Here is a 54,092-nt window from a genome sequence, read left to right on the forward strand (position 1 = left end):
CCCGTGCCAATGACTACGGGCCTCAGACGCCCTCGAAAGCGCTGCCGATGCGTGGAGCGTGGCCGCGCACTGGGACGGAGCGTGGGCTCGCTGCAGAAGGGCAAGCCCTTCCAGAGCGCGGCGTCCCGCTCAGTCCTGGGGCCGGAAGCCGATGGTCAGCGAAGGCGGCACGCGACCGTCCACATCGCGCGGCAACGTTTCGGTCTTGTCCAGGGCCCGCAGCACGGCGTCGTCCCAGGCCTTGTTGCCGCTGGACTGCACTAGGCGCTTGCCCACGATGGTGCCGTCGGGCGACAGGCGCACCTCGACCTCGGCACGCGGGTTGCCCGAGATCGCGTCGGGGTACACGATGTTGGGCTTGACCTTCGCCGCCACCTTGCCGCCGTAGCTGCCCGAGGGGCCTGCGCTGCGCAGGGCCGTGCCTGTGGCGTTCTCGCCCCCCGTGGCCCCGGCCAGGCCCTGGATGCGGCGCAGGTTCGCCTCGCGCTGTTCGGCCAGATGCTTGGCCTCGGCTTCTGCCTTGCGCTTGGAGGCTTCGTCGGCCTTGCGCTTGTCTTCGGCCAGCTTCTTCTGCTTGTCCTGCTCGGCCTTCTTCTGTTCGGCAAGCTGCTTTTCGCGCTGTTCCTTTTCCTTGTCCCGCTCTTTTTGCAGGCGCTCCTTTTTCTCCTGCTCCAGGCGGTCGCGGCGTTCTTCTTCCTTGCGATCACGCTCGCGTTTTTCGCGCAACTGCTGTTGTTCGCGGGCCTTCTTTTCCTGTTCCAGGCGCTTCTTCTCACGCTCGATGGCAATGTCCGCCTCGCGGGTGTCCGGCGGCTCCGCGGCCCGCACGGGCGGGGGTGGTGGGGCAGGCGGGGTGACCTGCTGCACGGGAGGAGGAGGGGGCGGCGGTGGGGGCTCCACGGCGCGTGGCGCTGCTAGTGTGGGCACGGCGGCCCACAGCTCGGCTTCTACGGCGGGCTGGTCGGCCGTGTTCTTCCAGTTCACGCCCCAGGTCAGCGCGCCGATCAGCACCGCGTGCACCAGCACCGCCAGCGTGATGGCACGCAGGCGCGCCGGTGGGCGGGGCGGGGCAAACTGGTCGCGGTCGGTGTGGGCGTGCATGGGCGTCTGAGCGGTGCCGGGCGGGTTCGGTTCAACCGCCTTGCTTGACCGACAGGCCGACGCGTTGCACGCCTGCCTTTTGCAGGGCGTCCATCGCCTTCACCACGGTTTCGTACTGCACGCCCTTGTCGGCACTGATGACCACGGCGCTCTCGGGCCCCTGGCCTTTTTGCCAGCGGCTGGCGGCGTCGCCGATCTCGCGCTGGTTCAGGCTGCGCGTGGCTTCGGGGGTCTTGAACTGCAGCGTGCCGTCCTTGTTGACGATGACCTGGGCCACCACCTTGGGCATGTTCTTGCTCTTGCCCACGCTGGGCACATCGACCACGCCGGGGGTGAGCATGGGCGCCGTCACCATGAAGATGATGAGCAGCACCAGCATGACGTCGATGAACGGGACCATGTTGATCTCGTTGATGGTGCGGCGGCCTCGGCCGCGGGATGCCATGGCGGGCATGGGGCGCCTCCCGGATCAGTGGCCCGAGGCCGTGTGGCCCGTGGACGCGGGCTGTGCGCCCAGGTTTCGCTGCAGGATGTTGGAGAACTCTTCGATGAAGGTCTCCTGGTGCGTGGCCACGCGGTCGATGTCGCGTGCAAAGCGGTTGTAGGCGATCACTGCGGGGATGGCCGAGAACAGGCCGATGGCGGTGGCGACCAGCGCCTCGGCAATGCCCGGGGCCACCGTGGCCAGCGTGACTTGCTCCATGCCGGCAAAGCCGGTGAAGGCGTGCATGATGCCCCACACGGTGCCGAACAGGCCCACATACGGAGACACCGAGCCGACCGACGCCAGGAAGGACAGGCTGGACTCGACCACATCCATCTCGCGCTGGAAGCTTGCGCGCATCGCGCGGCGAGCGCCGTCCAGCAGGGTGCCGGGGTCGGTGATGCGGCGTTCACGCAGCTTCTGGTACTCGCGCATGCCGCTGGCAAAAATGCGCTCCATGGGGCCGGCCTGCTTGGCGTTTTGGGCGGCCGCTGCATACAGGTCGTTCAGGCTGGTGCCCGACCAGAACTCGCGCTCGAAGTCTTCGTTCAATGTCTTCACGCGCTTCAGGGCAAACAGCTTGCGGAAGATGGCGGCCCAGCTGGCCACCGACACGCCCAGCAGCAGCAGCATCACGAGTTGCACCACCCAGCTGGCGTGCAGCACCAGGGAGATGATGGACATGTTTTGGGAATTCATGGTGTGAGTTGTTCCAGGAGGGTGCTTGGAATTCTGGCGGGGCGCATCGTCGCTGCGTCAACCCATCCGATGCGGATGGTGCCTTCGGTCAGCAAGGTGGGGGGCTGGTCGGTCATCTGCTCTGGTTTCAGGAGCGCCTGCTGCACTATTGTCAACGATGCGCGGCCACTGCTCTGCAGAGTGGCAGTAACAATCAGTTCATCGTCCAGCCGTGCGGGGCGGTGGTAGCGCAGCTGCGCGTCGGTTACGACAAACATGCCGCCGGTTTGTTCCCGAAGAAGCTGCTGACCCACGCCCAACGAGCGCAGCCATTCGGTGCGCGCGCGCTCGAAGAACTTGAGGTAGTTGGCGTAGAACACGATGCCGCCTGCATCGGTGTCCTCCCAGTAAATCCGGATCGGAAATTCAAACGCCATCGTGGGTTCGCTCGCCTTCGTCATCCAAGCAGCTTGCGCAGCCGCTCCACGGACTCCTGCAATTGCGCCATGGAGTTGGCGGTCGAGAAGCGGATGAAGCGCTCGGGCTCGGCCGTACCAAAGTCGCGCCCTGGCGTCACGGCGATGTGGGCGCGGCGCATCAGCTCAAACGCAAAGTCCCAGCTGCCGGTCACGCCCAGGCGTTGTGCAGCCTGCGTGCAGTCGGCCCACGCGTAGAAGGCACCATCGGGCATCACGGGCACATTCAGGCCCAGCGACTGCAGCGCGGGGATGAAGAAGTCCCGCCGCGCCTTGAACTCGGCGCGGCGGCGTTCGTATTCGGCAATGCTCTCGGCCTCGAAGCAGGCCAGCGCCGCGTGCTGGGACACGGTGCTGGCACAGATGAACAGGTTCTGCGCCAGGCGCTCCACCACGGGCACCATCGCGTCGGGCACCACCATCCAGCCCAGGCGCCAGCCGGTCATATTGAAGTACTTGCTGAAGCTGTTGATGCTGATGATGTTGTCGTCGATGGCGAGTGCGGTGTGGCCAAACTCTTCCTCGTACGACAGACCCAGGTAGATCTCATCGATCATGGTGATGCCGTCGTGCGACCGCACCACGTCGTGGATGCGACGCAGCTCGCTGGGCGCAATCGAGGTGCCGGTGGGGTTGGACGGCGAGGCCAGCAGCACGCCACGCGTTTTTTCATTCCACGCCGCACGCACCTTGTCGGCGCTCAGCTGGTAGCGCTCGGCCGCCGTGGTGGGCAGCAGCACGGCCTTGCCCTCGGCAGCGCTCACAAAGTGGCGGTTGCAGGGGTAGCTGGGGTCAGGCATCAAAATTTCGTCGCCCGACTCGATGAGCGCCAGGCACGCCAGCTGCAGCGCGGCCGATGCGCCTGCTGTGACCACAATGCGGCGCGCGGGCACGTTGACGCCAAAGCGGCTCTGGTACCAGCCGCTGATGCGCTCGCGCAGCGCATCGAGGCCCAGCGCGTTGGTGTACTGCGTGGCGCCGTTGTGCACGGCGCGGGCGGCGGCTTCCTGCACCAGGGGTGGGGCGGTGAAGTCGGGCTCGCCGATGTTCAAGAAGATCATCGGTTCGCGCGTGCCCGCCACCTCGCGGGCCAGGGCCTGCGCGGCCTTGGCGACCTCCATCACATAAAACGGTTCAATGCGCTCGGCGCGCGAGGAAAACTTCATGGCAATGGCATCCTGCCCAGAGCGGGCGTGCGGTCGCGGGGGCGCGAAAAGATAAGGAAGCGAAGCAGCCCCGGCCACAACGGCGGGGCTGGGGCAACGTCAGGCGGCGCCCGCGCCTGCGGCCTTGTCGGCGGCCACTTCCACAGCGCGCAGCTTGGGGGCCAGACCGTTGAGCACGGCGTTCACGTACTTGTGCCCGTCCGTGCCACCAAACTCCTTGGCGAGTTCAATGCACTCGTTGAGCACGACGCGCCAGGGCACATCCAGGCAGTTCTGGAACTCGTACACGCCGATCCACATGGTGGCGCGCTCGATGGGCGAGATCTCCGCCATCTTGCGGTCCAGCAGCGGGGTGATCAGTGCGTCCATGCTGGCCGCGTGCTCGATGCAGCCATGCAGCAGTGCGTCGTAGTGCGCCGAGTCTGCCTTGTGAAAGCCCGCCAGGTCGCGGGTGAACGCGTCGATGGCCGCCGCGTCGTTGCCGCCCACCAGGTGCTGGTACAGCGCCTGCAACGCAAACTCGCGCGCGCGACTGCGGTTGGACTTGGCGGCTGCCTTGCGTGTGCCGGTGCTCTTGAGGCCGGTGCGGCTCTGCTTGGGCGGGCGTGCCGACGATGGCGTGGGGGTGTTTTCGCTCATGACAGTTCGTCCAGCAGGTTGGCCATTTCCACCGCCACGCGGGCCGCGTCCACACCCTTTTCGGTCTGGCGGGCGATGGCCTGTTCCATGTTCTCGGTGGTGATGATCGCGTTGGCAATCGGGATCTGGTAGTCCAGCGACAGGCGCGTGACGCCCGCGCCGGATTCGTTGGCCACCAGCTCGAAGTGGTAGGTCTCGCCGCGGATGATGCAGCCCAGCGCGATCAGCGCGTCGTATTCATCGCTCTCGGCCATGGCCTGCAGGGCCACGGGCACTTCGAGTGCGCCGGGCACCAGCACATGCTTGATGTGCTTTTCTTGCACGCCCAGGGCCAGCAGCTCTGCGCGGCAGGCAGCGGCCAGGGTGTTGGTGATGCTCTCGTTGAAACGGGCCTGCACGATGCCGATGTGCAGCTTCTTGCCGTCCAGTTTGTCTGCGGTGCCTTTGTCTGCGCCAAACATAGTGATCCTGTTCCTGTCTTTATTCTTTGGGGATGAAGCCGGTGATTTCGAGGCCGTAGCCGGTCATGCTGGGCATGCGGCGCGGCTGGCCCATCAGGGCCATCTTGTGCACGCCGCACTCGCGCAGGATCTGCGCGCCCACGCCGTAGGTGCGCAGGTCCATGCGGCCGCGCTCGGGCGCCTGGGCGGAGCGGGCGGTGCCTTCAAACTGCGCCAGCAGTTGTGCGGCGCTTTCGCCGCAGTTGAGCAGCACGGCCACGCCCTTGCCTTGTTTGGCGAGGTATTGCAGGCTGGTGTCCAGGCCCCACGAGTGCATGGAGCGGTTGATTTCGAGCGCATCGAGCACCGACAGCGGCTCGTGCACGCGCACCGGCACCACGTCGTCGGCGCTCCACTGGCCCTTGACCAGCGCCAGGTGCACGGCCTGGCTCGGCTTGTCGCGGAACGCGTGGGCGGTGAACTCGCCGTAGGCAGTTTGCAGCGTGCGTGTGCCCACCTTTTCGACCAGCGACTCGTTGCGGCTGCGGTATTCGATGAGGTCGGCAATGGTGCCGATCTTGATGCCGTGTTCGGCCGCAAACAGCTGCAGATCGGGCAGACGGGCCATGGTGCCGTCGTCCTTCATGATCTCGCAGATCACCGAGGCGGGGCTGCAGCCCGCCATGGCGGCCAGGTCGCAACCGGCTTCGGTATGGCCCGCGCGCATCAGCACGCCGCCATCCACGGCCTGCAGGGGGAAGATGTGGCCAGGCTGCACCAGGTCGGTGGGCTGGCTGCTGCGGTCCACAGCCACCTGCACGGTGCGGGCGCGGTCAGCGGCCGAGATGCCGGTGGTCACGCCCTCAGCAGCTTCGATGGAAACGGTGAAGGCGGTGCTGTACACGGTGCCATTGCGCGCAGCCATGGGCGGCAGCTTGAGGAACTCGCAGCGCTCGCGCGTGAGCGTCAGGCAGATTAGGCCCCGGCCGAAGCGGGCCATGAAGTTGATGGCCTCGGGCGTCACGTGGTCGGCGGCCAGGACGAGGTCGCCTTCGTTTTCGCGGTCTTCTTCATCCACCAGGATGACGATGCGCCCGGCGCGCATCTCGGCCACGATGTCCTCGACGGGCGAGATCGGCACAGGGGTGAGGGGGGTGTTCATGGAAGGTTGGGGCTTTCTGTGGAGCCTCTGGCGGCTTGCCAGCTGGCGGTGTGCTGCAGCACAGGTCCCCGTGGCCGGGGGCAACGGCTGTGCCCCCAAGAAACCGCCCCAAAGAACATGCGATGCGGCGCTGCCGCACGTCAAAGGGGCATCGTGCCCCCAAAGCCCCGGATTTTAGTGCACCGGGGCCTGCTTGGCTTCTGAAAGGTGCCTCGCCTGACGCAGATCAGATGGCGCTGCCCTGCAGCACCACGTCCGACGTGGGGTAGGCCACGCAGGGCAGCACGCAGCCTTCTTCCTTTTCTTCGGCCGTGAGGCCCGGCCATTCAATGGCGTAGCGCACGGTGCCTTCGACCAGTTGGCCCAGGCAGGTGCGGCAGGTGCCATTGCGACAGGAGCTGGGCCAGTCGATGCCGCCTTGCTCCAGGGACAGCAGCAGCGGCTGCTCGGGCCAGGCGTCGCACTGGGCGCCCTCGGGCTCGACCTTGGCGATGAAGAAGGGGGCGGCGGTGGGTGTGCTCATGGGGGTGTCAATTCAGAGGTTGCGGGCGGCGTGGGTCCACACCAGCAGCAGGTTGTTGGCGGGCATGGCGTGCCGCGCGGCCAGTTGCAAGCCGGCCTGGGCAGCCACAGCGGCCACGTCTTCGATGCGGCGAATGCCCCAGGCGGCGTCTTGCGCGCGCAGGCTGGCGTCAAAGGCCAGGTTGCCCGGGGCGGTGGGCACGCCGTCTTCCAGGTAGGGCCCGTAGGTGACCAAGCGGCCGCCCGGTGCCAGGTGCCGCGCCGCGCCCTGCATCAGCCCCGTGCAGCAGGCCCAGGGGGCGATGTGCAGCATGTTGGCGCAGTAGATGAGGTCCAACGACGCTGCACCAAATGCCGGGCCGTCGCTGGGCCAGCGGTCGTGCAGGACGTCCAGCCGCCGTGGCGCTTGCACGTTGTGGGCACCCGCCTGCGCCGCCCAGCCGGTGATCGAGCCAAAGTGGGTGTCCTGCAGGTCGGTGGGCTGCCAGGTCCAGCCGGGCAGGGCGGCTGCAAAGTGCGCGGCGTGCTGGCCGGTGCCACTGGCGATCTCCAGCGCAGCGCCTGCGTGAGGCAAGAGGGTCAGCAGCTGGGCCCGGATGGGGCCCTGGTTGCGCTCGGCGGCGGGGCTGTGCTGAAGGAGGGGTGTGGACACGGAGTTTTGGGAATTTTTGGCCGCAAGCGCAGATAAAACATGCGCTGGCAGCTATGAAATCAGGAGCAAGCATCAGGCCGCCGCCGTGGACTGTACCGCAGACGCTTTACCCGTCCGCATTGCCTGTTTTTTCAGCGAGACAAGAAGTGTCCTTGTAAATCAATGACTTAAGACCGTCATACAAGGCTTGTTCACAGTTATCCACAAGATTGTCCAGTGCAGGCAGGGATAACCGGGGGTTTTGGTGCGCTCTGTGGGGTGTGGACGCAGAGCAGCAGAAGGGCTCACGTGATTGCCTGTTTTTTGTGCGCCACAAGGATATCCATTGAAAATCAACCACTTAGGCGTGCAATACAAGGCTTATCCAAGGTTATCCACACCATTGTCCAGTGCGTGCTGGGATAACCGGGGTCTCTGTTTTGTGAGTTGCCTAAAATTGAGGCAATGCAGGGTGTTTCCTTGCAAATCAAGCACTTGGCGATGTCATACAGGACTTGCCAAAACTTATCCACATGATTGTCCAGTGCGGGCAGGGATAACCCGGCGGGGTGCCCCGGCAGCGCGCGCGGAGCCTCCGCCCCGTCCGTTCAGGCCGTGACCTTCACACCCTTCCAGAACGCGACGCGGCCCTTGATCTCGGCGGCCTCGGGCTTGGGGTCGGCATAGAACCAGGCGGCGTCGGTGTTCATCTCGCCGTTGACCAGCAGCGACAGGTAGCTCGCCTGGCCCTTCCACGCGCAGGTGGTCTTGTGGTTGCTGAAGGTAAAGAACTCACGTTGGAGCGAGCTTTCGGGGAAGTAGTGATTGCCCTCTACCACCACGGTGTCGTCGCTCTCGGCAACCACCACGTCGTTCCAGACTGCTTTCATGGGAGATCCTTTGTAAAAATGCCTTGAGGCGCTTGATGGGAAAGCGCGGGCAGCTATCAGATAGGGAGCGTTGATACGGGGGCATTGCGTCCACCGCCGCCCCCGCCAGAATGTGGGCATGAGCACCTTACCCGATTATTCCCAAGGAGTCGCTTGCGTGCGCGGCCAATACGTCCCCATTGGCGAGGCCGCCATTCCCATCACCGACTGGGGCTTTCTGCGGTCCGACGCCACCTACGACGTGGTCACGGTGTGGGAGGGGGCGTTCTTTCGGCTCGATGCGCACCTGGAGCGGTTCTTGGCCAGCTGCGCACGTTTTCGCCTGGACCCCGGACGGTCCGCGGCCGAGATCACCGCCGTGCTGGAGCAATGCGTGCGCCTGTCGGGCCTGCGCAATGCGTACGTGGAGATGATCGTCACCAGGGGCCAGCCGCCCTGGGGCTCGCGCGACCCGCGCCAGGCCCAGAACCAGTTCTATGCGTTTGCCGTGCCCTATGTGTGGATCGCCAACGAGGCGCAGCGCGAACGCGGGCTGAACCTGGTGGTGAGTGATGTGCAGCGCATTCCTGCCAACAGCGTGGACCCGCGTGCCAAAAATTACCACTGGAACGATCTCACCATGGGGTTGCTGGGCGCGCTGGACGCAGGCGGGGACACCGTGGTGCTCAGCGACGGGGCGGGCAACGTGGTGGAGGGGCCGGGGTTCAACGTCTTTTGCGTGAATGCACAGGGCTGCATCGTCACGCCGGCCGAAGGCGTGCTGGAGGGGATTACCCGGCGCACTGTCATTGAGATGGCGGCAGCATTGGGCCTGCCGCTGCAGGACCGGGCCTTGCCGGCTGCAGAACTGCGCGGCGCGCGCGAGGTGTTCCTGTCCACATCGGGTGGCGGCGTGTTGCCTGTGACGCGGGTGGATGGGCAACCGGTGGGCCGCGGCACCGTAGGCCCGGTGGTACGCCAGCTGGTGCAGACCTACTGGGACTGGCACCGCGACCCGCGCTACAGCCAGCCCGTGAACTATGACGCTGCATGACGCAGTAATAACCCGCTGAGCGACTGCATCGCGCCCTTGCGGCACGGCGTTGGCTGGCCCGGGCCGCGCTGGTGTCAGGGGCAGCGCCCAGTGCAATGGATCGTTGAGTCGCCTGCGCAACCGCCCCAGCGCGTCGCGTGGCTTACAGTGCTTGCCACGCGCGGCGCGCACGCGCTGCCCGCTTTCAACCAACGAACAAGCAACAGGAGAACCTGGGATGGATATCGAATTCAAGGGCCGCGTGGCCATCGTGACGGGTGCAGGCGGTGGCCTGGGCCGCCAGCATGCACTGGCGCTGGCCAAGCGCGGCGCCAAGGTGCTGGTCAATGACCTGGGCGGCGCGGTGGACGGCAGCGGCGGCACGGTGACGGCCGCGCAGGCTGTGGTCGACGAGATCCGCGCCGCAGGCGGCGAGGCGCTGGCCAACGGTGCATCGGTTACCGACTTTGCGGCCGTCGAGGCCATGGTGCAGCAGGCCATCGACGCCTGGGGCAGGGTGGACATCTTGGTCAACAACGCCGGCATCCTGCGCGACAAATCATTTGCCAAGATGGACATGGCCGACTTCCGTCTGGTGGTGGATGTGCACCTGATGGGCGCGGCCAACTGCTGCAAGGCCGTGTGGCCGCACATGGTGGCCCAGCAATATGGCCGCATCGTCATGACGACCTCGTCCACCGGCCTGTATGGCAACTTTGGCCAGGCCAACTACGGCGCCGCCAAGCTGGCCCAGGTGGGGCTGATGCAGACCCTGGCCATCGAAGGCGCCAAGTACAACATCCATGCGAACGCCCTGGCCCCCACGGCCGCCACGCGCATGACCGAGGGCCTGATGCCCCAGGAGGTGCTGGACGCCCTCAAGCCCGAGGCCGTGGTGCCCGCCATGCTGGTGCTGGCGCACGAAAGCGCGCCCACGCGCACCATTTTGTGTGCCGGTGCGGGCACGTTTGAAGCGGCCCACATCACGCTCACACAGGGCATCCACCTGGGGATTGGCGCCGATGTGCCCGAGCAACTGGCAGCCCGCCTGGCCGAGGTGACCGACCGTGCGGGCGAGCAAGTACCACAAAGTGGCGCAGCGCAAGGAACCAACGAAGTTGGAAAGGCTTTGGCCGCAAGGGCTTGACACCCCCGTGGGCGCGCCAGCGCTCAACGTGCTAAGTTCCGGGCCGACAGAAGTTGGATCGATATAAACACATGAACAAACTGCACGAGAGACTGGCCGCCTACCCGGCGCACGCCCTGGGGGGGATTCGCCGCGGCATCGAAAAGGAAGGGCTGCGTGTGCTGCCCACCGGCGGCCTGGCCCTCACGCCCCACCCGCTGGCGCTGGGCTCGGCCCTCACACACCCCCTGATCACCACGGACTACAGCGAGTCGCAGCTGGAACTGATCACCGGCGCCCACAAGGGTGTGCAGCAGTGCCTGGACGAGCTGACCGAGGTGCACCAGTTCGTGCACCACACCCTGAAGAACCACGGCGGCGAGTTGCTCTGGGCGTCCAGCATGCCCTGCGGCCTGCCCACGGACGAGACGATTCCCATTGGCCGCTACGGCAGCTCCAACGTGGGCCGCGCCAAGAGCGTGTACCGCATGGGCCTGGGCCACCGCTATGGCCGCCGCATGCAGACCATCTCGGGCATTCACTACAACTGGTCGCTGCCGGGCGTGGACAGCGAGCAGTATTTCGCGCTGATCCGCAACTTCCGCCGCCACGCGTTTGTGCTGCTGTACCTGTTTGGCGCGTCCCCCGCGCTGTGCCCCTGTTTTGTGGAAGGGCGCGAGCACGGCCTGCAACGCATGGAGGGGGGCAGTGCGCTGTACCTGCCCCATGCCACCTCGCTGCGCATGGGCCGCCTGGGCTACCAGAGCGACGCACAGGCCACGCTGGCCGTGAGCTACAACGGCCTGACGGGCTACGCCAACTCGCTGCACGAGGCGCTGACCAAGCCGTACCCTGCGTATGAGACCGTGGGCGTGCGCAACCCGGGTGGCGACTACAACCAGCTGGGCACCAGCCTGCTGCAGATTGAAAACGAGTTCTACGGCACCATCCGCCCCAAGCGCACCGTGCGGACCGGCGAGCGCCCGCTGCACGCGCTGCGCGAACGCGGGGTCGAATACGTCGAAGTGCGCCTCATGGACCTGGACCCGTTCGTGCCCGTGGGCATCACCGCGCCCACCATGCGCCTGCTGGACGTGTTTTTACTGCACTGCCTGCTGTCCGACAGCCCGCCCGACACGCCGGCCGAGATTGCCGAGCTCAAGCACAACCAGCACCTCACCGCCGAGCGCGGCCGCGAGAGCGGCCTGCTTCTCACGCGCAACGGTCAGAGCGTGCCGCTGACCGAATGGGGTGCCGAGGTGCTGGCCGCCTGCGAGCCATTGGCTGCTGCGCTGGACGCCACCCACGGCACCGACGACTACAGCGCTGCGCTGCGCGATGCCCGTGCACTGATGGCTGCGCCCGAGCGCACGCCCTCGGCCCGCGTGTTGGACAGCATGGCGCGCAAGCACCAGCACAGCTTTGAAGCCTTTGCGCGCGAGCAGTCCGTGGCCGCCCGCGACGCGCTGCTGGCGCTGCCCTGGACGACCGAGCAGCAGGCGCGCTACCTGGCGATGGCCGACGAGTCGATTGCCGCGCAAAAGGCCATCGAGGCGGCAGACACGCTGCCCTTCGAGGAATGGCGCGAGCAATACATGGCGGTGGAGCAGCTGGGCTGAGCGCCTGGCCGGGTGGCGCCACCAGAGGGGTGGATTAATTTGCTATAAATTTGGTAGCTGCTAGCGCATGACGCACTAGCACTACCAGCCAAAAACGCTGCAAAGTCAGTCTTGCAGCTGCAGCAAGGCCTCTTGCCGCCAGTATTCGGCGGCGCTCAGAAACCCCTCCCACACACAGCCGTTGCAGCCGCGCCCGCAGCAGGTGGTGGGCTCGGGCGGCGGGTTGCGCAGCGTGATGCCCGCAGCGGCTGCGCGCAGCCGCAGCGCCGTGAACGTGGCTTGCGCTGTGGCGCCGTCCACCACCTGTGGCGGAGCCGTCACCTCGTGCAAGCTCATGGCTGACGGCGCCCCGCCTTGGCGCGGCGCAGGCCGTACTGCACGCCAAACGCAATGCCCAGCACCAGTGCAAACCAGCCCACCAGCGACACCTGGCTCATGAGGTCGCGCACGCTGGTGGAGCGAGCCACATAGGGTGCCAGCAAGATGACCAGGCCGATAAGCGCCAGGGTCACGCCCTTGAACAGCAGCTCCTTGTCGGCCTTGGTGGCGTTGGGCTTGCGCGAGGTGTCGAGAGGGGCTGGCATGCAGATAAAAACGCCGTGGCGTGGGCAAAAGGAAGACCGCGATTATCCTTGCCACCCTCGGACACCTCAGAACAACGTAGAAAGTACCCCGCATGGCCATCCAGTGGTTCCCCGGTCACATGCACCTGACCCGCAAAGCCATCACCGAACGCATCAAGGACATTGACGTGGTGATCGAGGTGCTGGACGCGCGCCTGCCCGGCTCCAGCGCCAACCCGCTGCTGGCCGAGATCACGGGCCACAAGCCCACGCTCAAGGTGCTCAACAAGCAGGACGTGGCCGACCCCGAGCGCACGGCGTTGTGGGTGGACTGGTACAACGCCCAGAGCGACACGCGCGCCGTGCCGCTCGATGCCAGCGACCCCGCGCCTGCGCGCAAGCTCATCGACGGATGCCATGCGCTGTCGCCGAACCGGGGGGGCATGGCCAAGCCCATGCGCGTGCTGATCTGCGGCGTGCCCAACGTGGGCAAGTCCACCCTGATCAACACGCTGTCGAACAAGCGCCAGGCCAAGACCGGTGACGAGGCCGGCATCACCAAGCTGGAACAGCGCATCACCCTGGCCGACGACTTCTACCTGTGGGACACCCCCGGCATGCTGTGGCCGCGCATCGTGGTACCCGAGACCGGTTACAACCTGGCCGCCAGTGGCGCCGTGGGCCGCAATGCGTATGACGAAGAACTGGTGGCGCTGGAGCTGCTGCGCCGCCTGCAGAAGCATTACGCCCCCTTGCTGGAGGCACGCTACAAGCTGGGCCTGCCCGCGGGTGCGGTGGCCGAGATGCACGACGAAGAACTGCTCGAAGCCATTGGCCGCAAACGCGGCGCCATGCTGGGCGGTGGCCGGGTCAATCTGCAAAAGACGGCCGAGATCGTGATGACCGATTTCCGCAGCGCCATCCTGGGCCGCATTACGCTGGAGACCCCGGCCGAGTTCGAGGCTTGGCGCGCTGCGGGCCTGGCGGAAGACGCCAAGCGCCAGGCCAAGAAAGACGCGCGCGCCAAGGCCAAGGGCAAGGGCTCTGGCGTGCGAGAGCCAGCACCCGATAGCGACACGGACTGAGCCGTAGGGCCTGCGTCGGCCGGCCCCGGGCTTGCAGCGGCCGCCTTGCATCTGCCGTACCGGCGTGTGCGGCTGCGGTGCTGTCCGTGCCGATGCCGATGGGCGGGCGCCGCAGCCGCGCCGGTGGCGTTTTGTTCATAGGCGTTTTCTATGCCTGCGGTTACGATGGCTTCCTCCCCCGCACATTCCGTTGCCATGGCCGAAGCCCCCGCTGTTCCGCTGCCAGACCACGAAGACGCCACGACGCGCCACCTGGTGCGCGTGGCAGGCTGGGCCGTGATGTTGCTGGGTTTTGTCATTGGTTTGCTGTTGCTACGGGATGAGCCAGTGCAGCCGGTGCGGGTGGCTCTCAACTTCGCGGCAGGCTGCATTGGTGGCACGGCCCTGCTGCTGGCGCGCTGGCGGCGCTGGACGTTGGCCACCCATCTGCTGGTGTGGGGCGTATGGGTGTCCGTGTCGCTGGTGGCCGCCCGCAATGGCGGCGTGAACGGCCCCAACCTGCTGAATTACCCGGTGATCATCGTGCTGGCGGGGTGGCTGCTGGGTGTGCGTGCCACGCTCACGCTGGTGGGGCTCACGGCCTTGCTGTTTCTGGGTTTCATCTGGGCGGACATTCAGGGCCTGCTCAAGCCGGTGCAGGTGGCCAACCGCCTGGCGGGTGCGGTGTACTTCGCGGGCATTCTGGCGCTGACGGCCGCGGCCACACTGCTGTCGCGCCGCAACTACATGAGCCGGGTGCGCGAGGCCCAGCAGACAGCGGCCAACCTGGCGGCCAGCGAGGCATCGCTGCGCAAGCTGCTGCGGGCCGTGGAGCAAAGCCCCGAGGCCATCGTCATCATCGATCTGCGCGAAGACATCGAATACGTCAACGAGGCCTTCGTGCGCCGCACGGGCTATGCGCGCGACGAGGTGGTGGGCCGCTCCTCGGCAGACTATTCAAGCAACGGCTTGGCGCCAGCACAACGCGAAGGGCTGCGCACCACGCTGGCACGCGGCGACAGCTGGGCGGGTGAGCAGGTCAACTACCGCAAGGACGGCCAGGCATTGATCGAGTCTGTCGTGGTGTCCCCCATCCGCCAGCCCGATGGCCGCGTGAGCCACTACGTGGAGCTCAAACAGGACATCACCGAACGCAAGCGCGCGGCCGACGAGATCCATCGCCTGGTGCATTTCGACAGCCTCACCAGCCTGCCCAACCGCTCCACGCTGATGGAGCGCCTGCATGCACTGCGCGGGCGCCCCGGCCGTGTGCTGTCCACCCAGCACGCCCTGCTGCTGCTGGACCTGGACCGCTTCACCACCTTCAACGATGCGCGGGGCAGTGAAATGGGCGACCGCCTGCTGTGTGCCGTGGCGCTGCGCCTGTCCGAGATCCTGCCCCCGCAGGACCTGCTGGTGCGCGTGGCGGGCGACGAGTTTGCCGTGGTGCTGCATGGCCTGGGGGCCGACGCCTCGCTGGCGGGTCGCCATGCGCTGGCCTTTGCCGAGAAGTTGCAGACCGCCTTGCTGCGACCCCTGCGCCTGGAAGGCGACGCGCAGGACGCGCAACTGGGCGCCAGTGTGGGCATCACCTTGTACCCGCAAACGGCGGACGACGGCGCACACGACGCGCTGCGGCGCGCGGGCACTGCCCTGCACCGGGCCAAGCAGGCCGGTGGCGGGCGGGCCGCGTTTTTTGAACAGGGCATGGGCGAGGCGGCCGAGCAGCGCTTTCGGGTAGAGCGTGAACTGCGCCACGCCATTGGCGCGGGCGAGCTGCGGCTGCACCTGCAATCGCAGGTCGATGTGTCGGGCCAGATCACCGGGGCCGAGGTGCTGGTGCGCTGGCAACACCCGCGCGACGGCCTGGTGGCGCCGGGCGTTTTCATCCCGGTGGCCGAGGAGTCCGACCTCATCGTCAGTCTCGGCGAATGGGTGCTGGCCCGTGCCTGCGCGTTGCTGGCGCAGCCGGTGTTCAGCGAGCGGCGGCTGCGGCTGTCGGTCAACCTCAGCGCCCGGCAGTTTCGCCAGGCGGGCTTTGTGAGGCAACTGCAGGCGGTGCTGGCCGCCACGGGCGCTGACCCCCGGCTGCTCACGCTGGAGGTGACCGAGGGGCTGGTGATCGACGATTTTGACGACGCGGTGGCCAAGATGCGCGCGCTGGCCGCGCTGGGCGTGGACATGTCGCTGGATGACTTTGGCACCGGGTATTCGTCGCTGGCCTACCTCAAGCGCCTGCCGATCCAGGAGCTGAAGATCGACCGGTCGTTTGTGCACGAGGCACCCACCAATGCCGACGATGGCGTGCTGGTGGAGGGCATCTTGTCGGTGGCGCGGCACTTTGGCCTGCGCGTGGTGGCCGAGGGGGTGGAGACCCAGGCCCAGGCCGACTTCCTGCGCCAGCGCGCGCCGGACATCGTCTACCAGGGCTACCTGTTTAGCCGCCCCGAGCCCGATGCCCAGTGGCTGGCGCGGCTGACCCAGCCCGCCTGAGACGGAGGCATCGGCGGCGTGCCCTCGGGCCAGGGTGGAACGCTATTGGAAATAAAAATAGCTGCAGGCGCCCTTTGAATAAGCGTCTGCAGCTATTTTTTGATAGCAAATCGTCCTGCCCGTGTGGTGGGCCGTGGTGGCTTACTTGTATTTGTCCTTGTCCTTGCCCTTGGGCAGGATGGTGGTCATCGGCGGCGTGGGCCGGTCGGAGCCACTGTATTCCTTGGGTGGCGAAGTGTCCTTCTTGGGTTTCTTTGCCATCTTGTTGCTGCGCTGTTCGCCTTTGGCCATGGGGCCTCCTTGAAAGGTCTCGGGATGGGACCGTGCGAAGATGGTACGTCACAAAATGCACCCGCAGTCGCTGCGGGGCTTGGCCCCACGCACTGTCTGCAACCTGCGGTGGGCGGCAGAAGGCATAACCAGGTGCCAGACCGTGATGCATTTCGCGAACGCGGTGGTTTGTGGCAGAGCGCAACCCACAGGCCACGTGGTGCGCCGCCAAGCGCTCGCCTATGATGGCTGCGGCCCGCCGTCCTGTCGCAGCGCCGGGTGCAGCGCCAGCTTGCGATGCGTGCCCTCAACCGGAGAATGCCCATGAGCATGAAGCTGTTTCGTCAGTGGGGCGCATCGCTGTGCCTCGGGTTCCTGGTCCTGGCCAGCCAGGCACCAGCCGCTGCGCAAGACCTGCCCGGCGCCAAAGACCACCCGGCCGTGAAGCGTTTTGGCGGCAGCACCATCGTGGGCTACGAGGTGCGCAACTTCGACGCCGTAGAGTTCCAGACCTCCACGTTCAAAGAGTTCGACCTGCAGGCCAACAAGCGGCGCTATGTGCAGCCGCCGCTGGCGCTGGAGGGCAAGCTCACCCGCCTGTGGTACGAGGCCCCGGGTGCCACGCGATCGCTGGAGTTGTTTCGCAACTATGCGAACGACCTCACGGCCAGTGGCTATGCGGTGCTGTACGACTCCACGCGCGACAGCGCAGCAGGCAGCTACACCAACTTCTTGGCCAACTTCAGCAGCGGCCAGCGCGACTTCATCAAGAACAACCGCAGCGAATACGTGATGTACGCCGCCGACGCCAGCTCCGTGCGCACCGGCACCTTCCAGAAGGGCAGCACCACCGTGCGCCTGGTCGCTATCGACTGGCCCAAGGAAGACGCCACCTACAAATCCAGGCAGGGTGCGTACATCGCCGTGGACATCCTGGAGACCAAGGCCATGGAGCAGAACATGGTGGTGGTCAGCGCTTCCGACATCAGCAAGTCCATCACCGCCAATGGCAAGGTCGCCATCTACGGCATCCTGTTCGACACCGGCAAGGCCGATGTGAAGCCCGAGTCCAAACCTTCACTGGAGCAGATCGCCGCGTTCCTGAAGGCCGAGCCCGCCGTCAAACTGCACGTGGTGGGGCACACCGACAGTGTGGGCGGCTTCGACAGCAATCTGGCACTGTCCAAGCGCCGCGCCGATGCCGTGGCCGCCGTGCTGGCCAAGGACTACGGCATCGCCGCTAATCGCCTGGTGGGCAACGGTGTGGCGTCGCTCGCACCCGTAGCCAGCAACAGCAGTGAAGAAGGTCGGGCCAAGAACCGACGGGTGGAACTGGTGCCACAGTGAGGTGCTGGCCGCAGATGGATTCACCGGGGACGGGGACTGTCTGCGCAGTGCATGCACGGCGCTTGCCGGTGCCGACCTGTCAGGCCCCGCTCATGGCGCGCACATGCAACAGCGCCCATGAGACTTCTTGCGCTTGTATTGGGATTGGGCATTGCGGCGATATCGAAAGGTTGCCAGCCGCGAGTCGTGGAGTCCTACGACTTTGGAGTGCAAATCGCGAGGCCTGCTTTTGCGACACAGGAGGACGTCAAAAAGCTGGCCAACGCAGAGTGTGGAAGCGGGCGAGTAGCCGTGTTCCAGCGATTTCACGGCCGTGGTCGGTATGTGTTTGTTTGCAGATCGAAATGAGAGTGCGGTGTGGGCCTGCTAGCGCCCCTCGCCATGGGGCAGAATCCGGCCAGAAGCGGTCGTAGCCCTATTGCTGACTCAGGCTGTAAGCATGTGAATCAAGTGGCTGTGCTCCATTAAAAGACTAGCGCCTCACCCGAAAGACACTCCAAACAGTTTTCGGATAGTCGAAACGGTGACGGCAGTAACCCGATAGGTCGCATCGGCAGCTATGTGCACCACTCGGCCGCTGCTATAGGCGATGCCAACTTCATTCCAATAAATGCACTCAAGGTGAGTCGGGCTGGTCCGCTGGCAATTTTGATGAGAAGAGCCCTCAGCGGCGAGGTGGCGGATGTCCTTGCCTGCAAATGCGATATTGGCGAGTGATTGATTCTCTGAGGCGGATACTGGTCGGCCGCCGGCAGATACATAGATCGACATCTGACCCGCTAGGGAGCCTGGATCGGGCTCGCATCCGCACGCAACAGGTGAGGTGAATAGCAAAGGCGCGAGTAGGAGCGGCAGCAAAAGCGCCGCGTATCGCATGTGCATGATTCGTCTTTCGCAATCGGGGACCGCTGCCAATGTACCGGCAAAGCAAGATAGTCCGCGAACTCCGGAAAGCTTGATCAAGAATCACACACATCTATTCCTCGCTCTGACCAACGCGGAGTACCGTTGACGCCTCTAAGCCATCGCCACCACTGTCACCTTTGGGCCCAAAGCGGAAATTTGATGCGTTCAAAACAGCAACGCCAGCGATCAATGAGGCGCTGAATTAGTACGCTGGTACTGCGCTGAAAGCCAGAACACAAGCTGACATCTCTGCCATTGACTGACTTGCGCATGCCCATTGCCGCCGCCAGATTGCAGCGACGAGAAGGCCTGAGGCGATGACAAAAGCCACAAAAAACAACAGGGGCCCAACATCGAGAATCATGCCATTCAGAAAATGCTGGATGCCATCCAAAGATGCAGGGAGTTTGGGGGTTGCGAGCAGCGTTGATGACCAAGGCAGGAGAAGCAAACCCGCGCATAGCAGCACGGTGCTGACCCTGATCCGGAGTTGTGGTTTCATTCTGGTCATCCAAGGCTGCTTCTGGCCGAATACAGAAGTCAGGCCCCGGAGCATAGTCGCGCCACGCAAGGTGGTGGTTAACTCAACGCCCTTCAACCCCTCCTGCATCGGGCAGACCAGCCGTCGGCGGTGGCGTGGCTGGCCGTTGAGCGGCGGCTTCGAGGCCGCGGGCCTCGGTCTGCTGGGCCTGCGCCTCTTCGTGCCGCGCGCGGATGCGGGCCTGCACCAGGCCGTGAAAGCGCAGCAATCGGGCCACGTGGTCGGCGGCGCAGCGGGGCAGGGGGGCGCGGCTGTCGCTTTGGCGCTGGGTGTAGCTGAACTCGACCACAGCGGGGCCTTCGCGGGCCTCGTCCACGTCGATCTGGTAGGCGCTGTGGGCGTTGTCTTCGTCATCGCCCGGTGCATCGTCGCCGTTGCGCCAGCTGTATTTGAGTACGCGGCCCCACGGCACGCCGTTGTGCATGCAGGGCTGGCGGGCTCCCACCCACACCTCGTCCTCCCAATAGCCGCTGCGGTCACTGTCCCACCAGTCGTTGTACTGCTCGGCGAACACCGGCAGGCTGGTGAAAGCCTCGATGTGCTCTGCCGTCAATGTGGCCTGCAGGCGCTGGTAGAGCGGGTAGCGGGCGCGGTGCTGGCCCACGGCCTTGCGCACGTAGTCCAGCACGCCGCGCCAGGCGTGTTCGCAGGCCTTCCAGGCTTCGGGGGCGCTGCCGGCGTCTGGCGGGGGCGTCAGCACTTGCCAGGGGCCGGGTTCCCCTTGTGTGTAGCGGCGGTAAAGCAGCGTGCGCTGCGCTGCGGTGGGCACCGCGCTGCGCCACACCTTGGTCGCCAGCCGCTCCAGCCAGTTGCGGGGCGCAGGCACCTGCTCCACGGACAGGTAAAAGTCCCAGGCCTTCCACACGGTGATGAACACGTTGTCGTCGCGCGCGTCGCCTTCTTCGTCCACATGCCGCTGGCAGAGTGAAAAATCGGTCTGCAGGAACCAGCCGGAGGCCTTGTGCTCCTTGTGCGCGATCACCGGCGTGTGCACCACTGCCCGAATGTTCTCGATGCTGATGGCGTTGTCGGCGCACAGGTCGTGGGCCATGGGCTGGTCGGCGTCGATGCCTGCGCTGGTGCGCACCGCGCTCTGGCCAGCACGCACGGCGGCCAGCACCTGGTTGCGGTTGAGCATGGCGGCCAGGCCGCCTTCGCCCGCATCCACGCCGTCGTAGAACTCGGGTGCGAATACGGCGCCCACGATCTCGGAGGAGAACTCGGCAAGGTGCGGCACATTGCGCACCTCGTCCAGCAAGAAATCCACCTGCTCGGACCCCTTGATGTGCAGGTGGTATTCGTCGGTGAACAGCGCCACACGCGCCTGCAATCCGCCGTGTACCCACAGCTCGCCGTGGTTGTGGTGGCCCCACAGCAGTTCGTCCACGCGCAGCGTGCCCTGCACGCACACCAGCTGCCCGCCCACCACAGCGTTGTGCAGGTGGGCGTTGCCGGCGACGATGAGGTGCGTGGTGCCGTCGGTATCGGCACTGGTCAAGGCGCCGTCGATGCGCAGGTCTCCGTCCACCAGGATCAGAAAGAGCGCACTGGGCAGAGAGTCGGCGCCAAAGCCATCCGCAAGGTCTTGCAACCATGAGCCCAATGGGCTGCCCGGGGCCAAGGGCGCGTCGAGGTGCAGTGCGGGCCATTGCACATCGCCCGTGATCCATAGCGCGGTTTCATTGGCCAGCGCCGCAGGGTCTTGCGCCAGGCGCTCGGCCATCCAGCCGGCAGGAGGGAGGCGGTGGGCCACATCGGCCAGCGGGCAAAGTCGGGCAGTGGGCATGGAGCGGGGCGCAGAAGGGACTGGACCGGCGGGCATCGTACACCGCGCTCAGCAACGATCCGGCTTTGCGCGGACAATGATGTGTCATCTTATTAATTCACCGCCATGACGCAGAACCCTCCCGTTTTTGAAGTCCTCCCCCGCGACCTCTCGGCCTACCGCCAGGGCAATGTGGGCATCGACTATGTGCACCGCTTTGAGTCGGGCAAGCCCGGGCCGCACGTGCTCATCAATGCCCTCACGCATGGCAACGAGATCTGCGGCATGGTGGCCGCCACGCACCTGCTGGACACGGGCGTGCGTCCCCTCATCGGCACGCTGACCATCAGCTTTGCCAATGTGGCCGCGTACGAGTCGTTCGACCAGAGCCGCCCGTTCGAGAGCCGCCAGCTGGTGCACAACCTCAACCGCATCTGGTCGGCGGCTGAGCTGGACGGCACCGCCGACAGCCCCGAGCTGCAGCGTGCCCGCGTCCTGCGACCGGTGGTGGCTGCGGCCGATCACATCCTCGACATCCATTCCACCAGCCAGGACGTACAGCCGTTCTGGGTGTATCCCTCCTATCCGCGCAATGCCGAAGTGGCGCTGGCCATCGGCCGCCCGCCGGTGCACCTGGTGATGCCCAGCGGCCTGGGGTCGGGCACGCCGCTCATCCAGCATGGCCGCCATGGGCAGACAGAGGGTGATGGCGTGGCGCTCGTGGTGGAGTGCGGGCAGCATTTCCGCCAGTCGGCGGCCGATATGGCCACGATGGTGGCGCTGGACTTTCTGGCGCATTTTGGCCTCATCGCGCCGGTGTCCGACCGGCCCGCACCGGCAGAGCAACGCCGCTACGAGCTGCTGGAGACCTGCATGGTGCGCACGGCGGACTTCCGCTTCACGCGGCCGGTACAAGGGTTTGAGGTGTTTGCCAAGGGTGACCTCATCGCCACCGATGGCCCGCACGAGATCCGTGCGCTGTGCGATGACTGCACCATCCTCATGCCCACCCGCGAGCCCATCGTGGGCCGCGAGGCGGTGTACCTCACGCGGCCTATCTGAGAACGTGTTGGCGATCGATCCCCTGCGAGATCGCCAACATGTTCTGAGATGCTGAAGAGGGGGCGGCCTGGTGGCCGGCCCTAGAACGACGAGCCGGGCTGCTCCAAAAACGCCACTTCTTCGGGCGTCGAGGTGCGGCCGAGCACCGCGTTGCGGTGCGGGTAGCGGCCGAACCGGGCAATGATGTCGCGGTGCAGCACCTCGAACTTCAGGTTGCTCTCCAGCCCCGGCTGGTCAAACAGCACCATGGCCTGTTCGTGGATCACGGGCGATTCGCTGTGCATGTAAGGCATGTAGGCAAATGCGCGCTGGACAGGTGGCAATGCGCGGTCGTTTTGCCCGGCCACCAGCTCCTGCGCCAGCGCCAGGGCCAAAGCGTCCTGGGCAAACGCCAACGGCGAGCCGCGGTGCAGATTGCGCGAGAACTGGTCCAGCACAATGATCTCGGCCAGCCGCCCGGCGGGGGACGCGCGCCATGCCGAAAGTTCGCACCGCTGCGCCGCCTGCCATGCGGGCGCGAAACGTTCGCGGATTTGCGCATCCACTGCATCGTCCCGCGCAAAGTGTTGCTGGGGAGTGAGCTGCTCAAACCAGAAATGAAGAACGTCTTCGAGTTGCATGGACGGGAATATTGAATGAAATGGGGCGGAAGCGCTTGATCATAAAGCGCTAATAGCTATCAAAATAATAGTGAAAATCAGCCGTGCAGCTGGATCTTGCCTTCCCGCACATACTGGTTGAACTGGTCCTTGGGCAGGGCGGCCGAGCCGGCCGCGTCGTTGTCGGCCGTCCAGCTGAGGGTGGCGCTGTCCTTGGCTTGCGTGACTTCGACCGGGCCTTTGGGAATCGTGAGCGGTGCGCCGTCACCGGGGCGATACGTCACATGGCCCTGGATGGTGGCGTGCTGAGGGGCGGGTGAGGACATGGGGGGCTCCTTGGCGTGGTTGCGTTCCAGACTCCCATTACAGGCCGTCCCCGCGTGGCTGCTTGTCAGACCACACCGCACGCCCGCGCGCGGATTGAACCCATCTTGCCCTGCTGGCTGGTGGGGGTGACCGCATCAAGGCGGCACCACCGCCTGAGTGCGCTCCTGGCGCACCAGGTACAGGCCGCTGCCGATGATGATGGCGCCGCCCAGCAGCGTGCTGTAGCCCGGTGCTGTGTGCCAGAGCACCCAGTCCAGCCCCATGCCCCAGGCCAGTGCCGTGTATTCAAACGGTGCCACCACCGAGGCCTGCCCGTGGCGAAACGCCTCGGTAATGGCCAGCTGCCCCGCAAACCCGGTCACGGCGAGCCCGGCCACCAGCGGCCAGTGCGCTTGCGCCACGCCCACCCACTGCGGCCACGCGAGGGCGCCTGCGCCCAATGCCAGCAGGGTGGTGGTCCAGAACACCAGGCTGGCACTGGAGTCTGTGCGGGTGAGCATGCGGCCCGTGATGGCCGACACCGCGTAGCAGGTGGCTGCTGCCAACACCGCCAGCGCACCCAGGGTAAAAAAAGCCTCCTGGTTGGGCCGCAGGGCCACCAGCACGCCCACCATGCCCAGAGCGATGGCCACCCAGTGGGCGGGGCGCACCTTCTCGCGCAGCACCACGGTGGACAGCGCTGTGATGAGCAGCGGCGCAATGAAGAACAGCGTGTAGGCCTCGGCCAGCGCCAGCTCACGGATGGCGAACGCAAACAGCGCCAGCATGGCCACGTTGAGCCCGCCGCGCAGCAGGTGCAGCGGCCAGCGCACCTTGAGCAGCCGCGGTACCTCGCCACGCCACAGCGCATACAGGGCTACCAGCGGCAGTGCGGCCCAGCCCCGCAGCGCCGCCACCTGCATGGCCGGGTAGTGTGCGGTCAGCGTCTTGAGCAGTGCGTCCATCAACGAAAAGAAGCCCACGGCCGCCACCATGGCGATGATGCCGCGCAGGTTGCCTGAGGGCAGCGCAGGCCCCGGGGCGCTGCGTGGCGCGTCAGACATGGCGCAACCCGGGGATGGCGCCCGCGCAGGCAGTCAGGCGCGGCAGGGCACAGGGGGCGCAGAGCTTGGCGGCGGGCAGGCGTGGCAAGGGCGGGCAGGGCAAGTGCATGGGAGAGAGATGGCCCTGTGTGTGCGGCGCATGCGGTGGCACAGCGGCTGCAGGGTCGGGGCGGCAAGGCCAAAAAGTGTAGCGCAGCCCCGCCGTTCCACGGGCCGCGTCAGGTGGCCGAAGGGGGGCGCTCGGGCGCGCTGGCGAGGGTGGTGTTGGGGGTATCGCTTGCCGGGGGCTGCGTGGCATCCAGCAACGCGAGGGCCTGCACAAAATCGAATCCGTCGATGGCCTGCGCCAAGGCCTGGGCGCGGTCCGGGTAGTGCTGCACCATGGCCGGATGCAGATCGGCATACGCAGCGCTGGCATCCAGGTCGTCGCTGGCCAGCAAAGGGCGGAGCTTGCGCAGAGCCTCTTGCAGCTGTCCGGCGTCAGTGGCCGGGGCTGACCCTTTAACCCCTGCATCCCCGCCATCCCCTGCAGTACCCGCGCTGGCATCCACCACAAAGCGCAGCGATTGCACCAGCTGTTGCAGCCGCCCCTCCAGATCACGCAGTGCCTGCGCGGTGTCCGCGCCTTGGCCTTCCTGGGGGGTGGATTGCAACCTGGCCTCGGCCTGCTGCGCTGCCGTCTGCAGGTCCGTCAGGCCCGCCGTGCCCGCCAGGCCTTTGAGCGTGTGCACGGTGCGCAGCGCCTCTTGCTGGTCACCGGTTTGCCACGCGTGCAGCGCCTTCCGGGCGTCCTGGTGGTGCTCGACCACGATGCGCTGCAGCAGCCGCACCAGGGCCGCAAAGTGGTTGCCCAACGAGCGCAACCCCTGCTGCAACTGAAAGCCTGCCACCGCCTGAAGCTGAACTCGCATGCGCGCTTCGTCGGTCGGGGTGAGGGTGGAGGGCACAGCGACCGGGTACGCGCCGGTCCCTGCGGCTTCCACCGCATGGGGCAGCTGGTGCGCCAGCACGCGCGCCAGTTGGGCAGGGTCCACCGGCTTGGGCAGGTGGTCGTTCATGCCGGCGGCCAGCGCGGCGGCGCGGTCTTCGGCAAAGGCGTTTGCCGTCATGGCCACGATGGGTGTCTGTGCATGGCCGGGCAGCGCGCGGATCTGGCGGGTGGCCTGCAGGCCGTCCAGATGGGGCATCTGGATATCCATGAGGATCAGGTCGTAGTGCTGCTGGCGGGCGTGGTCCACGGCAATGAGACCATCGCCTGCCACGTCCACCGCAAAACCCAGTTGCTGCAACAGTTCGCACGCCACCTCCTGGTTCAGCGCGTTGTCCTCTGCCAGCAACAGACGCAGCCCCGGGGCGAAATGGACAGAGGCATCCGCAGGCAGCGCGGGCGTCCCCTCCGCAGGTGTCTGCGCGCGGTTCCAGACGCGCACCAGCACTTCTTCGAGCGCGGTGGGCAGCACCGGCTTGGGCAAAAACGCGGCAAAGCGGCCTGCATCCACCTCGTCCGCAGGGCAGCTCAGGCTGCCGCTGACCAGAATGCAGGCGGGGCGGTGGCGCAGCGGCAGGGCGCAGATCTGGTGCCAGGTTTGCGTGCCATTGAGGTCAGGCATCAGCCAGTCGGTGAGCACCAACTCGTACGGGTCGCCCACCTCGTCGGCCTGCGCCACGGCCTGCAGCGCCAGCGTGCCCGACGACACCGCGTCGGCCCGGGCCCCCAGCTGGGTCAGCAGGTCGGCCAGCAGCTCGCGGGCCTCCTCCATGTCATCGACCACCAGCACGCGGGTGCTCGGGGGCAGTGCCTGCACGTGGCGGGGTGCTGCGGCCTGGGTGCTGATGCCGAAGGGGGCTTCGAACCAGAAGGTGCTGCCCTTGCCGGGTTCGCTGCGCACCCCGACCTGCCCGCCCATGAGGTGGGCCAGACGGCGCGATATGGCCAGCCCGAGGCCCGTGCCGCCATGGGTGCGGGTGGTGGAGACATCGGCCTGCTGGAACGCGAGGAACAGCTTGCCCTGCTGCTCCGGGCTCAGGCCGATGCCCGTGTCGCGCACCTCAAAACGCAGGCGCACCTCGTTGTCTTCGCGGTGGGTGACGAAAGCGTGCAACGACACGCTGCCGCGTTCGGTGAACTTGACGGCATTGCCCATGAAGTTGGTCAGGATCTGCCCCAGGCGCACCCCGTCCCCGTGCAGCAGGGGCGGAACCCCCGCCAGCTCGGCCATCACCTCCAGGCCCTTGGCCTCGGCCTTGTCGCCGGTGATGGTGAACACGTTGCTCACCACCTTCTCCAGCTCGAAGTCGGTGGGGTCCAGCGCCATCTTGCCCGCTTCGATTTTGGAAAAGTCGAGGATGTCGTTGATCACGGCCAGCAGGTGCATGGCGGCACCCGACACCTTGTCCAGCTGCTGGCGCTGGTGCGGGTTGGTGGTGTCACGGCGGATCAGGTGGGTCAGGCCGATGATCGCGTTCATGGGCGTGCGGATCTCATGGCTCATGTTGGCCAGGAAGGCGCTCTTGGCCTGGTTGGCCTCATCGGCCATGGCCTTCGCGCTGCGCAGCTGCGCATTGGTGTGCTGCAGCTCCAGCGTCTGCTGGGCGAGGGCCTGGCTGGTCTTTTCGAGGTCGAGCGTGCGCTCGGCCACCAGTTGCTCCAGCTCGTCGCGGTAGCGGGCCAGTTCGCGCTCGGACTGCTTGCGGTTGGTGATGTCCACCCAGATGCCGGTCATGCATTCGCGGTCATGCATGTGCAGGGGGCGCATGGACACCCAGAAATCGCGGACGTTGCCGCTCTTGTCGCGCCGCTGGGTCTCAAAGTCCTGGCCGCCTTCGGCCTGGATGCGCTGGAGCCGTTGATCGACCTTGGCGGTGTCTGGGTCCAGCTGCAGGTCGTACAGGTTCATCTGCGAAAACTCTTCGCGCGTGTAGCCCAGCGATTCATTGGTGGCGTCGTTGAAGCTGACGAATTGCAGGGTCTGCATGTCCAGCACCACGATGCCGATGGGGGCCTGGCTGATGATGTTGGCGTGCAGTTCCTCGCGGTCGTGCAGCTCTGCCAGCGCCACGCGACGTTCGTCCTGCGTCTTTTGAAACGCCAGCACGGCATCTGCCATGTCGCCAATGAGCGTGCCCTTGCGCGCGGCCATGGCCTTGATCTGGGCGAAGGTCTTGTAGCCGCTGAGGCCGCTCTCGCCGCGCGAGAGCTTTTGAAGAATCAGATTGAGCCGGTCCAGCTGCCGCGAGGTGGACAGCGACAGCCCGAACCACAGCGCCAGAAACACCAGCGCCGCCAGCGTGCTGTAGATGCGCATGCGGCGATTGAAATCCTGCAGTTGGCTGCGTATGGCCGCTGCGTTCTGGAGCGCATGGTCCATGAAGGTCCGGGCGATGTCGCCCATGCGCAGGGCAAACGCGCCGTAGTACGCCGTGGCGCTGATCAGGTGTTCGCCCGCCAGCGACTGGTCGATGGACATCTGGTCCGAACTCATCAAGGCGAACTGGCGAAACTCCTGGAACGCGCTCAGGGCTGCCGGGTAGTGGGCCTGGACGTGTGAAAAATCATGGGCTGTGGTCAGCGTGGTCAGGTCCTTTTCAAGCGCTGCCATTTCGTCCACGATGAGCGTGTGAAGCTGGTAGGCCTTGGCTTCATCCACACGCCGGTCCTTGGAGGCCGTCAGGGTCTGCGCCAGCCGCAGCTTGATCTCCAGCAGCTTGCGGCTGATGGCTTCTGCCTTGGCGGCCACCTCGATGTCTTTCTCCTGGCTCTGCAGCGCCTTCAGCTGGATGGCCTGGGTGCGTTGCTGAACCGCATAGTCAAACCCCATGCCCACCAGCACGGCCAGTACCACCGGCAGAAAAAATCGCAGAAAAAACCGTTGGCGCTTGAGCAGGTGGAGCATGGGCGAAAGGGGCCGCAGTGGTGGATCAGCGTTTGGGATTGGCAGGGAGCAGGAGGCTCCAGTGCGATGGGGGAATGCTGCCCATGTATTCAAATTGCGAGCGCCCCAGCGGGCGCAGCACCACCATGGTTCCTTCGGGCTTGACGAAGTAGCCCATCAGGTCGGCCAGGTTGGGGGCGTGCGCCACGATGACGCGGTTGGTGCCCTCGGGAACGGGCGTGGACACCAGGGCCCGCGTGGCGGCAGCGACGGGTTTTTTCTGCTCGCTGGTCAGGTTGGCTGTGTAGGCCAGCAGGGGCTCTGCACGCAGCAACTGCGGTTGCGTGGCAAACGTGAGCTGGGCGCTCTCGCGGGCGCGGCACATCGGGCTGTGGATGACCTCCCCCACGGGAATCCTGGCGCGCCGCAAGGCAAGCCCCAGATCGCGTGCCTGTTGCCGGCCTGCATCACTGAGGACGCGCTGGGTGCTGCAGTCGTTCAGGTCCACCTGCGGCGCTCTGTCCACCCGGCTGGGGTCCGAGGTGCCGTGGCGCAGGTACAGCACAAAGCCGCCTTGGCGCATTTGTGCCAAAAGGGCAGGGCTTGCCAGGATCTCCTGGAAGTCCTGGTCCTGCGCGATGCCAACGTCGGGCCATGCAATCGTTCCCGTTGCGGCAACCATGGCCACCACCACAGCCGGCACCCGAGTCCACCCCGTTTCCGCGCGGGGGCCCCTCCTGCCGGGCGGAGCGGGGGCCAAACGCAGGGTGCGCATCGCCAGCATGGCTCAGGCCTCTGGCACGGTGGCGGGATGGTCCGCAAACCGGTCCGCGATGGCCGCAAACTGCGGCACCAGATGGAGAAACGCGTCGCAGATATCGGGGTCGAAATGCTGGCCACGGCCTTGGCGGATGATGTCCACCGCATCGTCGAGCGTGAAGGCGCGCTTGTAGTGTCGGCGCGAGATCAGGGCGTCAAACACGTCGGCGATGGCCATCAGCCGCGCGGGCAGCGGTATGGCGTCGCCCTGCAGGCCTTCGGGGTAACCCGAGCCGTCCCACTTTTCGTGGTGGCCCGCCGAGATCTGGCGCGCCGTCTCCAGGAACGCAAGGGCAGAGTTCCCGGGTGCCGCCCCGGGCGACAGCGGCTGGTGGTGGCCCAGCTGCAACACGCTGCGAATGGCCTCGTCGATGGCGTCGGCGCCAATGCGGGCGTGGGTCTTCATCACCTCGAACTCTTCGGGGGTGAGGCGCCCCGGCTTGAGCAATATGGCGTCGGGGATGCCCACCTTGCCAATATCGTGCAACGGCGCGGCCTTGGCGATCTGCCGGCGCTGGCCGGCGCTGCCCAGCAGGTGCTCAAAGCGCGGATGGTTCTGCAGGTGCAGCATCAGCGCGTCGATATAGGCCTGCGTGCGGTGCAGGTGGTTGCCGGTTTCGTTGTCGCGCTTTTCGGCCAGCGTGGCCATGGCGTGCAGGCTGAAGTCCTTGATCAGCTCGTTCTCGGTCATGCGCCGTTGCACTTCGGCGTCCAGGTAGCTGTTCTGGTCGGCCAGCCAGTCGCGCGCGGCCTTCAGCTCCAGGTGGGTGCGCACCCGCGCCAGCAGCACGGCGGGCTTGATGGGCTTGGTCACATAGTCCACCGCGCCCGCCTGCAGGCCGCGCTCCTCGTCGGCGATGGCGTCGAGGGCGGTCACAAAGATCACCGGGATCTCGCGCGTCTCAGGCGCTGCACGCAGGGCGGCCAGCACCTCGTAGCCGTCCATCTCGGGCATCATCACATCGAGCAGGATGATGTCGGGCACCGGCTGGGACTGGGCGACCTGCAAGGCCCGCTGCCCTGAGTTGGCCACCCGCACGTGGTAGTACGGGCGCAGCAGTTGGCCAATGACGGTCAGGTTTTCGCGGGTGTCATCCACAACCAGCACCGTTTTGAGCAGGGCTTTATCGTCGGCGGGCAAGAACATGGTCGTGGTGCTTTCGGGCGTCCTCGGCAGGGGGTGCGGGTAACCACATGTTACCGGTGTTCTGGGTGTTGCCACGCGTTTGTTCGCGTGGCGGCGGGGGCATCCGCAGGGGGCTTGCAGGACCTCTTCCCGGTGCCTCAGCCGAACGACCGCGCCATGCCCATCGCGCCCATGCGCTGGCTGATCGCAAAGAACTCCGCCACCATGTCGTCGATGATCTGCTGCGCGGTCTTGACGGCGTCAATCAATCCCACGGTCTGCCCGGCCAGCGCCGGGGCTGCCTCCATGTCGCCGTCAAAGTACACGCGCTGGATGCCCGCAAAGCTGTCGGCGGGCATCAGGCCGGCCTCGTGGATGGCCTGCGTGCGCTGCGACTTGAGCGCACGGATGCAGGGGCTGGCTTTGGTGTTGAGCATCCAGGTGCCGGTCACGCCCGCATCGACGATGGCGTTTTTGTAGTTGGCGTGCACGGGGCTCTCGGCGCAGCTGACAAACCGCGTGCCCATCTGCACGGCCTCGGCCCCCAGCGCAAAGGCTGCGGCCATGCCACGCCCGTCGCAGATGCCCCCGGCTGCCACTAATGGCACGTCCACCCGCGCCCGGATGGCCTGCAGCAGCACCAGGGTGGACACTTCTTCGGGGTTTTTGAACCCGCCGCCTTCACCGCCTTCCACCACCAGGCCGTCAATGCCTGCGTCCACGCATTTGAGCGCAGCGTCCACTGTGGGTACCGCGTGGTACACGGTGATGCCCGCATCCTTGAGCGGCGCAATGAACTTGGCTGGGCTGCCTGCCGAGGTGGTCACAAACTTTACGCCCGACGCGCACACAAAGCGCAGCATGGCGTCGTCCTTCAAAAAGCGGATGGGCAGATTCACGCCAAACGGCAGGCCCAGTGCGCTCATCTTGGTGATCTCGGCCTGGCAGTTGGCCGTCTCGCCCGACGAGGTCTCGATGATGCCCAGCCCGCCCGCGCGTGACACGGCCGATGCCAGCTGCGTGCGCGCAATCCAGCCCATGGGCGCCTGGATGATGGGGTAGCGCGCACCGGTGTGGGCGAGGACGCGGTTGGTGGCGGGTGCGGTCATGGGCGGTGTCTCCTGCTATTTTTTGGAGTGCCCATTATTTCGACGGGTATGCCGTCGCCGTGTCGCCCGCGTTACGGGGCCGGGGCAGGTGTCTCTTGCCAGGGCAGCCGCGCCAACAGGCGCAGCCAGTCGGCGCAGGGCGGCGCAGCGGAATCTTCGGCTGGGAGGTGCCCGCCGCCCCAGTCCGCAGGCCCAGGCCAGCGCAGCCCGCTGTCGAACGTCGTCGCAACTCCCGACATCGGGTGGGGCACCGTGAGCTGCCAGGCATGCAGCCACAGCCGCTGCTGGCCCAGCCGCTCGGCCCACCAGCGGTTGAGCGGGCCCTTGCCATGCGTGGCGTCGCCGATGATGGGGTGTGCCAGGTGCTTGAGATGGCGGCGGATCTGGTGGCGTCGCCCGGTGGTGGGGAGGGCCTCGACCAGCGAGGCACGGGTGGTGGCAAAACGCGCATCGCTGGCCTCGGGCAATGTGAGCTGCGCCAGCCGCCGAAAGCGCGTGTGGGCATCCTGCACGGCGGCGTCCGCGGGCGCATCGTCGGGCTTCAAGGCATGGTCCACCTCGATGGCCTCGGGCGCCCAGCCGCGCACCATCGCCAGGTAACGCTTGTGCGTGGCGCCGTGTTCAAAGGCTTGCGACAGTGCCCGCGCCGCATCGCTGTGCAACGCCATCACCAGCACGCCGCAGGTGCCCTTGTCGAGCCGGTGCACCGGGAACACATGCTGGCCCAGCTGGTCGCGCAGGGTCTGCATCACAAACCGCGTCTCGCCCGCATCCAGCCCCGTGCGGTGCACCAGCCAGCCCGCAGGCTTGTAGACGGCCACCAGGTGCTCGTCGCGCCAGAGGATGTGCAGGGGAGGGTGCATGAAGGAAATCGTAGCCGCGGGCAGAGGCCGGGGAGGGTAAGGGAAGGCGCGGATTGTGCCGCACTGCGCTGTGCCTAGACTGGCACATCTCAACCGCCGAAAGGGAGCCCAGGTATGTCCGCCGGAGACTGGAAAGACATGTACGCCGCCGCCGTGGCGGGCGACTTGGGGCTGGTGCGCCACCACATCAGCGCGGGCGTGAACCCCAACTACCAGCACCCCGAGATCCTGTGCACTCCCTTGGTGGCCAGCCTCATCCACGGCCACGACGCCATCGCGCGCTACCTGTTGGCCCAGGGGGCAGACCCGATGTTGCGGTCCGACTTTGACGACATGACCCCGCTGGAGGCCGCGCGCCGCTACCGGCGCACCGAGTTCATCGACTTGCTGCAGGCCCAGGGTGCCAAGGAAAATCGCAAGCCATTCTGGTGGCGTTGGTTGCCGGTATAGACGTGAAGTGTGGGCACATCGGTAGAGCCCGCGCCGCCCAGGCCAAAGGCCGCCGTGCAAGGACCGCCCCGCCGCACGGGCGGCGTCCCCCTCGGGGCGAGGGCGCGAAGCGTCTCAGTGGGGGCTTGTTTCCTTCGCCCGCATCTTGGCGCCGATGTACTCGCCATGCGTCACGTGCAGCAGACCCGCTACCTTGCTGATGGTATGCATCTCGTTTTCGTCCGGGTGTGTGTCCGCGTAGGCCACCTGCCACATGGCTTCAACCAGCCGGATCTTCTCGGCCTGCGTGAACTGCTCGTTCAGCTGGCTGGTGAAGCGCTGGTAGTCGTAGGCCGTCCGGGAGGTGGCGATGGCTTGGTCCAGCAGGTTCTGCAGCTCATCGTCACTCCATGCAAATTGGTGGCGCAGCGCGTTCACCATGATGCTGCGCTCTGCATGGCCCACGGCCGACTCGGCCCGCACCACCTCCACCAGCAGCACGGCGGCCGCCAGAGGCACAGCCTGCGCGCGTTCGGCGGGCGACGAGGACGGCGCGAGTGGGGCGAGGCTGTCAAACAGGTCTTTGAGGGCTTGGAACATCACTTTTTTCGGCAGGCTGGGCGAATGGGGTGGAGGCGCGGGGAGCGGGCTTGGTTCCCGAGAGGTGTTTTGGCCGCACAGTTTGTGCTCGCTGCGGCACAACGCCCCGGCGACAATCGGGGGTCATGACGAAGAAAACCATACTCCCCCTGCAACTGCTGGTTGCCCCCGACAAGAACGACCCTGTGCCGCTGATCCTCTACCACGGGCGCAATTGCCCCGATGGCTTTGGCGCGGCGCTGGCCGCATGGCTGTACTACGGCGACCAGGCTGAATACGTGGGGCTGGACCACGGCGATGTCAAGACCGTGGACGACCTGCCGCCCCTGCAGGGCCGCGCGGTGTACATCCTCGACTTCTCGTTTGCCAACGAGGTGATGGCCGCCATCGACGAGCGCGCCGCCAAGCTGGTCATGCTGGACCACCACAAGAGCGCGGCCGAAAAGCTCACCGGCTTTGCCTGCCGCTGCGGTGTGGTGCACTTTGACATGAACAAGTCGGGTGCGCGGCTGGCGTGGGAGTTCTTTCACCCCCATGCACCCATCCCCGCGCTGCTGAAGTACGTGGAAGACCGCGACATCTGGAAGTGGGAGTTTGCCGAGAGCGCCGCCTTCCTGTCGGCCCTGGACATGGAAGAACAAGGCTTTGCACGCTGGCGCGAGATTGCCGACTTTACGCCCGAGCAGCTCCAACAGTTCATGGTGCGCGGCGAGGCCATGGACCAGAAATACCGCAAGCTCTGCGCCGACCTTGCCGAAGGCGCGCAGCCACTGGTGTTCAACGGCATCACCGGCCTCATGGTCAACGCCCCCGGCATGTTCCACAGCCTGGTGGGCGACATCCTGTCGGCCAAGACGGGCACCTTTGCGCTGATGTGGAGCGCGGGCGAAAAGGGCGTGAAGGTGGGGCTGCGCTCGCAGCGCAACTTTGACTGCATCGCGCTGGCCGAAAGCATGGGCGGCGGCGGCCACGCGCAGGCCTGCGGCTTCAAGATGAAGGTGGAGCGCCTGCCAGAGCTGTTGACAGGCACCTTCAACGCGTAGTGCTGGGGTGATTTGGAGCGAAAGTCGCCTGAAGCGCTACAACTGCATGCCTGAGTAGCTATCAAAAATATAGTGAACGGCGTGGAGCGCGAGCGCGGCTAGACCAGCCGCAGGTCCGCGCCCTTGCTCCCCGGAAACACCCGCGCCACGGCCGTGGCGTTCAGCCCGTACATCCGCGCGAACAACCCGCCCAGCACACTGCGGTAGTCGTTGAGCACGGGGTAGTCGCGGTTCTGGAACAGCGTGGTGGCGGTCAGCGCCTGCTGTTCGCCCGCGATGCGGCCACCATTCACCCCGCCACCCAGCACCCAGAACACCGTGCCGTGGCCGTGGTCTGTGCCCCGGTTGCCGTTCTCGCGGAAGGTGCGGCCAAACTCGCTGATGACCACCACCACGGTGGACTTCCACGCCGGGTCCATCTCGTCGGCAAAGCCTGCGAGGCCCCGGCCCAGTTCCTCCAGGCGGTTGGCCAGCGCACCGGTGGCGGCACCCTGGCCCACATGCGTGTCCCAGCCGCCCACGTCCACAAAGCCGATCTGGTAGCGCGACTGCATCAGCCGTGCCATGCGCCGGGCGGTGCCCTCGAATCCCTTGGTACTCAGCGCATTGCGGCTGGCGGCCTCCATCTCGCCCTGCATGGTGCGGGCCACTTCGTCGCGGGTGGCAAAGCCTTCGTTCACCGGCGTGGCCAGCGCTGTGCCCCGGTACATGGAGGCGATGAGTTCGGCCTGCCGCGCATCCACGCCGCCCCGCCCGGCGCCTGCGCTCAGCGCGGTGTTGGGCACGTCCACCGCCCCGCGCAGCACCAGGGGCAGGGTGCTGGTGAATGCCATGGGCTGCAGCGCCGCCCCAGCGCTGTCGGCGCGCGGGTTCAGCTCGGCCACCAGCCGGTTCAGAAAGCCCGATCGGTAGTCGCGCCGCCCGCCCAGGGGCTGGCCCAGCTCGATGCTGTCCTGCGTGTCGAAGTGGCTGCGCGAGAGGTCGTCCGTGCCCGCAAACGGCACAAACGCGAGCTGGCGCTGCTGGTACAGCGGCAGCATCGATTCAGCCAGTGCCGGGTGCAGGCCCCAGTCGGGCGTGAGCGGCAGGGCGCCGCCTTCCTGCCCCGGCCGGGCGATGGCGATGTTGGGCCGCGTCTCGTAGTAGTAGCTGCTGGCCGTAGGCACCAGCAGGCTGGCGCAGTCGTAGCCACCGCGCAAGAACACCAGCAGAAAGCGCGTGTCCTGCGCGCGGGGTGTGGCGAGCACGCTGGCGCTGTGCACGCCCAGGCCAGCACCGAGTGCGCTGGCGCCCAGGGCCTGGAGAAGGTGTCGTCTACAAAGCATGGGGCTGTCCTTTCAATCGCGCCCGAACGCATCATCGGCTGCTGCGCAGGCGCGTGCGCGGTCAAAGCCGTGGCAGCCGTGCAAGGGCCGCCCCGCCGCACGGGCTGCGTCCCCCTTCCCGAAGGGCGAAGCCATTCGAGAGAAGGGGTAAGGCGCGAAGCGACTCAGGGGGATGTACTCCATCTTGTTTCATCCGTGCATGAACTCGGGGGACGCGAGGAACAGCAGGTTCCATTCGCGCGGCGAGGTGGCCTGCGCCAGTGCGTTGCGTGTGGCAGGGGACCAGGTGGGCTCCATGGCGCGCACGTAGGCCGTCTGCGCCAGGGCGGGCGGCATGCGCGGCGCGGCGCGTGGTGCTGCGTCATCGTTCGCTGGCGGGGCTGCGAGAGCGCCCGCCCCCAGGGCCCGCGCCATCTCAAAGCGCGTGCTCATCTGCCCAGAGCCCGACCACGACGCAGAGTCGAGCGGGTAGCCATCGGGCGTGACACGGCCATACAAAGGCTCGGCCAGCCGTTGCAGCCACGCCAGTGCAGGGTCGGTGCTGGGCAGCACAGCGTCGCCATGGGCCAGGCGCAGGCCCGCCAGCGCATAGTGCACCGGGCCCCGAAACCGCTGGCCGAGGGATGCGCGGAATTCTGGCGTGTTGAACAGCGTTTCCAGCACCGCTGCAATGTCGCCGTCGGTGCGTTCAAAGCTGCGGGCCAGGGTCTGCAGCAGCGCGGGGGGCGGGTTGTCTCCCACCAAAAAAAGCGCGATCTTGCGCGTGATGAAGCGTGCGGTGGCGGGCGCGCGGGCCAGGCGGTCCAGCGCTTCGTCCACTTCGGCCAGGCCTTCGGCGCGTAGCGGCTGGCCGAGCAGCGTCTTGGGCTCCCAGTCATGCCGCTGGGGGTTGAACTCGAACAGGCCGTCGCGCACGTAGTGGCGGCGCAGCGCGGGCTTCATGCGTGGGGGCTCGTCGCCTGGCGGCCGCTGCGACACGCCCACGCCGGTCAGCACGCGGGCCAGCTCCTGCACGTCCTGCTGGCTGTAGCCGCCGTCCACGCCCAGCGTGTGCAACTCCATCAGCTCGCGCGCGTAGTTCTCGTTGATGCGGCCTGCGGCGTTCTGCGCGTTGTCCAGGTAGCGCAGCATGGCCGGGTGGCGTACGGTGGCGCCCAGCAGGTCGCGAAAGCGGCCCAGCGCGTGGGGGCGTATCGCGCGCTCTTCGTAGTCACCCACGAGAGCGCGCAGGTTGCCCTTGCCGGCAAACACGTTGAAGTGGTTCATCCAGAACCAGGTCATCTTCTCGCGCAACTGGGTGGGCGAATAGAGCGCGCGCAGCACAAAACGGGCGGCCGCCTCCTGCTGCAGGGCACGCATGTCCTGCTGCCAGGTCTTGAGTGCGGCCTTGCGCTCGTCTTCGGTAGGCAGGGCCTTGGCGGCGCGGTGGCGGGCTTCCATGTCGGCCGCCAGCGCCTCGATGGGGGTGCGTGAGATGGCCATGGCGTCGATCTGCGCCTGGGCCTCGCGCGGCAGCGGTGCGTTGGCACCCGGGCGCAGCTGGCTTGCCAGGTAGGCACTGATGCCCAAGCCGCCCAGTGCTTGCACGCCCTGACCGGTGCAGCCCCAGGTCACGCGGTCGAGCAGGTGGGCCTGTGTGGGTTCGTCGGTGGACGCCCAGCCGCCTGGGCCTACGGGGTTGGGCGATGCAGGGGGCGCAGCCTGGGTCGATGACACGGCGCCAAAGGCTGCATAAGCCGCCATGCCCAGCAGCAGGGTGCGGCGGTGGAGGGGCGGAAGGGAGTTGGGGGTCATGGTGCCTCGCTGGCTGCCAACCAATGGCTACCTGCATGGTGCCGCTGCGATCCACCGGGTGCAAGGCGGCGCAGCGGGTTTTACCTGCGCGATACAAACGCGGACGAGGATGTATCGAGGGGTTTCCCAAAGCGCCCCAGCAGGAGGCGTTTTACGGCGAAGGTGCCGCGCCCGTGGCCTGTGCGGCCTCTTCAAAACGGTCCACCTTGCGCAGGGTTTGGAACGCCAGCATCCAGCCACCCACCACCCCCAGGGTGCACAGTCCGCCCACGATGGCGGCAGGCACCACGCCCAGCCACGCAGCGCTCGTACCTGCGCGGAACTCGCCCAGTTCGTTGGACGAGCCGATGAACAGCATGTTCACCGCGTTCACCCGCCCGCGCATGGAGTCGGGCGTGGAGAACTGCACCAGCGCGCCGCGGATGTACACGCTCACCATGTCGGCTGCCCCGGCCACCAGCAGCGCCGCGAAAGACAGCCAGAACAGCGTGGACAGCGCAAACACCAGGTTGGCCACGCCAAATACCGCTACGGCGATGAACATGGTGCGGCCCACATGGCGGTTGAAGGGCCGCATGCTCAGGTACAGCCCGGCGCTGACCTCGCCCACCGCCATGGCACTGCGCAGCGCGCCCAGGCCAGCAGGGCCTACGTGCAGCACCTCTTGCGCGTAGATGGGCAGCAGCGCCACCACGCCACCCAGCAGCACGGCAAACAGGTCCAGCGAGATGGTGCCCAGAATGATGGGCCGGGTGCGGATGAAGGTGATGCCCGCGCCAAAGCGCTCCAGCATCGTGCCCTGCGCAGGGCCGGGCGCCGTGGCGTGGGCCACCACCACGCGCAGCAGCAGTGCCACGCCCAGTACAAAGCAGGCGCAGCAAATGGCATAGGTCAGCTCGCCCCCGCCCAGCGCGTACAGCAGCCCGCCCAGCAGCGGCCCGCCAATGCTGGCCACGCGCATCAGCATGCTGTTGGCGGCGATGGCCTGGGCCAGTTGCGCACGCGGCACGATCTGCGGCAACAGGCTTTGCATGGCCGGGCCCGAGAACGCGCGGGCGCAGCCATACAGCACCAGCACGGCATAAATGCCCGCCACGCCGCTGCTGCCGTGGCCAGACAGCCACCAGAGCAAGGCGCTGCACACGCCGCCCACCGACCAGGCCAGTGCCAGGATGCGCTTGCGGTCAAAGCGGTCGATCAGGTCGCCCGCCGGCAGCAGCAGGGCCAGCATGGGCAGAAACTGCGCCAGGCCCACATAGGCCAGCGCCAGCGGCTGCCGGGTCAGGTCGTACACCTGCCAGGCCACCACCACAGCCTGCACCTGGGTGGCGACCACGGCCACCACGCGGGCGATCAGGAAGGAAACAAAGCCGGCATGGCGGTAGACGTTGGCAGGTTCGGCGGGCGCGGCAACAGCGGCGCTCGGGGTGATGGGCTCGGGGGTGGGCATGGGTGGGGTCAGCGGGTGGGGCGTTCGCCCGATGCGGCGATGCCCCCAAAAGGCGGGAGGCCAGATGCTAGCGTTTGTGGCGCGGGGCTGCTGTCAAGCACTGGTAAAGCCTTGCTGCGGGCGCCCTGAGGGACTGGTCGCCGATGGAGTCAACGGCGCTGCCGGTGCCGGTAGTCCCAGGGCGCCAAGGGCCGCTTTTGGGACCACAGGCCCGCATGCTGCGCCTGTGCGGAGCGCTGCAGGGGCGCCAGGTGTGGGTAGCCGCTGGCGTATGGCGTGTAGACCCAGGCCATGCCCGCGCGCACCTGCGCCGTGGCGACATCGGTGCCCCCGCAGCGCACCTGCGCCACCATGCGCCCGTAGCTGTCTTCATCCACCGGCTGCAGCGTGGCACGCTGGCGAAAGCACAGCTGGGCCAGATGCTGGCGCGACTTCTGGCCAAACGCCTGGCGCGATTCAGGTGCGTCGATGGCGGCGATGCGCACCTTCACCTGCTGGTAGGCGCCGGGCGTGCCGCAGCGGGCGGTGAGGGTGTCGCCGTCGCTGATGGCGACGACCAGGCAAAGCAGGGAGGCGGCGAGGGGCACAGGGGGCTTGATGGTGGGTAGGCAGGCGGTGGCGGCGATGCTTTTGCAGCAATGGGCTCATTGGGGCCGGATGTGCTACAGCAGCATGCCTTGATAGCTATGAATAGTATAGCGTTGCGATCTGCAGGAGTGCGGTGGCAGGCAGGCACAGGGGCTGGCACGAGGCGCGTTGTCGCTGCTGAGAACCCGTTCCTGGCACCCGGCACAACGCCGGGCTGTTTTGCTTCAAGGTGTTACCACACCCACGTGTGCACGGCATGAAGAATGTGGGGAACCGGGAGCGGTTACTGCCGTCAGACACCCCAGGCGCTGTGACAATGGGGTGCATTGTCCAATGCGCTCGTTTCGCGTTTGCTTAGCGCTTGTTATCGTCGGCACTAGCCACCCACCACCCAAGGAGTCCCGGTTTTGCGTTTCCCCTGGTCCACAGAATTCCATGCCCCCCTAACCGCGCTTTTGCGCGCCGCCGCCGTGGCCCTGGCCTGTGGCGCGACCTTGGTCATGGCAGGCTGCACCAGCACGGGGGTCAAGACGTTTGGCGTGCAGGAGAGCTTTGGCTCGGTTGCCACCTATTCGCGCCTGTTTGATGCCACCCCGGCCCAGACCTGCGAGGCCTCGCGCCGCGCGCTGCTCAGCCAGGGCTACGTCATCTCGTCCAGCTCGGCCGATCTGGTCGAGGGCAAGAAGAGCTTCCAGCCCGAGCCCGAATCGCACCTGCAGATGGTGGTGCGTGTGGTGTGTGTGCCCGAGGCCAACGACGGCAAGGTCAGCCTGGGCTTTGTCACCGCCACGCAGGACACCTACGCATTGCGCAAGACCAACAACTCGGCCAGCGTGGGCGTGGGCGCCATTGGCTCGGTGTCGCTGCCGTTTTCGTCCAGCAGCGAGTCGCTGGTCAAGGTGGGCAGCGAGACCATCGCCAAAGACACCTTCTACGACAGCTTTTTTGACCTGGTCAAACGCTACCTGGTCATCGACCAGGCCCTGGCGGACTGAGCGCCAGGGGCGTCGCCGGCTTCTTCGCTCGTCGCATCCCCGTCATCAGGCGGCGCGCCAGCGTTGTACCCAGGCCCATCCTTCTGCCCAGTCGCCCAGATTGCTGTCGGCATTGATGTGCCCTTTGGCTCCCAGGTCCACCTGCTGAGCACCCCAGGCGGTTGCGCAGTGCGCCGAGAAGGACGGTGTGGAATACGGATCGTCGCTGCTGCTCACCAGCACGGTCTGGCGCGCGGGCTGACCCGGTGCGGTCAGTGCGGCAGGCACCGGGGCGAAGCCTTTGGCATCCGTTGGAAAGTGGGGGCCATCAGGGTCGGGCACGGCCACCAGCAGCAGGGCATGCACGGCGGCCGACGAGCCGGCGGCCCACCGCGCCAGCGCGAGGCAACCCAGGCTGTGGGCCACCACGATCGGGGGCTGGCTTGCGGCGTGGATGGCCGCGTCAATGGCCTGCACCCAGGCCTCGCATTGGGGGTGCGCCCAATCGTCCTGCTCCACGCGCGCGACGCCTGCGTGCTGGGTTTGCCACAATGATTGCCAATGGCTGGGGCCGGAGTTGTAGATGCCGGGAACAAGCAAAACAGGTCTCATCGTCAAATTCCTTGGGGTCAAAAAAGCAGTGGTGTCACTGCTTGCCAAAGATAGGTGCCGCGCCTGTGGCTGGGCAGGGGGCATCATCGGAAAGTGGCCCTCCAAACCTTGAAGTCATCGCAGAGGGAGCATTGCACCGTGGAGCTGGACAAAAAAGACCGACAGATCCTCATGGCGCTGCAGGTCGACGCTCGCCAGAGCCTGTCTGCGTTGGGCAAGCAGATCGGTCTGTCGCAGCCTGCGATGAGCGAGCGCGTAAAAAAACTCGAAGACGCGGGAGTGATCGTGGGCTACCAGGCCCGCATCGACCTGGCTGCTGCTGGCCTGGGCTTGCAGGCTGTGGTGCGGGTGCGCACCACGCATGAACACATCCAGCGCTATGTGCAGCTGTTTCAGACCATGCCGGAGGTGCTGGACGCCGTGCGCGTGACGGGCGAGGATTGCTTTGTGGTGCGCTGCGCATTTGGACAGCCTGCGGACCTGGAGCGCGTGGTGGATGCCCTGGCGGCGTTTGGCAGCGTGTCTACATCCTTGGTGCTATCGCACCCTGTGAGCAAGGTGGTACCGCTGGCATGACGCGGCGGGCCAGCAGGGCCTGTCTGCGTGTGACACGCGCGCAGTAGCCGTGCTCAACGGCAGACCCTGTAGCGCAACTCCGCAAACACCCCACCCAGCGTGGTCACCGACTGCAGCTGCAGCGGCGGCTGCACCACGCGGCGCGGAAACAGCGGCGTGCCCGCGCCCAGTGTGACGGGCGCGATCTGCACGATCAGCTCGTCCAGCAGACCTGCATCGTAAAACTGCCCGACCAGGTCACCCCCACCCACCACCCACACGTTGCGTCCCGCTGCTGCATGCACCATGGCCTGGTGCACGGGATGCACATCGCCATGCACAAACCGCACATCGGCGCCGGCAATGCCGCGCAGCGTGCGCGAGCTGAACACCCAGGTCGGTTGCGTGTACGGCCAGGGTTGGCCCGCATCGATGGCGTGTTTCAGCATCCATTCGTAGGTGTGCGATCCCATGGCCAGCGCGCCCACGTCGCGGATGAAAGCGGGGTAACTGGAGCCCTCGATCTCGCCAAACTGCAGCAGCCAGCCGAGGTCATGGTCGGGCGTGGCGAGGAAGCCGTCCAGGCTGGAGGCTCCGTAGAACTGTGTGGTCATGCGCTCTTCTTCGGGTCGTGATGGGAACCTGGGAATGTGCCGGGCGCTGGTGACAGCGTACTGGCAGCAATGGTGCACCGCGTCGGCGTTGGATGCGGATTTCAACGCTGTGGAGCCCTTCGGTCGCGCGAGCACGCGAGTGCGCGAATAGCGATGTGTGGGTCGTTCATGCGTAATTTTAAAAATTGTACTTAGACAATTAATAGTCGTATTTGACAATAATTGCCGAAAAATTGAGACTGCATGCACCGCCACACAGAGCCCATGCAGCCATGAAACGACTGACCGAATACACCAGCTACGCCGATGCCCAGACCCACTTCGCGCCTGAGCGTTTGTGGGATCTGTTTGATGGAAACCGGAGCGCTTTCAACATTGCCCATGAGTGCGTGGACCGCCATGCCGGCGCAGGCCGCGATGCCGTGATCGTCTGCCGTGCAGACGGCGTGGACGAGACCATCACCTTTGACGAACTCTCGCGGGATTCCGCCCGGTTTGCGCACTTTCTGGAGCGCAAGGGCGTGCGGCGCGGCGACCGCGTGGCGATCATGCTGGAGCCCTCGCGGGCCTTCTATACCGCCATGTTCGGTGTGATCAAGCGGGGTGCGATTGCCGTGCCGCTGTTCACCCTGTTTGGCCCCGATGGTGTGCGCCTGCGGGTGGGCGACTGCAAGCCCAGCCTGCTGGTCACCAACGAAGAAAAACGCGAAGTGGTGGCAGGTCTCGCCACCACGCCGTTCGAGGTGTTTGACGAAGCCCTGTGGCGCCAACTGGAGGCGCTGCCGTCCACCTACACGGTCAGTTCGCAGCCCGATGACCTGGCGGTTTTTCAATACACCTCCGGCACCACCCGCGAGTTGCCCGAGGCCGTCAAGCACACCCACAAGGCCCTGGTCACGCTGATGGTGGCCGCGCTGTACGGCACGGGCTTGCGCCCTGGCGACCGCTTCATGTGCCCTTCGTCGCCCGCCTGGGGGCATGGCCTGTGGCACGGCACGCTGGCACCGCTGGCGCTGGGCCTGACCATCGGCAGCTACAGCGGCCGGTTCAATGCCGAGCGGCTGCTGCAAGCGCTGTCAGTCCACCAGTTCACCAACATGTCGGCCGCAGCCACGCACTACCGCATGATGAAGAACTGCGGCAAGGCGAGCGACTACCGCTACCACTTCACCAAGCTGTCGTTCACTGGCGAGCCCATCGACGACGACACGGCCGACTTTGTGCACGAGCGCTTTGGCCTGCCGGTGTGCAGTATGTATGGCACCACCGAGATCGGCGTGGTGCTGGTGAGCTACCCGGGGGCGAGCGACTTCCCGGTCAAGCGCGGCTCGCTGGGCAAGGCCGTGCCGGGCACGCGGGTCGAGGTGCATGACGCCCACGGCAACATCTGCCCGCCCGGCACGACGGGGCAGCTCATGGTGCTCCGCCGAGGCCAGTGGATACCCACCAAGGACCTGGGTCGCACCGACGAAGACGGCTACTTCTTCCATGGTGGCCGCGCTGACGACGTGATCATTTCCGCCGGCTGGACCATGAGTGCGGTGGAGATCGAGAACGTGATCCTCATGCACGAAGACGTGCTCGAAGCCGCCGTGATCGGTGTGCCCGATGCACTGCGCGGCCAGGTCGTCAAGGCCTTCATCGTGTCAGGCCGCGAGCGCAGCGAGGGCTTTGTCGAAGAGGTACAGAGCCTCGTCAAGACCAAGCTCAGCCAGCACGAATACCCGCGCCACATCGCGTTCGTGGCAGAGCTGCCCAAAACCCCCGCCGGCAAGGTGCACCGCAAGGTGCTGCGCGAGCGCGAGGCAGTGGCCTGCGCCTGACCCATTTCGTTCTCCCTCCCTGCTTTTTGCATCCCTCTTTCTCGGTTCCCCTCATCCACTACCAAGGAGACTTCACCATGTCCAGCAGCCAGCAGCGCAGCTTTCCCAAAATCACCGACAGCGGCCTTGAAGAATTGCGCGAGCGCATCGGCATCAAGATCGGCCAGACGGCCGAGCCCTGGTGCCACGAGGCCACGCGCGACAACATCCGCCACTACGCGCACGGCATTGGCGACGACAACCCGCTGTGGTGCGACCCGGACTATGCGGCCAAGAGTCACTATGGCGGCATCGTGGCCCTGCCGAGCTTTCTGTTTGCCACCAGCCGCATCGTGTCGGGCTATGTGGGCGGGCTTCCGGGCGTGCACGCCATGTGGTCGGGCGCGGACTGGACCTGGCACAAGCCCATCCGCCGCAACGACGTGATCTCCACCGAAGCCTCGCTCAAGGACCTGATCGAGCACCAGACCCGTTTTGCCGGCCGCGCCATCCAGCAGATCTACCATGTGGACTTCTTCAACCAGGAGGGCGACAAGGTGGCCGAGGCCGACAGCTGGTGCTTTCGCACCGAGCGCGACCATGCGCGAGAGCAGGGCAGCAAATACCTCAACGTACGCGAACGCGGTCCCCGCCAGTACACGGACGAAGAGCTGAACGAGGCCTACAAGCTCTACCGCAACGAGGAAGTGCGTGGCGCAGTGCCTCGTTACTGGGAGGACGTGAACGTGGGCGACCAGCTGCCCACCATGTTCAAGGGGCCGATGACCGTGACCGGCTTCATCGCCTATGCGCAGGGCTGGGGCGGTCTGTACATCCGCGCCAACAAGCTGGCGTGGAAGCTGATCGACGCGCACCCCGGCGTAGGCATCAAGAACCGCTTCGGCATCCCTGACGTGCCAGAGCGCGTGCACTGGGAGGAAGACTTTGCGCTGGAAGTGGGCGCACCAGGTGCTTACGACTACGGCCCGGAGCGCACCTCATGGCTCACGCACCACCTCACTAACTGGATGGGCGACACGGGCTTTCTGCACAAGGCCAGTTGCAAGATCCGCCGCCACAATCCCGAGGGCGACATGCTGTTCATCAAAGGCAAGGTCACCCGCAAGTTCGTGGAGAACGGCCAGCACCTGGTCGAGATCGAACAGGAGGCGCACAACCAGGACGGCGAGCTGTCGGTGCTCGGCGGTGGCGTGGTGGTGTTGCCCAGCCGCGGGTGAAGATCAGCATGACTAGCTTCAGCGCCACGGCGCTGGAGGGCCTGCGGGTGGTGGACCTCACCCGCGTGCTCGCAGGCCCCCTTTGCACCCAGATGCTCGCTGACAACGGCGCCCAGGTGGTCAAGATCGAACCGCCTGGTGGCGACGAGACGCGGCACCTGGGGCCGCCATACGACGAGATGGGGCACTCCGCGTACTTTGCCGCGCTCAACCGGGGCAAAAAGGCCATCAGCCTGGACCTGAGCCAGAGCGATGCACAGGAGGTGCTGCACCGCCTGCTGCAGGACGCCGATGTGCTGGTGGAGAACTTCCTGCCCGGCACCATGGAGAAATGGGGCCTGGGCTACGAAGACGTGCTGGCCCAGCGCTACCCGCGCCTCATCTACTGCGCCATCTCGGGCTTTGGTCGCGACGGGCCGCTGGGCGGGCTGCCGGGCTACGACGCGGTGTTGCAGGCGCAGTGCGGGCTGATGAGCATCAACGGCGAATCGGCCACGGGTGCCACGCGCATGGGTATCCCCATCGTGGACCACCTCACGGGTTATGTGGCACTCACGGGCATCCTCATGGCCCTGTGCAGCCGGCACCAAAGCGGCGCGGGGCAGCGGGTGGAGGCCACCCTGTACGACACGGCGCTGAGCCTGCTGCTGCCCCATGCGTCGAACTGGTTTGCGTCCAAGAAGACACCGGGCTTGCTGGGCAGCGCGCACCCCAACATCGCGCCTTATGACAAGTTCAGGGCGCGCGACGGCCATGTGTTCATCGGCATCCTGAACGATGGCCAGTTCCGCCGGTTCGGCCTGCACATCGGGTGCCCCGGTCTGCCGGACGACCCGAGGTTTCACACCAACGCCGACCGCATCGAGCACCGCCAGGCGCTCAAGGACCTCATCGAGGCCGCCATTGCCACCGCAGACTGCGAGCCGCTGTGCGAGGCGCTGATGCGTGTGGGCGTGCCTGCCGGGGTGGTGAACGATGTACCGCAGGCGCTGGCCCAGGCGCACTGCGCACACCGCCAGATGGTGATTCGGCAGGGCCCGTTCACGGCGCTGCGCGGCCCGGCGCGGCTGTACGGCACCCCGGCCCTGCCAGGGGCTCCGCCACCGGACTTCAGCCAGCATGCCGACGAGGTACTGGCCGATCTCGGATTCAATGACGCCCAGAGGCGCGACTTGTACAGCCGGGGTATTGCCCGCACTCGCCCGCTCTGATTTGCAGATCACAAAAAAGATAGGAGACAAGCATGCGAACCATCGCTGCCATCATGACTGCTGCCGGTTTGATTGCGACCGCTGCGGCGACCCATGCACAGGCCCCGCAGCCCCCTTACCCCATCAAACCCATCAGGGTCATCGTGGCCTACGCCGCCGGCCAGGGCACCGATGTGGCGACCCGGCTGCTGGGCGAGCAGCTCTCCCGAGAGCTGGGCCAGCCCTTTGTCGTGGAGAACAAGGCCGGCGCCGGCGGTATTCTGGGGACCGAGCTGGCGGCACAGGCTGCCGGGGACGGCTACACCCTGACCATGGGGACCAATGCGACCCATGTCCTGAACCAGTACCTCTATGCCAAGATGCCGTTCGACCCGGAGAAGGACTTCGAGCCCATCGCCATGGTGGGCACCTTTCCGATGGTGCTCGCTGCGGGCGCCGCCACCCCGTACCGTGCGGTCGGCGACGTGCTGGATGCCGTCAAACGCACGCCCGGGTCCAGCGACATCGCCATGCCCAGTACCTCGGCGCGCCTGGTGCTCGAATTCTTGAAAGAGCGCTCGGGGGCCCCGCTTTTTGGTATCCCGTACAAGGGCTCGGGCAGCGCCATGACCGATGTGCTCGGTGGTCAGCTCGCGGTGACGATCGACACCCCGCTGGCACTGCGCCCCCACCTGGCGGCCGGCAAGCTGCGTGCCATCGGCGTCACTTCGGCCACACCCAGCAGCCTGGTGCCGGGGGTCAAGCCCGTGGCCGAACAAGGGTATCCCGGCTTCGAGTTCGTTGCCTGGAATGCACTCTACGCCCCCAAGGGCACGCCGGCCGAAATCACCCGGGTGCTCAATGCGGCGGTCAACAAGGTGCTGGCCAAGCCCGAGGTGCGCCAGCGTTTGCTGGATCTGGGATTTGAGCCCGCAGGGGGAAGCGCTGCGTACCTGGGGGTCTTCGCCAAGAAGGAGCGGCAGCGCTGGGCGCCCATCATCAAGGCGGCCGGTATCCGCGCGGACTGAAGGCCCGGCCCTTCAAGAGCCCGTTTGGAACGTGCCGGGGAACAGATTCCCCGGCACTTCGATGGTGGCAGGTGCATAGCGCAGCCGGGCACGCATCAGCGGGGTGGTCCCGGTCTGGCCACGCTCCTCGCTCCAGGCCTCGATGGCAACACTGGCATCCTGGTCGCTGCAGGACAGCAGATGGCCCGTGAACGTGACACATTGCCCCAGCCGGGGTCGGGCCAGCAGTACCACATCGGACAGACCCACCAGGGCCACCGGCGCCGCAAAATGCTGGCCGGGCAGCACGGCGCCAGCCAGGTCCATCTGGGCCAGCAGCCAGCCCGTGGGTACCTGGCCGCTGGCGTCGATGTGGGCGGGCATGGTCATGGTTTTGAGCAGGGTCTGCGGCACGGCAGTGCGGGGCTCTTGCATGGTTCAGCTCCCTCCCTGCAGGCGTGACAGCTCGGCCGCCTCCCGCTGCATCACCTGGGCCAGTTGCTGCACCACCGCAGCGCCCATCTGGCTGCTGAGCCCCACCACCACCAGCGTATGCACCAGCCGCCCCCCCGGGGCAAACACCGGCACGGCCACCACGGTGATGCCCGCCATGAAGTTGTCTCGGTCCAGGCTCCAGCCCCGGGACCGCGTCAGCTCGACCTCCTTCTTCCAGGTGGTGTACGTGGGGGCCTTGTCCCACACCACGTGGGCAAATTTCTCTTTCAGCACGGGCCAGGGTTCACCGCTGTAGGCGGCAATCAGCCGCCCCGTGGCGCTGACCAGCGTGTCGAACTGGCTGCCCACGTCGGTGTGCACGCGAAACGGCTGGCTGGAGCGTGACAGCGCCAGCACCATCACCGTTTGCCGCGCAGTGATCTCCACGCCCATGGCCGTCACGCCAAACTGCGCGGCCAGACGGTCGAGCACCGGCTGCACGAGCTGCGTGAAGCCGCCGCCCTCCAGCACGCTGCGCGCCAGGCTGATCATGCCGGTGCCCAGCGCGTAGCGTTTGGTGCCCGCGTCGAGAGTGACCAGGTCCTCGGCCACCAGCACCCGCAGGATGTGCAGGCAGGTGCTCGGCACCAGATGCAGGGCCTCGGCCACGGTCTTCAATGTGAGCGGCTGCTTGTGTTCGCCCAGCAGCCGCAGGATGGCGATGGAACGTGTCACGGCGGGCACGGGCCGCACGCGCATGCCCTTCGCGGGCTTGGCTTCTGCAGGTTGCGGGGCGGGCTTGGAGCGGGTGACCATGTGGGTGTGCTTGGGCTTCAAACCCGCAAGCGTAAACCCATTTACGGCCGCATCGGCCGCAGTGCTGCGTTGCGGCTGGGCCCCGAACAATGCCATCAGGCTGTGGTGGGCTGGAATGTCCAAGGCGTGCTCCTTGTCTGGGTACAAAGAAATTTCGGCCGCAATGGGGCGGTCTGGGGATTGGGGGGGTGGCAGGCCGGCCTTGTCTCAGGGCTTCATGGCCTTCAGGAGGGCATGGGCCGTGAGGACCAGGCTCTCGCCTGCGCGCAACTCGCCCCGCATGAAGACCAGGCTGGCGGTGCGCTGTATCACTTCGGCCCGTGCCTCGACAAACTGGCCGGCCCGCACCGGGCTCACAAAGTGGGAGTCCAGCTGCAGCGTGACGCAAGGAGCACGATCACAGGCTTCCCACGCCACTGCGCTCAGTGCATGGTCCATCAGGGTCATCAGGGCGCCGCCATGGCCCGCCCCCGCTGGGTTGAGGTGCTGGGGCCCGACCGCAAAGCCGTACGCCCAGCCGTGCTCCTCCCGCTTGGCCCACAGCGGCCCTGCATGCTGGATGAAACCGGGCAGGCTGCGGGCCTTCCAGCCCGCGGCTGGGGGAGAGGGGGTATCAAGCAATGGGGTCTCCTCACATCTATCGTTGCGGCAGATGCAAAGAAAATTGTACAGTTAAATTTTAATTGTCTTAGTACAATATCTATCGATGATGTGTAGGCCCGCCCGGTGGGCCCCACCACGGGTGCTGGGCACAAAGCCAGGCACTGCTCCCATGGCGTGGCCTGGACGCAAGAGTCGCCGCCACGGGTCTCCTGTGGAACGGCATTCCATCGGACAAACAGGCGGGAATCCGCAGACAGTGCCGCAGCCCGGCAAGGCGCATCCACAACGCCATGCGTGGGAAGGCACGCCGCATCAGGGCAGCTGCACCGTCTCGGCCAGGTGCCCGTACACCGTCGCAATGCGCCGCAGGTGCCGCGACTCCGGGTGGGTCAGCAGCCACAGCTCGGTTTCGCCATCGGCCAGCGAGCCCGTGAGTGGGCGCAGGTCGCTGCGGCCCTGGGCCAGAAAGAGGGGCAACACCCCCACGCCCATGCCCAGGGCCACCAGTTCCATCACCGTGAGCAGGCTGTTGACGCGGTAGGTGGGCTGGGCCCTGGGGTATTGCTTCTTGCGCCAGCGCACCGAGGGGTGGTCGGGCAGGGCGTCGTCGGGCGCAATCCAGGCGGCGCGGCCGGCCTCCACGTCCGACAAGGCCAGCGTGCTGGCGGTGCCTGCGTACAAGGCCGAGCGGATCATGCCCAGCTGGCGCCCCACCAGGTGTTGCGGCGGGCGCTTGGTGGCGCGCACGGCGATGTCGGTGTCGCGCCGCGTCAGGCTCACCAGCTCGTTGCCGGCGTGCAGCTCGTACACGAGGGCAGAGTGCCGGGGCTGCAGCACCTGCAGGGCCGGGGCGATAAGGCCGTGCAGGATGGTGTCGGTGGTGGAGATGCGCACCGTGCCCGACACCTGTTCGGGCTGCGCCTGCGCGGCAGAGCGGGCGGCCTCCAGGGCGGCTTCCACGCGCTCGGCCTGCTCGGCCAGGGCCTGGGCCAGTTCCGACGGGCGATAGCCCGCGCGTGAGCGGTCGAACAGCGACTGGCCCAACCCCCGCTCAATGCGCTGGATGGCGCGGAACACCGTGGACGCGTCCACACCCAGCCGCTCCCCGGCGGCGGCCAGGGTACCGGTGCGCGCCATGGCCAGCAGCACTTCCAGCTCGGCGGCGCCCAGCTGGTATTGCGCTGATGCAACGGTTGATTTCATGGTCGCTTGCTTTGTTTGCGTTGTTGCAAGCATAGATTCTGCCTGTCGCCGGCCGTTGCTGTGTACCGATGGGTATCCGTGGGTGCCGAGGAGCGACATATTCCAACCGTTTTTACAGAAAGCCCCGTTCCCATGAAGCTCTACTACGCCCCCGGTGCCTGCTCGCTCGCCGTCCACATTGCCCTGCGCGAGGTTGGCGTTCCGTTCGATCTGGTCAAGGTGGACCTGGTGCGCCACACCACCGAGACCGGCGCCAACTACCTCGACATTGCCCCGCGCGGCTATGTGCCCCTGCTGGAGCTGGCCGACCAGTCGCGCCACACCGAAGCAGCGGCGTTGCTGCAGTACGTGGCCGACCTGGATCCGGCGCGCGCATTCATCGGACAGCCCGGCTCCAGCGAGCGGCTGGCCGTGCTGGAGTGGCTCACCTTCGTCAGCACCGAACTGCACAAGGGCTTCAGCCCCTGGCTGTGGCACAAGGAGACGGCCGACTCCACGCGCCAGGCCGTCAAGGCCAAACTGGCCGTGCGTTTTGCCGAGATGGACGCCGTGCTGTCGCGCAGCGACTTTCTGGCGGGCCGCTACAGCGTGGCCGATGCCTATGGCTTCACCATCGTCAACTGGTCGAACCTGCTGGGCATCCCTCTCACCGCCTACCCGCACCTGCAGGCCTGGATGGCACGCGTGGCGGCGCGCCCGCAGGTGCAGGCTGCGCTGCGCGCCGAGGGGTTGCTGTCGTGATGGCCCAGACCACAGCGCCCGCTGCGCTCACTCTGGTCTCGCACGCGCTGTGCCCCTATGTGCAGCGCGTGGCCATCGTGCTGCACGAAAAGGGCCTGGCGTTTGAGCGCCGCACCATCGACCTGGCCCGCAAGCCCGACTGGTTTCTGGCGATCTCGCCGCTGGGCAAGACTCCGGTCTTGCAGGTGCGCGGCCAGAGCCTGTTTGAGTCGGCCGTGATCTGCGAATACCTGGACGAGGTGGCCATGCCCGTGCTGCACCCGCAAGACCCGCTGCAGCGCGCGCGCCACCGGGCGTGGATGGAGTTTGGCTCTGCGGTGCTGAACACCATCGGCGCCTTCTACGCCGCGCCCGATGAGGCCGCGGTGCAGGCCCGCGCGCAAGACCTGCGCAGCCGCTTTGTGCAGATCGAAGAGGCGCTGGGCCAGCGCAGCGCGCCGGGGCCGTACTTTGCAGGGCTGCACTTTGGCATGGTGGATGTGGTGTTCGGCCCGGTGTTCCGGTACTTCGACGTCATCGACACCTTGCCGGGCATGGATGACCTGGCGCTTTGGCAAGGCTTGCCGCTGGTGCAGCAGTGGCGTGCGGCGCTGGCGGTGCGCCCTTCGGTGCAGCAGGCCGTGGGCACGGACTATGCCGAGGGCTTGCGCGCATTTTTGCGTGCGCGTGGCTCTGCCCTGTCGCTGCGCATGCAGGCAGTGGCCGCCTAAGCCCTGCACGCCTCACAGCTCAATCCGCCCAGGTGCCCGGTGCCAGCCCGTCCAGCGTGTACGGCCCGATGGCTGCGCGGATCAGCCGCAGCGTGGGGTGGCCCACGGCGGCCGTCATGCGGCGCACCTGGCGGTTGCGGCCTTCGCGGATGATGAGTTCGATCCAGGTGGTGGGGATGGCTTTGCGCTCGCGGATGGGTGGGGTGCGGTCCCACACTTGGGGTGCGGGCTCCAGCAGCCGTGCGCGGGCGGGCAGGGTGGGGCCGTCATTCAGCACCACGCCGCTGCGCAGCGCGGCCAGCGCAGCCTCATTGGGGATGCCCTCCACCTGCACCCAGTAGGTCTTCTCCATCTTGAAGCGCGGGTCGGCAATGCGGGCCTGTTGCTTGCCGTCGTTGGTCAGCAGCAGCAGCCCTTCGCTGTCGGCGTCCAGCCGCCCGGCCACGTACACGCCGGGCAGGTCGATGTAGTCCTTCAGGCCCTGCCACTTGCCCTCGGGCGTGAACTGGCTCAGCACGCCGTAGGGTTTGTTGAAGCGGATCAAGCGCGGTGTCATGGGGTTGGTTTCAAGCAAAAAGGGCCGGATGCGCCAGTGCAATATGCGCTGGATGCTATCAAATGCATAGTAATGAAGCCCGGCACCATCAGGCCGGCACGAACAGCGCCGGGTCCACCATGGTGCGGTTCAGCATCACGCCCCAGTGCAGGTGCGGGCCGGTCACGCGGCCGGTGGCGCCCACCTTGCAGAACGCGTCGCCGGCCTGCAGCACATCGCCCACGCGCACGTCCATGCTGCTCAGGTGGCAGTACATCGTCAGCAGGCCCTGGCCGTGGTCCAGCCACACCGTGCCGCCGTTGAAGAAGTAGTCGCCCACGTCAATCACCCGGCCCGGCAGCGGCGCCACGATGGGCGTGCCGGTGGCGGCGGCAATGTCCATGCCGCTGTGCGGATTGCGCGGCTGGCCGTTGAACACGCGGCGCAGCCCGAACGAGCTGGACCGCCGCCCCGGCACGGGCACGCGCATGCGCAGCGATGCCAGCGCCACGCCCGCGGGCTGTTCGGTGAAGGTGGTCATTACCTGGGCCTGGTGGTCGCGCTCACGCTCGTAGCGGGCCTGGTCCTCGGGCGACAGGTCCACCGTGCGGGGCGATACCTTGAGGTGCTGCTCCTTGTACTGCTTGGGGGCCACGCTGTAGTGCACCAGGCGCGGGCTGCCGCCGCCCTCGGGCAGCACGCTGATGAAGGCATCGCCGGGCGCTGCCGCCAGCGGTATGCCCACGATGGCCGTCCACTCAATGGCATCGCCCACCACGCGCAGCGGCACATCCACCTCGCCCTGGCGCAACTGCGCCACCGGCCGCGTGGCCGCCGGGCCCAGCGACAGCCGCGCCACGCCCCCCGGCACCTGCAGCGCCTGGGGCCACACAGTGGGCGCGGGTGGCAAGGGCTTGGCGTGCAGGGGCGCCACCAGGGCAGGCTGCGCCAGCAGGCCCGCCGTGCCGATCAAGGCGCTGCGGCGGGTGACGGAGAGGGCGGGGCGGAGGGGAGCAGGGCGGGCAGATTCAGGCACGGCGGAGAAGGGCGAGAACAAAAAACAAAGAGGCAGCGCGAGGGGGTGTAGCGATGGACAAAGCGCACCGCTGTCTTGGCCGACAAGGGCCATTGTGCCCCCGGTGTTGGCGGCGTCCGCCTACATCGCGCGTGCATGGTGCCACCTACCATCGCGCCATGCCACCCGCCGCCCCTCGTCGCCGCCGCTCCACCATGCTCACTGTTTTGCTCACGGCCCTGGCCACGGGGGCCCTTGTCCTGTTGGCACTCAACTTCACGGCGGGCGAGAAAAAGGTGCAGCAGCAGCTGCCGCGCCTGTACACCACCGCCCACCCGCAGTTCGAGCGTGCCCTGGGCAGCCTGCTCGGCCCAGGCATTGTGGGCGGCAATGCGGTGACGGAGCTGATCAACGGCGACCAGATCTTTCCGCCCATGCTGGCCGCCATCAAGGCCGCCCAAAAGAGCGTCACCTTCGAAACCTACATCTACTGGTCGGGCGACATCGGCAAGCAGTTTGCCGACGCCCTGAGCGAGCGCGCCCGCGCCGGTGTGCCCGTGCATGTGCTGCTCGACTGGGTGGGCAGCGCCAAGATGGAAGAGAGCTACCTGGCCGAGATGAAGGAGGCCGGGGTGCAGATTGAAAAATTCCACAAACCGCATTGGTACAACCTGGCCCGCCTGAACAACCGCACCCACCGCAAGCTGCTGGTGGTGGACGGGCAGGTGGGCTTTACCGGCGGCGTGGGCATTGCGCCCGCGTGGACGGGCAACGCGCAAGACCCCGACCACTGGCGCGACTCGCACTACCTGGTGCGCGGCCCCGCCGTGGCGCAGATGCAGGCCACGTTTCTGGACAACTGGCTCAAGGTCACCGGCAAGGTGCTGCATGGCGAGGCGTACTTTCCGGCCATTGCTCCAGCGGGTGGGCAAAAGGCGCAGATGTTCTCCAGCTCGCCATCGAGCGGCAGCGAGAGCATGCAGCTCATGTACCACCTGGCCATCACGGCAGCCGAGCGCAGCATCGACCTGTCGGTGGCCTACTTTGTGCCCGACGACCTGACCCGCAAGCTGCTGATGGATGCGCTGGCGCGCGGCG

At 66.5% G+C, this 54,092-nt stretch carries 55 protein-coding genes (1 of these 55 cut by a window edge); 18 read left to right on the top strand and 37 right to left on the bottom strand.

Annotated elements, in window-relative coordinates; genetic code table 11:
- Positions 1-129 precede the first annotated feature (129 nt).
- The 11 genes from tolA to C8C99_RS03985 form a co-directional block, all read right to left on the bottom strand.
- Positions 130-1,101, bottom strand: a complete 972-nt coding sequence (gene tolA, locus C8C99_RS03935) for a cell envelope integrity protein TolA (protein ID WP_108625015.1) — start codon at positions 1,099-1,101, stop codon at positions 130-132.
- Between the two features lie 31 nt (positions 1,102-1,132).
- Positions 1,133-1,555 carry an ExbD/TolR family protein gene (locus C8C99_RS03940; RefSeq protein WP_056064849.1) on the bottom strand — a complete coding sequence of 141 codons (423 nt, stop codon included), beginning with the start codon at positions 1,553-1,555 and terminating at the stop codon, positions 1,133-1,135.
- Between the two features lie 15 nt (positions 1,556-1,570).
- Positions 1,571-2,284: a protein TolQ gene (gene tolQ, locus C8C99_RS03945; RefSeq protein WP_015015035.1), complete on the bottom strand. Its 714-nt coding sequence runs from the start codon at positions 2,282-2,284 to the stop codon at positions 1,571-1,573.
- Positions 2,281-2,700: a tol-pal system-associated acyl-CoA thioesterase gene (gene ybgC / locus C8C99_RS03950; protein ID WP_108627033.1), complete on the bottom strand. Its 420-nt coding sequence runs from the start codon at positions 2,698-2,700 to the stop codon at positions 2,281-2,283. The genes tolQ and ybgC overlap by 4 nt, the downstream gene beginning before the upstream one ends.
- Positions 2,701-2,720: 20 nt before the next feature.
- Entirely contained in the window at positions 2,721-3,905 is a 1,185-nt protein-coding gene (locus C8C99_RS03955; protein WP_108625016.1) for a pyridoxal phosphate-dependent aminotransferase, read from the bottom strand.
- A 99-nt stretch (positions 3,906-4,004) separates the two neighbouring features.
- Positions 4,005-4,544 carry a transcription antitermination factor NusB gene (nusB, locus tag C8C99_RS03960; protein ID WP_108625017.1) on the bottom strand — a complete coding sequence of 180 codons (540 nt, stop codon included), beginning with the start codon at positions 4,542-4,544 and terminating at the stop codon, positions 4,005-4,007.
- The gene (ribH, locus tag C8C99_RS03965) at positions 4,541-5,005 is read right to left on the bottom strand and encodes a 6,7-dimethyl-8-ribityllumazine synthase (RefSeq protein WP_015015031.1); all 465 of its coding nucleotides are present in this window, start codon (positions 5,003-5,005) and stop codon (positions 4,541-4,543) included. The genes nusB and ribH overlap by 4 nt, the downstream gene beginning before the upstream one ends.
- A gap of 19 nt (positions 5,006-5,024) precedes the next feature.
- Positions 5,025-6,146, bottom strand: coding sequence for a bifunctional 3,4-dihydroxy-2-butanone-4-phosphate synthase/GTP cyclohydrolase II (ribBA, locus tag C8C99_RS03970; protein ID WP_108625018.1), 1,122 nt, complete (start codon positions 6,144-6,146; stop codon positions 5,025-5,027).
- A 226-nt stretch (positions 6,147-6,372) separates the two neighbouring features.
- Positions 6,373-6,669, bottom strand: coding sequence for a 2Fe-2S iron-sulfur cluster-binding protein (locus C8C99_RS03975; RefSeq protein WP_056642436.1), 297 nt, complete (start codon positions 6,667-6,669; stop codon positions 6,373-6,375).
- A 12-nt stretch (positions 6,670-6,681) separates the two neighbouring features.
- Positions 6,682-7,320, bottom strand: a complete 639-nt coding sequence (locus tag C8C99_RS03980) for a DUF938 domain-containing protein (protein WP_056642433.1) — start codon at positions 7,318-7,320, stop codon at positions 6,682-6,684.
- A 587-nt stretch (positions 7,321-7,907) separates the two neighbouring features.
- Positions 7,908-8,189: a DUF427 domain-containing protein gene (locus C8C99_RS03985; protein ID WP_056642431.1), complete on the bottom strand. Its 282-nt coding sequence runs from the start codon at positions 8,187-8,189 to the stop codon at positions 7,908-7,910.
- 118 nt (positions 8,190-8,307) lie between these two features.
- Here C8C99_RS03985 and C8C99_RS03990 point away from each other — a divergent pair, with 118 nt between their 5' ends.
- From C8C99_RS03990 to gshA, 3 genes are all read left to right on the top strand, one after another.
- A complete protein-coding gene (locus C8C99_RS03990; protein WP_056642428.1) occupies positions 8,308-9,222 on the top strand; it encodes an aminotransferase class IV in 915 nt (304 codons plus the stop codon).
- Positions 9,223-9,439: 217 nt separating this feature from the next.
- The gene (locus C8C99_RS03995) at positions 9,440-10,348 is read left to right on the top strand and encodes an SDR family oxidoreductase (protein ID WP_056642426.1); all 909 of its coding nucleotides are present in this window, start codon (positions 9,440-9,442) and stop codon (positions 10,346-10,348) included.
- Positions 10,349-10,419: 71 nt separating this feature from the next.
- Positions 10,420-11,946: a glutamate--cysteine ligase gene (gene gshA / locus C8C99_RS04000; RefSeq protein WP_056642422.1), complete on the top strand. Its 1,527-nt coding sequence runs from the start codon at positions 10,420-10,422 to the stop codon at positions 11,944-11,946.
- A 105-nt stretch (positions 11,947-12,051) separates the two neighbouring features.
- Here gshA and C8C99_RS04005 read toward each other — a convergent pair whose 3' ends face one another.
- Complete coding sequence (locus C8C99_RS04005) at positions 12,052-12,282, bottom strand: oxidoreductase-like domain-containing protein (RefSeq protein WP_056642419.1); 231 nt, start codon at positions 12,280-12,282, stop codon at positions 12,052-12,054.
- Entirely contained in the window at positions 12,279-12,530 is a 252-nt protein-coding gene (locus C8C99_RS04010) for a hypothetical protein (RefSeq protein ID WP_056642417.1), read from the bottom strand. Before C8C99_RS04010 ends, C8C99_RS04005 begins: the two co-directional genes overlap by 4 nt.
- 92 nt (positions 12,531-12,622) lie before the next feature.
- Between C8C99_RS04010 and ylqF the strand changes: the two genes are divergently transcribed.
- Together ylqF and C8C99_RS04020 are read left to right on the top strand one after the other, a co-directional pair.
- On the top strand, positions 12,623-13,594 hold the full coding sequence (ylqF, locus tag C8C99_RS04015; protein ID WP_056642415.1) for a ribosome biogenesis GTPase YlqF: 972 nt from the start codon (positions 12,623-12,625) through the stop codon (positions 13,592-13,594).
- Positions 13,595-13,789: 195 nt separating this feature from the next.
- A complete protein-coding gene (locus C8C99_RS04020; RefSeq protein WP_108625019.1) occupies positions 13,790-16,066 on the top strand; it encodes a bifunctional diguanylate cyclase/phosphodiesterase in 2,277 nt (758 codons plus the stop codon).
- Between the two features lie 141 nt (positions 16,067-16,207).
- Here the strand turns inward: C8C99_RS04020 and C8C99_RS24015 are convergent, their stop codons facing one another.
- Entirely contained in the window at positions 16,208-16,357 is a 150-nt protein-coding gene (locus tag C8C99_RS24015) for a hypothetical protein (protein WP_199226312.1), read from the bottom strand.
- Between the two features lie 303 nt (positions 16,358-16,660).
- Here C8C99_RS24015 and C8C99_RS04025 point away from each other — a divergent pair, with 303 nt between their 5' ends.
- Positions 16,661-17,683: an OmpA family protein gene (locus tag C8C99_RS04025; protein ID WP_199226314.1), complete on the top strand. Its 1,023-nt coding sequence runs from the start codon at positions 16,661-16,663 to the stop codon at positions 17,681-17,683.
- A gap of 1,108 nt (positions 17,684-18,791) precedes the next feature.
- Here the strand turns inward: C8C99_RS04025 and C8C99_RS04030 are convergent.
- Together C8C99_RS04030 and C8C99_RS04035 are read right to left on the bottom strand one after the other, a co-directional pair.
- Positions 18,792-19,091 (bottom strand): hypothetical protein, encoded by a 300-nt coding sequence (locus C8C99_RS04030; protein ID WP_146186007.1) that lies wholly within the window; start codon positions 19,089-19,091, stop codon positions 18,792-18,794.
- An 82-nt stretch (positions 19,092-19,173) separates the two neighbouring features.
- Positions 19,174-20,916, bottom strand: coding sequence for a hypothetical protein (locus C8C99_RS04035; protein ID WP_199226315.1), 1,743 nt, complete (start codon positions 20,914-20,916; stop codon positions 19,174-19,176).
- A gap of 105 nt (positions 20,917-21,021) precedes the next feature.
- Here C8C99_RS04035 and C8C99_RS04040 point away from each other — a divergent pair, with 105 nt between their 5' ends.
- Positions 21,022-21,957 (top strand): succinylglutamate desuccinylase/aspartoacylase family protein, encoded by a 936-nt coding sequence (locus tag C8C99_RS04040; RefSeq protein WP_108625022.1) that lies wholly within the window; start codon positions 21,022-21,024, stop codon positions 21,955-21,957.
- Between the two features lie 80 nt (positions 21,958-22,037).
- On the opposite strand, the gene C8C99_RS04045 is transcribed toward C8C99_RS04040, so the two are convergent.
- The 8 genes from C8C99_RS04045 to C8C99_RS04080 all read right to left on the bottom strand — a co-directional run bounded on the left by C8C99_RS04045 (position 22,038) and on the right by C8C99_RS04080 (position 31,715).
- Positions 22,038-22,577, bottom strand: coding sequence for a DUF924 family protein (locus C8C99_RS04045; protein WP_056640386.1), 540 nt, complete (start codon positions 22,575-22,577; stop codon positions 22,038-22,040).
- A gap of 77 nt (positions 22,578-22,654) precedes the next feature.
- Positions 22,655-22,882, bottom strand: coding sequence for a hypothetical protein (locus C8C99_RS04050; protein ID WP_108625023.1), 228 nt, complete (start codon positions 22,880-22,882; stop codon positions 22,655-22,657).
- Positions 22,883-23,017: 135 nt separating this feature from the next.
- Positions 23,018-23,926, bottom strand: a complete 909-nt coding sequence (locus tag C8C99_RS04055; protein WP_108625024.1) for a DMT family transporter — start codon at positions 23,924-23,926, stop codon at positions 23,018-23,020.
- Positions 23,927-24,144: 218 nt separating this feature from the next.
- On the bottom strand, positions 24,145-27,819 hold the full coding sequence (locus tag C8C99_RS04060; RefSeq protein WP_108625025.1) for a response regulator: 3,675 nt from the start codon (positions 27,817-27,819) through the stop codon (positions 24,145-24,147).
- A gap of 25 nt (positions 27,820-27,844) precedes the next feature.
- Positions 27,845-28,480 carry a histidine phosphatase family protein gene (locus C8C99_RS04065; protein ID WP_108627034.1) on the bottom strand — a complete coding sequence of 212 codons (636 nt, stop codon included), beginning with the start codon at positions 28,478-28,480 and terminating at the stop codon, positions 27,845-27,847.
- Positions 28,481-28,585: 105 nt separating this feature from the next.
- Positions 28,586-29,764: a two-component system response regulator gene (locus tag C8C99_RS04070; RefSeq protein ID WP_108625026.1), complete on the bottom strand. Its 1,179-nt coding sequence runs from the start codon at positions 29,762-29,764 to the stop codon at positions 28,586-28,588.
- Positions 29,765-29,901: 137 nt separating this feature from the next.
- Complete coding sequence (locus C8C99_RS04075; RefSeq protein ID WP_108625027.1) at positions 29,902-30,852, bottom strand: nitronate monooxygenase family protein; 951 nt, start codon at positions 30,850-30,852, stop codon at positions 29,902-29,904.
- A gap of 71 nt (positions 30,853-30,923) precedes the next feature.
- The gene (locus C8C99_RS04080) at positions 30,924-31,715 is read right to left on the bottom strand and encodes a pseudouridine synthase (RefSeq protein WP_199226316.1); all 792 of its coding nucleotides are present in this window, start codon (positions 31,713-31,715) and stop codon (positions 30,924-30,926) included.
- Positions 31,716-31,829: 114 nt separating this feature from the next.
- On the opposite strand from C8C99_RS04080, the gene C8C99_RS04085 reads away from it, so the two are divergent.
- Positions 31,830-32,165 (top strand): ankyrin repeat domain-containing protein, encoded by a 336-nt coding sequence (locus C8C99_RS04085; RefSeq protein ID WP_108625028.1) that lies wholly within the window; start codon positions 31,830-31,832, stop codon positions 32,163-32,165.
- 114 nt (positions 32,166-32,279) lie between these two features.
- Here C8C99_RS04085 and C8C99_RS04090 read toward each other — a convergent pair whose 3' ends face one another.
- Positions 32,280-32,744, bottom strand: a complete 465-nt coding sequence (locus C8C99_RS04090; RefSeq protein WP_108625029.1) for a TerB family tellurite resistance protein — start codon at positions 32,742-32,744, stop codon at positions 32,280-32,282.
- A 125-nt stretch (positions 32,745-32,869) separates the two neighbouring features.
- Between C8C99_RS04090 and C8C99_RS04095 the strand changes: the two genes are divergently transcribed.
- Positions 32,870-33,787: a DHH family phosphoesterase gene (locus C8C99_RS04095; RefSeq protein WP_108625030.1), complete on the top strand. Its 918-nt coding sequence runs from the start codon at positions 32,870-32,872 to the stop codon at positions 33,785-33,787.
- 98 nt (positions 33,788-33,885) lie between these two features.
- Here C8C99_RS04095 and C8C99_RS04100 read toward each other — a convergent pair whose 3' ends face one another.
- The 4 genes from C8C99_RS04100 to C8C99_RS04115 all read right to left on the bottom strand — a co-directional run bounded on the left by C8C99_RS04100 (position 33,886) and on the right by C8C99_RS04115 (position 38,943).
- Complete coding sequence (locus C8C99_RS04100; RefSeq protein ID WP_108625031.1) at positions 33,886-35,112, bottom strand: DUF1501 domain-containing protein; 1,227 nt, start codon at positions 35,110-35,112, stop codon at positions 33,886-33,888.
- A 189-nt stretch (positions 35,113-35,301) separates the two neighbouring features.
- On the bottom strand, positions 35,302-36,906 hold the full coding sequence (locus tag C8C99_RS04105) for a DUF1800 domain-containing protein (RefSeq protein ID WP_108625032.1): 1,605 nt from the start codon (positions 36,904-36,906) through the stop codon (positions 35,302-35,304).
- Positions 36,907-37,057: 151 nt separating this feature from the next.
- Positions 37,058-38,356, bottom strand: coding sequence for an MFS transporter (locus C8C99_RS04110; protein WP_108625033.1), 1,299 nt, complete (start codon positions 38,354-38,356; stop codon positions 37,058-37,060).
- A gap of 149 nt (positions 38,357-38,505) precedes the next feature.
- Positions 38,506-38,943 carry a thermonuclease family protein gene (locus C8C99_RS04115; RefSeq protein ID WP_108625034.1) on the bottom strand — a complete coding sequence of 146 codons (438 nt, stop codon included), beginning with the start codon at positions 38,941-38,943 and terminating at the stop codon, positions 38,506-38,508.
- Positions 38,944-39,444: 501 nt separating this feature from the next.
- Here C8C99_RS04115 and C8C99_RS04120 point away from each other — a divergent pair.
- Positions 39,445-39,939, top strand: a complete 495-nt coding sequence (locus tag C8C99_RS04120) for a DUF2242 domain-containing protein (protein WP_056640425.1) — start codon at positions 39,445-39,447, stop codon at positions 39,937-39,939.
- 45 nt (positions 39,940-39,984) lie between these two features.
- Here C8C99_RS04120 and C8C99_RS04125 read toward each other — a convergent pair whose 3' ends face one another.
- Complete coding sequence (locus tag C8C99_RS04125) at positions 39,985-40,530, bottom strand: alpha/beta hydrolase (RefSeq protein ID WP_108625036.1); 546 nt, start codon at positions 40,528-40,530, stop codon at positions 39,985-39,987.
- A gap of 138 nt (positions 40,531-40,668) precedes the next feature.
- On the opposite strand from C8C99_RS04125, the gene C8C99_RS04130 reads away from it, so the two are divergent.
- A complete protein-coding gene (locus tag C8C99_RS04130) occupies positions 40,669-41,106 on the top strand; it encodes an Lrp/AsnC family transcriptional regulator (protein ID WP_108625037.1) in 438 nt (145 codons plus the stop codon).
- A gap of 53 nt (positions 41,107-41,159) precedes the next feature.
- Here C8C99_RS04130 and C8C99_RS04135 read toward each other — a convergent pair whose 3' ends face one another.
- Positions 41,160-41,699, bottom strand: a complete 540-nt coding sequence (locus C8C99_RS04135; protein ID WP_108625038.1) for a dihydrofolate reductase family protein — start codon at positions 41,697-41,699, stop codon at positions 41,160-41,162.
- Between the two features lie 272 nt (positions 41,700-41,971).
- On the opposite strand from C8C99_RS04135, the gene C8C99_RS04140 reads away from it, so the two are divergent.
- From C8C99_RS04140 to C8C99_RS04155, 4 genes are all read left to right on the top strand, one after another.
- Positions 41,972-43,522: an acyl-CoA synthetase gene (locus tag C8C99_RS04140; protein WP_108625039.1), complete on the top strand. Its 1,551-nt coding sequence runs from the start codon at positions 41,972-41,974 to the stop codon at positions 43,520-43,522.
- A gap of 77 nt (positions 43,523-43,599) precedes the next feature.
- Positions 43,600-44,739, top strand: coding sequence for a MaoC family dehydratase N-terminal domain-containing protein (locus tag C8C99_RS04145; protein WP_108625040.1), 1,140 nt, complete (start codon positions 43,600-43,602; stop codon positions 44,737-44,739).
- A gap of 8 nt (positions 44,740-44,747) precedes the next feature.
- On the top strand, positions 44,748-45,950 hold the full coding sequence (locus C8C99_RS04150; protein WP_108627036.1) for a CaiB/BaiF CoA-transferase family protein: 1,203 nt from the start codon (positions 44,748-44,750) through the stop codon (positions 45,948-45,950).
- Between the two features lie 32 nt (positions 45,951-45,982).
- Positions 45,983-46,957 (top strand): tripartite tricarboxylate transporter substrate binding protein, encoded by a 975-nt coding sequence (locus C8C99_RS04155; RefSeq protein ID WP_056640330.1) that lies wholly within the window; start codon positions 45,983-45,985, stop codon positions 46,955-46,957.
- A gap of 12 nt (positions 46,958-46,969) precedes the next feature.
- Here C8C99_RS04155 and C8C99_RS04160 read toward each other — a convergent pair whose 3' ends face one another.
- The 4 genes from C8C99_RS04160 to C8C99_RS04175 form a co-directional block, all read right to left on the bottom strand.
- A complete protein-coding gene (locus C8C99_RS04160; protein ID WP_108625041.1) occupies positions 46,970-47,371 on the bottom strand; it encodes a hypothetical protein in 402 nt (133 codons plus the stop codon).
- 3 nt (positions 47,372-47,374) lie between these two features.
- Positions 47,375-48,310, bottom strand: a complete 936-nt coding sequence (locus C8C99_RS04165; protein WP_369867040.1) for an IclR family transcriptional regulator — start codon at positions 48,308-48,310, stop codon at positions 47,375-47,377.
- A gap of 84 nt (positions 48,311-48,394) precedes the next feature.
- Entirely contained in the window at positions 48,395-48,808 is a 414-nt protein-coding gene (locus C8C99_RS04170; protein WP_108625042.1) for a PaaI family thioesterase, read from the bottom strand.
- 294 nt (positions 48,809-49,102) lie between these two features.
- On the bottom strand, positions 49,103-49,993 hold the full coding sequence (locus C8C99_RS04175; RefSeq protein ID WP_108625043.1) for a LysR family transcriptional regulator: 891 nt from the start codon (positions 49,991-49,993) through the stop codon (positions 49,103-49,105).
- A 132-nt stretch (positions 49,994-50,125) separates the two neighbouring features.
- On the opposite strand from C8C99_RS04175, the gene gstA reads away from it, so the two are divergent.
- Both gstA and C8C99_RS04185 read left to right on the top strand, forming a co-directional pair.
- Entirely contained in the window at positions 50,126-50,734 is a 609-nt protein-coding gene (gene gstA / locus C8C99_RS04180; RefSeq protein ID WP_108625044.1) for a glutathione transferase GstA, read from the top strand.
- Positions 50,734-51,444 carry a glutathione S-transferase family protein gene (locus tag C8C99_RS04185; RefSeq protein WP_056640317.1) on the top strand — a complete coding sequence of 237 codons (711 nt, stop codon included), beginning with the start codon at positions 50,734-50,736 and terminating at the stop codon, positions 51,442-51,444. The genes gstA and C8C99_RS04185 overlap by 1 nt, the downstream gene beginning before the upstream one ends.
- 19 nt (positions 51,445-51,463) lie before the next feature.
- Here the strand turns inward: C8C99_RS04185 and C8C99_RS04190 are convergent, their stop codons facing one another.
- Together C8C99_RS04190 and C8C99_RS04195 are read right to left on the bottom strand one after the other, a co-directional pair.
- The gene (locus tag C8C99_RS04190; RefSeq protein WP_056640312.1) at positions 51,464-52,000 is read right to left on the bottom strand and encodes a pseudouridine synthase; all 537 of its coding nucleotides are present in this window, start codon (positions 51,998-52,000) and stop codon (positions 51,464-51,466) included.
- Positions 52,001-52,088: 88 nt separating this feature from the next.
- The gene (locus tag C8C99_RS04195; RefSeq protein ID WP_082576790.1) at positions 52,089-53,015 is read right to left on the bottom strand and encodes a M23 family metallopeptidase; all 927 of its coding nucleotides are present in this window, start codon (positions 53,013-53,015) and stop codon (positions 52,089-52,091) included.
- 194 nt (positions 53,016-53,209) lie between these two features.
- Here C8C99_RS04195 and C8C99_RS04200 point away from each other — a divergent pair, with 194 nt between their 5' ends.
- Positions 53,210-54,092 carry the 5' portion of a phosphatidylserine/phosphatidylglycerophosphate/cardiolipin synthase family protein gene (locus tag C8C99_RS04200; protein ID WP_056640310.1) on the top strand. Its footprint extends 380 nt past the window's final position, so only the first 883 of its 1,263 coding nucleotides appear in the window; the start codon lies at positions 53,210-53,212; the stop codon falls past the right edge of the window.

Source organism: Acidovorax sp. 107, from assembly GCF_003058055.1.
In the GTDB taxonomy this organism is placed as follows: Bacteria; Pseudomonadota; Gammaproteobacteria; order Burkholderiales; family Burkholderiaceae_C; genus Acidovorax.

Excerpts from the sequence above, each read along its gene's own strand:
- C8C99_RS04105 (WP_108625032.1), bottom strand. The coding sequence starts at position 36,906 with ATGACCCCCAACTCCCTTCCGCCCCTCCACCGCCGCACCCTGCTGCTG.
- C8C99_RS03975 (WP_056642436.1), bottom strand. The coding sequence starts at position 6,669 with ATGAGCACACCCACCGCCGCCCCCTTCTTCATCGCCAAGGTCGAGCCC.
- C8C99_RS04035 (WP_199226315.1), bottom strand. The coding sequence starts at position 20,916 with ATGCCCACTGCCCGACTTTGCCCGCTGGCCGATGTGGCCCACCGCCTC.
- C8C99_RS03995 (WP_056642426.1), top strand. The coding sequence starts at position 9,440 with ATGGATATCGAATTCAAGGGCCGCGTGGCCATCGTGACGGGTGCAGGC.
- C8C99_RS04100 (WP_108625031.1), bottom strand. The coding sequence starts at position 35,112 with ATGCTTTGTAGACGACACCTTCTCCAGGCCCTGGGCGCCAGCGCACTC.
- C8C99_RS04145 (WP_108625040.1), top strand. The coding sequence starts at position 43,600 with ATGTCCAGCAGCCAGCAGCGCAGCTTTCCCAAAATCACCGACAGCGGC.
- C8C99_RS04150 (WP_108627036.1), top strand. The coding sequence starts at position 44,748 with ATGACTAGCTTCAGCGCCACGGCGCTGGAGGGCCTGCGGGTGGTGGAC.
- C8C99_RS04025 (WP_199226314.1), top strand. The coding sequence starts at position 16,661 with ATGAGCATGAAGCTGTTTCGTCAGTGGGGCGCATCGCTGTGCCTCGGG.
- C8C99_RS04135 (WP_108625038.1), bottom strand. The coding sequence starts at position 41,699 with ATGACCACACAGTTCTACGGAGCCTCCAGCCTGGACGGCTTCCTCGCC.
- C8C99_RS04095 (WP_108625030.1), top strand. The coding sequence starts at position 32,870 with ATGACGAAGAAAACCATACTCCCCCTGCAACTGCTGGTTGCCCCCGAC.
- C8C99_RS04080 (WP_199226316.1), bottom strand. The coding sequence starts at position 31,715 with ATGCACCCTCCCCTGCACATCCTCTGGCGCGACGAGCACCTGGTGGCC.
- C8C99_RS04065 (WP_108627034.1), bottom strand. The coding sequence starts at position 28,480 with ATGGTTGCCGCAACGGGAACGATTGCATGGCCCGACGTTGGCATCGCG.
- C8C99_RS04060 (WP_108625025.1), bottom strand. The coding sequence starts at position 27,819 with ATGCTCCACCTGCTCAAGCGCCAACGGTTTTTTCTGCGATTTTTTCTG.
- C8C99_RS04010 (WP_056642417.1), bottom strand. The coding sequence starts at position 12,530 with ATGCCAGCCCCTCTCGACACCTCGCGCAAGCCCAACGCCACCAAGGCC.
- C8C99_RS03985 (WP_056642431.1), bottom strand. The coding sequence starts at position 8,189 with ATGAAAGCAGTCTGGAACGACGTGGTGGTTGCCGAGAGCGACGACACC.
- ybgC (WP_108627033.1), bottom strand. The coding sequence starts at position 2,700 with ATGGCGTTTGAATTTCCGATCCGGATTTACTGGGAGGACACCGATGCA.
- C8C99_RS04020 (WP_108625019.1), top strand. The coding sequence starts at position 13,790 with ATGGCCGAAGCCCCCGCTGTTCCGCTGCCAGACCACGAAGACGCCACG.
- C8C99_RS04040 (WP_108625022.1), top strand. The coding sequence starts at position 21,022 with ATGACGCAGAACCCTCCCGTTTTTGAAGTCCTCCCCCGCGACCTCTCG.
- C8C99_RS03990 (WP_056642428.1), top strand. The coding sequence starts at position 8,308 with ATGAGCACCTTACCCGATTATTCCCAAGGAGTCGCTTGCGTGCGCGGC.
- C8C99_RS04050 (WP_108625023.1), bottom strand. The coding sequence starts at position 22,882 with ATGTCCTCACCCGCCCCTCAGCACGCCACCATCCAGGGCCATGTGACG.
- tolQ (WP_015015035.1), bottom strand. The coding sequence starts at position 2,284 with ATGAATTCCCAAAACATGTCCATCATCTCCCTGGTGCTGCACGCCAGC.
- C8C99_RS04185 (WP_056640317.1), top strand. The coding sequence starts at position 50,734 with ATGGCCCAGACCACAGCGCCCGCTGCGCTCACTCTGGTCTCGCACGCG.
- C8C99_RS04155 (WP_056640330.1), top strand. The coding sequence starts at position 45,983 with ATGCGAACCATCGCTGCCATCATGACTGCTGCCGGTTTGATTGCGACC.
- C8C99_RS04045 (WP_056640386.1), bottom strand. The coding sequence starts at position 22,577 with ATGCAACTCGAAGACGTTCTTCATTTCTGGTTTGAGCAGCTCACTCCC.
- C8C99_RS04005 (WP_056642419.1), bottom strand. The coding sequence starts at position 12,282 with ATGAGCTTGCACGAGGTGACGGCTCCGCCACAGGTGGTGGACGGCGCC.
- gshA (WP_056642422.1), top strand. The coding sequence starts at position 10,420 with ATGAACAAACTGCACGAGAGACTGGCCGCCTACCCGGCGCACGCCCTG.
- C8C99_RS04030 (WP_146186007.1), bottom strand. The coding sequence starts at position 19,091 with ATGAAACCACAACTCCGGATCAGGGTCAGCACCGTGCTGCTATGCGCG.
- C8C99_RS04175 (WP_108625043.1), bottom strand. The coding sequence starts at position 49,993 with ATGAAATCAACCGTTGCATCAGCGCAATACCAGCTGGGCGCCGCCGAG.
- C8C99_RS03955 (WP_108625016.1), bottom strand. The coding sequence starts at position 3,905 with ATGAAGTTTTCCTCGCGCGCCGAGCGCATTGAACCGTTTTATGTGATG.
- ribBA (WP_108625018.1), bottom strand. The coding sequence starts at position 6,146 with ATGAACACCCCCCTCACCCCTGTGCCGATCTCGCCCGTCGAGGACATC.
- C8C99_RS24015 (WP_199226312.1), bottom strand. The coding sequence starts at position 16,357 with ATGGCCAAAGGCGAACAGCGCAGCAACAAGATGGCAAAGAAACCCAAG.
- tolA (WP_108625015.1), bottom strand. The coding sequence starts at position 1,101 with ATGCACGCCCACACCGACCGCGACCAGTTTGCCCCGCCCCGCCCACCG.
- C8C99_RS04190 (WP_056640312.1), bottom strand. The coding sequence starts at position 52,000 with ATGACACCGCGCTTGATCCGCTTCAACAAACCCTACGGCGTGCTGAGC.
- C8C99_RS04160 (WP_108625041.1), bottom strand. The coding sequence starts at position 47,371 with ATGCAAGAGCCCCGCACTGCCGTGCCGCAGACCCTGCTCAAAACCATG.
- C8C99_RS04055 (WP_108625024.1), bottom strand. The coding sequence starts at position 23,926 with ATGTCTGACGCGCCACGCAGCGCCCCGGGGCCTGCGCTGCCCTCAGGC.
- ribH (WP_015015031.1), bottom strand. The coding sequence starts at position 5,005 with ATGTTTGGCGCAGACAAAGGCACCGCAGACAAACTGGACGGCAAGAAG.
- gstA (WP_108625044.1), top strand. The coding sequence starts at position 50,126 with ATGAAGCTCTACTACGCCCCCGGTGCCTGCTCGCTCGCCGTCCACATT.
- nusB (WP_108625017.1), bottom strand. The coding sequence starts at position 4,544 with ATGAGCGAAAACACCCCCACGCCATCGTCGGCACGCCCGCCCAAGCAG.
- C8C99_RS04070 (WP_108625026.1), bottom strand. The coding sequence starts at position 29,764 with ATGTTCTTGCCCGCCGACGATAAAGCCCTGCTCAAAACGGTGCTGGTT.
- C8C99_RS04110 (WP_108625033.1), bottom strand. The coding sequence starts at position 38,356 with ATGCCCACCCCCGAGCCCATCACCCCGAGCGCCGCTGTTGCCGCGCCC.
- C8C99_RS04085 (WP_108625028.1), top strand. The coding sequence starts at position 31,830 with ATGTCCGCCGGAGACTGGAAAGACATGTACGCCGCCGCCGTGGCGGGC.
- C8C99_RS04125 (WP_108625036.1), bottom strand. The coding sequence starts at position 40,530 with ATGAGACCTGTTTTGCTTGTTCCCGGCATCTACAACTCCGGCCCCAGC.
- C8C99_RS04075 (WP_108625027.1), bottom strand. The coding sequence starts at position 30,852 with ATGACCGCACCCGCCACCAACCGCGTCCTCGCCCACACCGGTGCGCGC.
- ylqF (WP_056642415.1), top strand. The coding sequence starts at position 12,623 with ATGGCCATCCAGTGGTTCCCCGGTCACATGCACCTGACCCGCAAAGCC.
- C8C99_RS04090 (WP_108625029.1), bottom strand. The coding sequence starts at position 32,744 with ATGTTCCAAGCCCTCAAAGACCTGTTTGACAGCCTCGCCCCACTCGCG.
- C8C99_RS03940 (WP_056064849.1), bottom strand. The coding sequence starts at position 1,555 with ATGCCCGCCATGGCATCCCGCGGCCGAGGCCGCCGCACCATCAACGAG.
- C8C99_RS04120 (WP_056640425.1), top strand. The coding sequence starts at position 39,445 with ATGGCAGGCTGCACCAGCACGGGGGTCAAGACGTTTGGCGTGCAGGAG.
- C8C99_RS04140 (WP_108625039.1), top strand. The coding sequence starts at position 41,972 with ATGAAACGACTGACCGAATACACCAGCTACGCCGATGCCCAGACCCAC.